Below are 48126 nucleotides of genomic sequence, written 5' to 3' on the forward strand. Positions count from 1 at the left end.
GTGGTGCAAGCCTTAGGGTGTAACGAGGTAAACGTAGACTCTGTGTACCGTGTAGTGCGCGAAATAGCCGAGAAGGGGCGTCTTAAGCGCATTGCACAGGAGAAACCCAGCTTGCAGGAGATGCGTCGCCGAGGGCTTGCCGCCGAGCGCGTGATACCGGCTATGCAGTTGGCTCTAAAATTAGCGCAGTGCCAAGGTGGCGGGCTAGTTATCAATCGCGAACTGCGCGAGGTGCGTTTTCAAGGGCGCCTTCTGCCGCTTTTTCCACAAGAGATGCGCATTCTTTGCTTACTGGCCGCGAATCCCGGGCGCGTGTTTACGCCTGGTCAGATTTATAGCGAAATTAGCGGCGGGCAGGGTGTGTATGGGGGAGAAAACAGTGTTAAGGCGCAAGTGTCGCGTCTGCGCCAAAAACTACCTCATTCCGTGCCCTGGATTACTACCAAGCGCGGCCTAGGCTACAGTTTCAACTCCCAAGTGACATATGTACTCATCTAATAATGTCATAAATGTGAACAACTACTACCTCCCTGCAACATTGGCATCATATACTGCCAAGCAGGGAGGTGTTTTTATGTCCGTTGATTTTCTCTCAGCTCTCGCATTCTATCCTGCCTATGCCACCCATGGCCTCTCCTGCCAAGTAGTTTATGCGTCAACTGCTGTGAGTGCCGATTTATGCATGGTCACCTTGGTGAAGCACGCTTGCCGACAGTTCGCACTCGACAAAAAAGCCCTAGCCAATGCTGCGCAGTTTGTTTCCGGCAGGCGCAACCTTGTCCCCCTGACGCTGTGTGTGGACCGCACTTTTGTGCCACTAAAGGTGCTTACGCCACGCGTGGCAGGGGACTCTGCCTACGGGTATTTTCTCTTGCAGGCCATTAGCAGGGTAGAGGCGCAGCGTGAGGGCAGCCTGCTGACCCTTGCAAATGGGGTCATGCTTCCCCTGGTCCAAAGTCGCCCTGTGGCTATGAATCATCTCGCTCGCGCAGCCCTCTTTGAGAAGGTGTTCTGGTCAAAGCGTCTGGGGTCGGCCTTTAGCGCGGCAGTAATTCATGGCTAGAAAGCCTACTACTTGAGACTTAGGCGGATAATCCCGTTGACACAACTGTTCTCGAGGCACTAGGACAATTACTCCTCAAAGAACTCGTAGCCACCTGCCACTGCCTAAGACATGAGGCGAACTGAGTGTTGCTTGAGCCATGCTGCCAAAGCAGATTCCGACACATTCCCTTTCGCTACCTCTAACATTAAGTCGACTACTTCGGGTTCTGGAGCATCTAAGCCATAACCATGAACGCCAAGAAACACATACATGGCCATAAAGCCCACTCGTTTGTTCCCGTCCACAAAACAATGGTTCCTTGTAAGTCCGTGCCCCAGTACTGCGGCCAGCATGAAGATACCGACCGTGGGCTCACGCAGCCAGTAATTCATGGGACGCGCTAGGGCGGACTCAAGCACTCGGGAATCACGTATTCCATAGTGGCCGCCGTGCTCTCTCACTTGCCGGATGTGGAGTTCCGGAATAACAGTTCTGCCCAACCATTTCGGCTGTTTCATGACGCTACTTTGCTAGCTCTCGCAGAGCGTTTCGATACTTCTTGGCACCCTTCTCATAAACGGCCATGGCCTCATCAAAGTCCGGGTCGTATGGAGTAATCAGTATGCCCAGAGCAGTTTCAGACACATATACCTCATCACCTTTTTCAAGACGAAATCGTTCGGCAATTTCTCTGGGGATGGTCGCGCCAATGGAGCCCCCCATTTGACGCAAAACTATCTTCTTGGCCACGCAAAACACCTCCTGTTCCATTTTAGCATAAGTAGCACATTTATGCTACTTGCTATCAGCAAGAGAATACCAGTCGACAAAGTAGATGCAACCCTACCTGCTGCAAACGGTGAAACAGGCAATGCAAATAGGCATCTCGCACATTGCCAAACTGTTCAGTTCCTACGGCTTACTTGCCAACCACAACCAAACAATGGTATTGTGTAAAAAATAAAAAGGAGGGAACAACGATGCCTATTCCGCTAATAATTGCATTTATAGTCCCATTTGCCTTCTGGGCCATGGTTGAAGATTACATACAGTACAAAAAGGGCATAGGTACTCTTGTCAAGGTCAAAATCTTGGGGGGACTTATATTAGGATTCCACTTCATATTAATTGTGAGTATTGCCATGTGGTTTTCGGGAGCGCGATAACCATGATTATGTGAGGTGGTCGCGTGAAGACATCGTTCCCAGTCGCAATTAGGGGCCTGTTCTGCCTGGCATTCTTTGTGATATTGATCGGTGCAAATGTCTTGGCTGGGAATAAGGAAGACGCTTAAGACTAGTCGAAAGACCGCGAGCATATTAGTGCTCGCGGCCTTTCGCTAAGCAAGATCCATGGTCAACTCGAACCTCTAAGAAGAGAATAGCCCATTGCAGGACATGTCAGGAGTTTTAATGCCTAGAAAGCCTATCATTTAGAAGCTTAGGATGATAATATATGTAATTGAGAAATGAGAGCGAGGGATGATTATGCTTGAAGTGAAGATCGCCGTGGCCAAGACCAACAAGTACGCCGTGTCTGAGAGTGGTGACTCCTTAGAGATTACCGAGCGCCCGCAGGGGGGTGTGTCGGTCATTATGGCGGATGCTCAAGGCAGTGGCAAATCGGCGCGCACGAACAGCAAATTAGTCGTCTCTAAGGCTGCTACCCTCATTTCCGAAGGGGCGCGCGACGGCGCTGTGGCTCGCGCTGTGCATGACATGCTGTATGCCCTGCGCGACGGAAGGATTTCTGCTACCTTGGTTATTGCCTCCGCCGATTTTGAAACGCAGAGCGTGGTCATATCGCAAAATGCCGGGCCGCCTATCTTTGTCGTGCAGGGTGGAACGGCGATGACTCTATCCCCTAGCGACCAACCAATTGGTGTACATCGCAGCATGAAGCCGGCCATCTGCGAATTTCCCTTAGAGCAAGGGCTGGCCATAGTCGGCATGACCGACGGAGTTTATCATGCCGGTAGGGCAAAGGGGCGGCCGTGGGCTGATGAAGAGTTTGTGGACTTTGTAAAGAGTAATGTGGATCACCCCGAATTTCTCGCCAATGCCCTTTTGGCTGAGGCGGTGCGCCGCGATATGCAGCGTCCCTGCGACGACATGGCTGTTTTCGTGCTGCGCGTGGGGGAATACGATGCTGAGACCAAGGTGCGCACGATGAGAGTAACCTTGCAGTGCTAGAGCGACGAGTGGGGGTCGTGGGCAACTGCGTCTCTGGCAAGACTACCCTCGTCAACAGTTTACAAGCGCACGGCTACCGTGCCATCAACATCCCGCAAGAACATTCCGTATCCCCGCGCTTTTGGCGGCGTTTGGCACCCGATTTCTTGATTTATTTAACTTGCACCTTATCTACCGCGCAAAAGCGGCGACAGATACCATGGGGGCAAGAAACACTTGATGCGCAGTGGAAAATACTGTCGGAGGCCAGAGAAAATGCCGACCTCATCATTCCGACTGACGAGCTCACTGCTACCGAAGTCTTGGCCAAGGCTCTAGATGCTCTCGGCTCGACATAGGTGCATTTTTCAGGTTTGGGCCCATGTTTTTCGCCATAAGAAAACTATAATTTGGTAACAAGTAATTAGTCGATACTTTCATTTTCGTTACATGCGTTGACCGCTCTCGCCATGCGGGCTATAATTATGCGGAGAGTTTAGAGCTAATCTAAGGAGGAACCAGAGTGAACATCAAGTATCTTCTCGTCCTATTGCTGGTCCTAGGTCTTATTGGGGGCGCAGCATATTATTCTTACCAGCCGCTAGGCGAAGCCATTACCTTTGGCCTCGACATTGACGGCGGTATTATGGTGCTGTTGGAAGCCGTCCCTAGCGAACAAGTGCCAACTATCAACGATGATGCTATGGTTAGGGCCGTGGCTATTCTCAGTCAGCGCGTCAATGGGCTTGGAGTTGCTGAGCCGGAGATCGTTCGCGAAGGCGCTCGTCGCATCCGCATTTCTCTCCCTGGCTTTGATGATCAGCAAGAAGTCCTTAATATGATTGGCAAAACCGCCTTACTTGAGTTTAGAAATACCGAAGGTACTGTGTTTTTGTCGGGGGACCGACTACGTGATGCGCAAGAGCAGCTAGACGAACAGAACAGGCCGCATGTTTCGCTTACCCTTGATGAAGAGGGTGGTCGCCTGATGCGTGAGTATACCCGCGCCAATATTGGCGGCAGGCTAATCATTACCCTAGACGGCGAAATCCTATCTGCACCAACTATTGAGGGCGAGGTAGGTAGCGAAGGCTCTATCACCGGGCTTGGCTCCCTTGCCGAAGCGCGCAATTTGGCGATTATGCTGCGCTCTGGCGCCCTACCCGTAGAGCTTGAAACGCGTGATTTCCGTGGCGTAGGCCCTACTCTGGGACAAGCTTCACTCGAGAGAAGTGTCTTCGCGGGGCTGATCGGACTTGCTTTGGTGCTGCTATTTATGGTTGCCGTCTATCGTGGGTTTGGCATGGCCGCTAACTTTGCCCTGGCCGTCTACACCCTGATGGTGCTGTGGTCCCTAGCCGCCATCAACGCGACGATCACCCTGCCTGGTGTGGCGGGTATAGTGCTCGGGATCGGTATGGCTGTGGATGCCAATGTCATTATCTTTGAACGTATTAAAGACGAAGTAAAAACAGGCCGCACTTTGCGTGCCTCGATTAAGGCTGGCTTCTCGCGCGCTATTTGGACGGTTATGGATGCCAATATCACCACCCTGATTGGTACAGGTGTTCTCTACTGGTTTGGCACCGGCCCCGTGCGTGGTTTCGCCGTAACACTTTCACTCAGTATCATTCTCAGTATGCTCACGGCGATCTTTGTCACCCGTCTCCTGCTAACACTCATGCTTAATGCCAAACTAGTAGCCAGTGCGAAAGCTCTCGGCGCGTAAGGGGTGATGACGATGAAGTTAAACCTTAATATTATTGGCCGCCGCAAAACCTTCTATCGCCTGTCGGCTGTGCTCATCATCCTAGGTCTTGGGCTCTTGTTCTTTCGTGGGCTGAATCTGGGCATCGACTTTCAGAGCGGCACCCTGATTGAGATGGACTTAAAAGCAGCTTTTACTACCGCGGAAGTACGCGAAGTTGTTCTGCCTTATTTTGATAAAGTTCAAGTGCGCGACGTGCGCGAGGGTGGCGAGACCACCACTATGGTGCAAATACGTACCACCGAAACAGACGAAGCGAAGATCACCCAAACCATCGCTGCGCTTACAGCGAAGTGGCCCGGTGCGGAGCTCGAATCTGCCGCCCGCGTTGACGCCGCCTTTAGCGGGGAACTAGTGCGTAATGCCATTATCGCCCTAATCCTAGCCTCAATCGGCATGATTATCTACATCACCATTCGCTTTGAGATAAAATTTGCTATCTCGGCCGTACTCGCCTTGCTGCACGACGTCTTTGTGGTCCTGGTTGTCTTCTCTTTGCTTCAGGTTGAGGTCAACAGTGAGTTTGTGGCGGCTATACTCGCCATAGTCGGTTACTCCATCAATGATACCATCGTTGTCTTTGACCGTATTCGCGAGAACCTGATCAAGGCTAAGCGTCATAGCGACGTGGAAGAGCTCGTCAATAGGAGTATTAACGAGACCTTGTGGCGTTCGCTCAACACCTCTATCACCACCCTCTTAGCCATTGGAGCCGTGTTCGTCCTTGGTGGGGTGACACTGCGCCCACTAGCTTTCGCCCTAGTCGTGGGTATTCTCGCCGGAACGTACTCCTCTATTTTTGTAGCTAGTTCGCTATGGGTGGACTGGCGCGACGGGCACGGTAGCAGAGCTACCGAGCTCAAGAAGGCCTAGCGAGTTCTCAAACAAAAAACCCGGTGGGCGTATGTGCCGACCGGGTTTGCTTTATAATGTAGGGCAAGGGAGTGAAATTTTATCATTATGCGATCACTAGTTTTGACATGCGACCCGCGCTTTGTACCACAGCTTTGTGCAGAACTGACGCAGCGTTTCAGTAGTTGCCCCCTGCGTCCCTTAGGGTCAGGAGTTCTCTTAGCAGAGCCTAGTGGCACTGACGCAGTAAAGCTCTGGCAAGTACTACAGCAAGATACCCCTATTTTTTTGCGGCATATGTTTCCCGTACAAGATGAGCTGGTGATGCAGCAAGATGAACTTGCTTTACCGCGCTTAAGAGAGGCCTGTGAGCCCCTTTTGGCGCAGGTAGAGCAAGGAAGCGCCGTGGCCGTGCAGTGCCGCCTACTAGATGCTATCCCTTCCTACCGCCCAGTGGATGTGAAGAGGGCTATTGATGGGGCGGTGCAAGGTAGGGGTTTACTTGCTACGGTAAAGGACCCGAGCCTAGTACTAAGTGTGCTTGTTGCCCACGAGAGAGCCTACCTCGGTCTGTCTACGCCCCGCGAGAACCTGAGTAGTTGGAATGGTGGCGCGGCGCATTATGGCAAGGCCAAGGGTGCCCTAAGTCGAGCCGCGCACAAGCTTGAGGAGGCCTGTGAAGTCCTAGACGTTGATTTGCGAGGTATGGAGCAAGCGCTCGACCTTGGTGCTGCACCAGGCGGCTTTACATCTTTTCTGCTCGAGAGAGGGTTCTATGTTACCGCGATAGACACTGGTTTGCTAGACAGTGAGCTCCTAACTCACCCTCGACTTACGTACATACAGGCGAACGCCAAGAATATTAAGCCGCAAGAAGCCTCCTTTGACCTCATAACTTGCGACATCAGCCGCGATGCGTTGCGCACAGCAGACATGCTCATGGACTTAGCCCCCTGTCTACGCCCCATGGGCAAACTCCTGCTTACCGTTAAATTTATGGGGCGCGAGCCCCTGCCTTTAATTAGGCAATGCCTAAAACGAATAAGCCAAGAGTTTGTGTTTGTGCGCGGTAGGCATCTCTGGCACAACCGGGAGGAAGTAACTCTGTACCTAGTGCGAGAGGCCCGAGAGGGGGAGCAGAATGGAAAAAGTATTGGTCGTAACAGCAGAGGCCGCCAATAATTTAATTAAGGGCGAAGGCCTAATTCGCTGCGGCGAAGAAAGTCTAGCGGCCCTGTCCGCCGTAAGCCTATTCCTGCCTCGTGATGAGGCCGAGGGTAATCCCCACTACCGACAGCTGATCCCCTATGTGGTAGTAGTAGATGCGCTTAGCCGCATCTTTGCCTGTACGCGGCTCGCAACGCAGTCCGAGGTCCGCCTGCACAGCAAAGTCTCCCTAGGGGTAGGCGGGCACATTAACCCGACTGACGGGCCGCTAGAGCCCGCTATCGTTAGGAGGGCTGCCTGGCGTGAGCTCCACGAAGAACTACATGTCTCCGCCGAAAACAGCGGGGAGCTCGTCTTTTGTGGGCTCATAAACGACTTAAGCACCCCCGTCTCGCGCGACCACTTGGGGTGCTTGTTGATATTAAAAACTCAGGGCCAAGTATCAGTAAGGGAGAAGGACAAGATGACGGGGGAATTTGTCAGAGAAGAGGTGCTGCTTAAGAATATGGCGCAACTAGAGAGTTGGTCTAGTCTCTGCCTGCTGGCTTTTCGCGAACTCGAACTCTAGTAGTTAAGAATTTACTACTCACTCGCCCTTGTGCAGCGTGACGGTTACAATGTCTACGCGCGAACCGTCCATAGTCTTAATCTTGAAAGCGGCGCCATTAACCTCGGCCGAGTCACCAACCATGGGTATGGTGCCCAAGATGAACATCAGCATGCCCCCAACGGTGTCGTACTCGCCCTCTGGCAACTCCACGCCCAAGAGTTCCGATGCACCTCGTATGCCGATAGTGCCAGACAGCTCAATCGTATACTCATCTACATACGTAAATTCTGGGATTTCGTCGTCGTCATACTCATCGGCAATCTCGCCCAGTATTTCTTCTACTAAGTCTTCGAAGGTGATGAGGCCAGCCGTGCCGCCGTACTCATCCACGACGATGGCCATATGAATCTTCTTGCGTTTAAACTCCGCCAAAAGCTCACTGACTTTCTTAAATTCGGGCACAAAGTAGGGCGGTCTAAGAAAACTGATGAGCTCAAAACTGTCACTTGATACGCCAATCAAGTCTTTAACGTAAAGGATGCCCACGATGTCGTCGATGCCTTTATCATATATAGGAATGCGCGAGTAGCCATTGTGGCGAACTATGGAGAGCAGGTCTTCATATTCGATGCGCAGGCTCACGCGCACAATTTCGGTGCGTGGGGTCATGATATTCTTAACTAGTGTGTCGCCGAACTCAATGATGCTAGTAATCATATCTTTTTCTTCAATCTGTAGGATGCCTTCTTCTTGCCCGACGGTAACGAGGGTGCGCAGTTCGTCCTCGCTAAAAGTAGGCGCATTGTGTGTGACCGGCGCGCCGATTAAGTACAAGAGGCCTCGCGACAGTGTTTCCATTAGGCTCGACAATGGACTTAGCAGAATGTAGATAATTCGCACGGTGGGGGCCCAGGTGAGGGCAATGCGCTGGCTGTGGTGCAGGCCGTAAGTTTTAGGGGTAATCTCACCGAAAATAAGCACCGTGATGGTCATGCCTACGGTGGCCACAGCAATACCGAGCGTCTCGCCAAAGTAGTCTGTGGCTATAACGGTGCCCAGAGCAGTGGCGGCAATATTAACGAGATTGTTGCCGATAAGAATTGTGCCGAGCAGTTTGCCGGGAGAGGCTAGCAGTTGTTCCACAAGGCGAGAACCCTTGACATTTTCCTCCACCAAGTGCCGCACGCGTAGTCTACCGAGAGACATCAGCGCGGTTTCCATGGAAGAAAAAAAGGCCGAACTCCAGATTAGGACAACCAAGATGCCAAACTGCAATAAAGGGATCGAATCCATCAACCACAATCTCCTGCCGCTTTTTATATTCTTTTATCCGCGAGGGGTGCACTACCAAGCAACTATATTGTAGGATAAGGCACTGTGCACGTCAAGGAAAGACAAGACCATGGCTATGCCGTAAGGGAGGAAGAACCATGTTGTGCGCGTTTTTTGCGGGGCGCCAAGCTGCCCTTTTGACCATGCATGGCAAGGAGAGGGCCATCTCTCCCCTGCTTGCCCCAGTCTTTAAGGCCGAAATCAAAGTGATCAGCGGTTTTAACACCGACCATTACGGTACTTTTAGCCGTGAGGTGCCCCGTCTCGGGACTCAAATTGAGGCAGCGCGCCAAAAGGCAGAAAAGGCCATCGAACTAAGCGGACTTGAGATCGGGCTAAGTAGCGAAGGCAGCTTCAGTGCGCATCCCATGTTGCCCTACTTGCCGTGGAATATCGAGATTGTCATGCTAGTAGATAAGAAAAATGAGCTTGAATTAGTCGGCGAGCATGGCAGCGCCACGACAAACTACGCGCAAAAAACAGTACATAGCCAAGCGCAGGCGGAGGAGTTCGCCCGCCAAATTGGTTTCCCTAGCCACTACGTGATGGTGCGTCCACAGCATGCTAGTCACCCAGAACTTCAGAAAGACATTGACACTTGGGACACGCTAGCGCGAGCAGTGAACACGGCGCTCTCAGTTTCGCCAGACCATACAGTATTTATCGAGACCGACATGAGGGCCCATGCCAACCCGACACGCATGGCGAATATTTCTAAAGCCGCAGCAGATCTCGCCGCCAGAATGACCACCTGCTGCCCTCGTTGCGGAGTACCAGGCTTTTTCGCGGTGCGCAAAGTACGCGGTCTGCCCTGCGAGTGGTGCGATAGCCCCACCGAAGAGACGAAGGCGGTCATTCATGGTTGCCTAAAATGCGCCTATGAAGAAGTGCACGGCGTAACTTTAGCTAAAGCCTCGGCGGGTCGGTGCCAGCACTGCAACCCGTAGCAAATCATTTTTTGGTAAGTTTATGGAACATCATGGCGTATTGTACGTCTTAGTAAGTGTACTACGACTGAGGAGTGATTAAAGATGAAGAAATTTCTTGCCGCCTTTGTGGTCGCCGTCATGCTGCTAACTGTAGCTGCGCCGGCCATAGCAGCACAAAGTGACCCGAAGCTAAGAGAGGCCATTCTCTTGGCTAAGCGGCACTTTCCTGCCACCGATACTTTTCGTGAGTTCTTCACCTCGCAACAAAGTTTTGACAACCGGACCATCTACTACTTGCAGTGGCAGGGTTCCACAAAAGACCCTGCTGGTCACAATCCCTCGTCGCTTTCAGTTAGCGTAGATTTAGAACGCATGCTAATCACCAATTTCAACCACCAAGAGGCAACCCCGCGTGGTCGCGCAGTTAATTTCGCTCCCTTGCCAAAACTAAGCCAGGCCGATGCTGCCCGCGCGGCCGAGGCCCTAGCAGTAAAACTGGCACCGCAGCAATTTGCCCTGATGCGCTTGTTTCGTGTCAATGCCCCGACTGTGCGTATTGGTGTGCGCACTTGGCCCCACCACTACACTTTTCACTACATCCAATTTGTCAACAACATTCCCTTTCCGGCTAATTCGCTGTCCGTCACTGTCAATGCCGACAGTGGCGAGGTTGTGAACTACCACCTCAACCATACGGAGTATGAGTTTCCTTCTCCGGCAGGGGCCATCTCGCTCGCACGCGCTGAGGAAGTGCTTAAGGGCGTGGGACTAAAGCTTGTTTACCAGCAGGGCTTCTCGTGGCGGCAGGGTGAGAGCAAACCCTTTCTCGCCTATGTGCTAGAAGACGGCAGGCAACTACACATAGATGCGTTTACGGGTGAGATTCTAAAAAACATCCCCGTTCTGCCCTGGCCTAGCGGTCTAGATTCTAAGCAAGACGGCAACTTAGCAGCGCAAAGAGAAGCCGGCTTAACCCCCTACGAGCAGAAAGAAATTGAGCTAGTGGCCGGGCTAATGCCACTTGCCGAAGCTGAAGCGCTAGCGCGCCTCATGCTTAACCTACCAGCAGAAGCAGTGCTACAGGGTTCGCGCCTCTACCTAGATACGCGCACAGAGCAGCGCTTGTGGACACTAAACTTCCGCACCCAGACAAACGACAAGGAGGGCTCCGCGAGTGTCACTCTTGACGCCGCAAATGGTCAGCTAGAGTCACTCTTTTACCACGATCAAGTCGCTGATGAAGATAAACCCACCATGACCCGGGCCGCAGCCCTTGAAATCGCGCGTCAATTTCTTAGCCGCTATGTGAGCGCAAGATACCAGTCGGTGGTCCTCATAAGCGCCCACCAACCTGAGCTCGGAGAGGTTCATCACGCTCATGGTTTCACCTGGAACCGCGAGGTGAACGGCATACCCGTCACCAATGACAATCTCTTTGTCTCGGTGCGCCATGATGGCAGAGTCACTAGTTTTAGTTCCAATTGGTATCGTGGCGAGTTCGTATCCCCGCAAGGCGCACTCACCGGGGCACAAATGAGCCAGCGTTTTCTGGCCGACGTAGGGCTTGAATTAATGTACGTGGTGTCACAGGTCGAGGTGAAGGGGCGTAGGCAGCCCGCGACGGAGATTAGGCTCATCTACTTGCCCAAAGAACTAGGGTCTTACTTCTTCGATGCCTTCACCGGCAAAAACGTCGACTGGCAGGGGCAGGCTGTAGTGCCGACCGTTAAGCCCAACTATACAGATATTGCGGCGCACTGGGCACAGGCGGACATTAAGCTTCTCGTCGATTGGGGCTTGCTCAGGCTCCCCGGCCATGAGTTTCGCCCTGACGCCACCATGAACCTAGGCGATTTGCTCTCACTCCTAGCTACCGCTGCAGGCTGGGAAGACTCTATCGGCATCAGGCCCCAATGGCTAAGCGGAGTCGCTAACGAGCGCAATGTTTCGGCATTAAGCTTCGCAGCGCACAACAACCTTATCCGCGAGGATGAGAAGATTGACCCAGAAGCCCTCGTCACCCGCGAGATGCTCGCCTTTTACTTAGCGAGGCTCACCGGGCACGGCGAAACGGCCGCTTTCGAAGGCATCTGGGCCGCACCTTTTGCCGATTTTGCGGAAGTGGCGGCCAAGTACCAAGGCAGTGTCGCCATAGTGCATGCCAAGAGACTTATGGCAGGTTCAAACGGAAACTTTATGCCGCAGGCTCACACCACGCGGGCGCAGGTCGCTGTTATACTGGCTAGGATGCTGCGCGTTAAGTAAGCTGAACCCTCTGCACGAAGACCGCGCCTAGATACTATGGCGCGGTCTTCGTGTTGTTAAGTCTTGCACTCGAGCAACAAACAAAAAAAGATCTCCTCCCGTCAAGGTGACAATATCTCAGTCCGACGACAGAGTGATTGCGGATGGTTGACACTCACCATTTTTTCTGTATAGTGCAATTAGAGTAGTGGGATAAATTTCAATGGAGGGATTGCCATGAAAATATTAGAATATGGCAGAGATCTATTGGCTTTAAAGCAAGTAACTATCACTGCTGGTTGTTGCAGCAGCTCTTTGTGCGACTTTTACGGGGTACACTCGCCAATAGCTGAAGAAGACGTTCAAGAAGAAAACAAGACGTAAATCATTAACACTCGACCCACTACTCTTGTATTGTCGAAGTCGGGGGGCGTTAGCCAATGATTGTTGGAACGTATAACGTAGTAATCACTTCCCGTAGAGAACCTGATAAACTCTATGTTTTCAACCTCTTGTCCGCTGCAACAGTCTCTCTCTCGACCTCAGCATTGGAAAACTGGCTCAAGGGAGACTTTTCTCAGCTTAATGAAAGAGAGTTTGAGTTCCTGAAGGACAAGCTCTTTATAGTTGAGAATAGAAAGCAAGAGAGAAACTTGGCCATGTTTCGGCTACAGGAACAGAAGAATACTAATGTGGTCAATCTTACAATATATACTACATACAACTGCAATTTTGCATGTTTTTACTGCTACGAGGCGGCTGGAAAGGTACTTAATCAAGGCAGCATGAGTCTTGATACTGTGAGCAGCGTTTGCGCTTGGCTAGAGCATTATATGGATGGCAGGGTGTTCAAACACTTGAATTTGACTTTTTATGGTGGTTAGCCTCTTCTCAACATGCCAGGCCTTCTAGCTGTCGCGAATCACCTTAGTGCTCTGTGTCAACAACACCTAGCGGAACTCAGAACATTGCTTATAACCAATGGTTCGCTTCTAACTCCAGATGTGTTGAATCATCTGCGAAAATATAATCTTAGCCAAGTCCAAATCACTTTAGATGGAGCGGCAAACATACATAACCAGACAAGGCCGTTCGTTGATGGTAGCCCAACTTATAATGTGATCAAAGCGAATCTAGATCAAGTGGTTGATATTTGCCCGGTATCTTTAAGAATGAACACAGACCTCTCAAAAATACATTCAGCATTTTGCATGCTAGACGACCTGTGCGCATCGGGCATTGTTCGAAATAATAATATTTTTCTGGAGGTAGCTCATATTATGGACTGTGGGCGCGGGCAGGTTCCTGAATCTTTGTCTCCAGAGTTTGTAGCTGCTAGGCATTCAGTTATAGAATATGCTGTAAAAAATGGCTTCAGGGTGCGTAACCCATTGAAGCTAGCACCATGTCATGCGCGCACTCCTGGCTGCTTTAGTATTTTGCCCGATGGGCGCATATTCAACTGTTTCTTACTTGTAGACAGGCCAGAGTGCCAGTTAAGTTCTGTTAAAAAGTTGTCCTTTGAAAACATTTACTATGAATTGGTAACTCATCAAAGTTATGATGAGGCTTGTCTTGAGTGCAGCTTTTTACCAACTTGCATGGGCGGGTGTCGCGCTGCGGCACTCAAGCACAACGGAACCCTGTCTTCGAAAATGTGCAACCTTAGTTACTACAGGCAAGTCGTAGTTCCTGATCTTGAATTGCATTTTGATTGTGGCAGTTGGGAATAAATTGATGTTTGGAACCTACAATGTAGTAATGCCTACTGAGATTGGAGACTTCTTAGTCTATAATACTCTTAGCAAAGCCGCAGTCTCTCTTAAGGCATCAGAATTTCAACGTGTGCATGATGGCATTGTGACGAACTCATTCTTGCGCCGCTCTCTAATCGTCTGTGATCGTGTAGACGAGGAGCAAGCTCTGCAGCGCTACATTCATGCAGTTTTACACCGAGACGAGCTTCATGTTGCTATAACGCTAACGCGCAAATGTAATTTCTCATGCGCCTACTGTTTTCAGGTTAGTGAAAAAAACGTCGATATGTGTGATGAGACAGCGAATAAACTCATAGACTGGATCTCGACCCAAGTTAATGGTAGTAGGTACAGCGTTGTACACATAGTTTTCTACGGTGGGGAGCCTCTTCTTAACATGCAGAGACTCACCGACATGGCCAAAAGCATAAGTTGCGCGGTGGGCGAGACACGACTACGTATGAGTATCATTACTAATGGCTGGTACCTTATTCCTCCGATTATCCAAGAACTCGTTGCAGTCGGCGTGGATTCCGTGCAAGTTACTCTTGATGGACATGCGTCCACGCATAATGCAAGGCGTCCTTTGATGGACGGTTCAGGTACACAAGCCCAACGAAGCTTGCAGAAGGCGCGAATATGATATGCTGCGTGATTGCATACTGCCGCATTGTTACTAAGCATGCTTTGCCCTCGTAGTTACGAGCGTGATTCTCATCGTTAACTGCGCTTTCAATCAATTGACCATAATGCAATCGACTAATATCGCATTGCAAGTTACAAGGCAGTGTCGCGGCAATGTGGAGCTTAAAATGGCACTAGCGGCAAAGACGAGACAAGTGGAGCTTGGTCATGTCCGCCTTGCTGTCGCCACATGACGACGTCAGGGGAAAGTGGTGGGAAAGCAGAAGCCATTGGGCCGACGGCTGCTTGGAGCCTAGGATGCAAGCTTCCGATTAAGTACCACAAGGTCAGAGGAGGTACTTTTCTTTGATCAAACTAGCGTATTCCAGTATGCGTCACCGACTAACTAGGACTATAATCACCATTTTTGCCATGGCTATCGCTGCGGCAGTCGTTACGAGTGGTATGGCGCTCTCGCAAGGCATTGCAAGGAGGGCATATATTGAGTATCGTACGTATTATCAAGGCGATATCTTGGTCTTTACCCCAACCTATGTAGGTGCTGCCATGCTTCATCAAGTGAACAGCCGTATAAAACAGGCCATACTGTATGATTCAGGCTTTAATTCGTTACTTAGGCTATATCCTCACTTCGGTGCCACAGGATATCTGGCATATGAAGCTTATCCGTACGTCCCCATTTCTCTCGAACAAATAGGACGCCTGCGCACCTTTTCGGGAATCCAATCAGCAGAACCAACTTTGCTGATGCCGGGCCGCGTTGGGCAGATAGATATCACCCTCAAGGTCACAAACAATGATCTGGAGAATCACTTAGTTACGGGAAGAGTTCCACATGCGAATGCTCACAATTACGGGTCTTTGGAGATTGTCGTGAACGCTCATGGTGGCATTCCAGCAAACCTGGGGAATATTGTGACAGTTACGGTGCCAGCGTTCGGGGTGGGCGCATCTGGGATACCATTCGTAGATTTCAGTTCTGCTCCACAGGAGTACGCTGCAAAGGTTGTTGGCATTGCCGAGTGGCCTACAAGGGAGCTGTCATACTTTCCGCCAGGTGTTGGTGGCGAGCCCATATATGAACAAGGCTATGTACATAGCGCAGAAATCTACTTGGCCCCTAGCGCGTGGGAACAAATTTGGCACAGACAGGCGGAAAATTTGGCGTATCCTGTTCTTTCGGCATCCCTGAGGGTAGACAATCTCTCGCGGCTTAATGTCATTGCAGCACAACTTCGGTCAGCGTTCCCTGAGTTGACCATTAAGACGGTTCCCGAGGTGGCGCGTCATGTTGAGCGGTACAACCTTCTTGATCATTTCTACACGTTGCCGTCACATGTATGGCAAGTGTCATCTGATGCCGTCACCCACGAACATGTGCCTGTTGAGTTCGGATTGGCTGTTTCCCTTCTTCTCTTTGCTAACGCAGGTATGCTTCTCGCTGGACAGATGCTTTCAGGCGTTGCAGAAAGAAAGAAGGAAATCGGTATTCTTAAAACGCTAGGAGCTCGACGCAGTGACATTGTCGGCATGGTCTTAATTGAAGGTTTTCTTTTGGCCTCGATAGGTTCACTTCTCGGCTTTAGCTTCATACGATTACTGGCTACAATTCGCGAATTTGGCAACCAAGCTGGTGCATTGTCTGTCATATACTCTACAGCAAAGGAATTCCTCACGGTCATGAGTCTCACGACACTAGTGTCCCTGATATTTAGCGCGATTCCTGCAGCGTGTATGGCTAACTTAACGGTGATGGAGGTGCTTCGCAATGAATGAAATTATCATGCGTACTGAGCGCCTTAATAAGGCCTTTAGTCTAGGTGAGACCATTTACGCCGTCTCAGATGTATCGCTCTATATCCCTGCAGGAAAGATAGTAGCAATTGTAGGCCCCTCAGGTTGTGGCAAGAGCACCTTGCTGAGCCTGCTTGGCGGCTTGGATCGCCCTATGAGCGGCGACATCTTCTTAGAGAGACAGTCTTTTCGTATGCTTTCTGAGGATGGCTTAGCCATGCTGCGACGGAGGAAGCTAGGATACGTGTTTCAGTTTTTCAATCTTATTCCGCACCTAACAGCCATAGAGAACGTCATGCTGCCAATGTCATTCATTGGCGTGAGCCGCCTAAATGCGAAGAAACGGGCCGCAGAATTGTTGGCTCAAGTGGGTCTAACAAAAAGATTGAACCATCTTCCGCTTCAGCTCTCTGGGGGAGAACAACAGCGTGTCGCAATTTCCAGAGCCTTAGCCAACAACCCTGCACTAGTACTGGCAGATGAGCCTACGGGAAATTTAGATAGTAGCTCCAAAAACGACGTCCTTGATCTGTTCAAGATGTTCAACGCGATGAATGGCCAAACTTTTGTGTTAATTACACACGATGCGTCGGTAGCGGGCATTGCCCAGAAGGTTGTTCGTATGGTTGACGGAAGAGTACTTGAGGAAAAATGATACAGCTAGCCCGGCGAATCTTTATAAAAAGTTGGCGCATACAGTTGGCGATTACCTGCTTATTTGCGGCTTCAGTTGCCTTGTTAGTAATTTATGGCACCTACCTGCAGCGGGAAATCAATCTGCTAGAGGTGAGGATGGATGGGGGACTCCAAGACAGTTTTATACGAGTGGAGCTAAATGACTCACAGAGAGGCCCGAGTAAGTTGCGCCCGTCTCGCGGTCTTGGGACTGTGCCGTTGCAGTATCTCGGTTCGTGGCAGACAGGTGTTGTTGATACAAGCCATGGCCGCTTGCCTGTAGCTATGGTGACGCAGGATACTGGCCTCAATTTAGGGATAGGCAGTGCAGAAGTGCTTGTACCGCAAGTTTTGGCCAGTGAGCATAATCTCGCAGTTGGCGACAAACTGGTTGTCGTTACTAAAGGAGCGCATGCACAGTTCACAGTGGCCCAAGTCCATGATGGCACCATCTATGGGCAACGAATAGTTGTTTGGGATAAAAATGCATTGGCCTCTAATGTTTTCTTGTATCGTCATGAGTCTGGAGCAGCATCTGCGGCAGTTACTTCCCTGCGGCGCACCTATCCAGCAGGAATTATTGCATATAGTGGTAGTACGCGCTCTGCTGCGGAAGAGGTCATTGATGCAGTGTACTCCCCAGGGATTAGGGCGCGTTTTGGAGTCATTCTCTTTATAACAATTGCGTTTCTCGCAGTAACAGTATTCAGTTTTTTAGGGAAACGTAAGGTGCTCGCCATAGTAAAATCCTTGGGCTTAAGATCTTGGGAGATGGTCACCCTATTGTTTTACGAGGCAGTTTTACCTCCCTTGTTTGGTTCCTTGCTTGGTTGTGGCCTTGCCTATGTTACCCTGCGCTGGATGATTAGTGCTGGGCAGCAGTTTGCTATCGACGGTTCAGTCTTTATAAGCTCTGCGTTAAGTATCTGGCCAGCGGTTGCAATCGGCATAGCCATCCCAGCGCGCTTCACTCAAGTAGCCACAGTAAATCAGCTACTGTATGAACGGCCGGTGCCCTTCCAAACAGTCATAATAAAGGAGTTGGGTAAACGTATCAGTGCGCTAGATGTTTATACTAGTCAAGGCATAGAATTTATCCATTTGCAGATGGAGTACGGGCACTTTAACGGTTCTGTATTTCGTCGTTTAGGTGATTATGTGAAGCAGGGAGAGGTGCTTGCTGTTGAGGAGCGATGGTGGGGGCTGCAGGTAGTGGAGTACCATGCTCCAATAACGGGCTATATAGTATACTTTCAGGATGAGTTAGGCCTTGTAGGTGTCTCTCCATTGCATTTTGGCGCTCGGTGTGGTAATACTTAGCTAAAGGGAGGCGAAGTACAATGATGTGCCCAGTCTGTGCTAATGTGGAACTAAAGATGACCGAGCGGCAGGGTGTGGAGGTAGATTACTGCTCCAAATGCCGGGGCGTATGGCTAGATCGCGGCGAACTCGACAAAATTATTGAGTTGTCCTTAGAACAGAGGACCCCAGAGCGCGACCGCCGCGTAGAGAACGTACGCGACAGCCGCGACACCCGCAGTGACCGTGACACCCGCAGTGACCGCGACGACCGTGACGACCGAGGCGACCGCGATGATGTGAATCGCAATCCACGTAGGCGCAAGTCACTCCTAGGTGACCTCTTCGATTTCTAGGCTTAGGATCATACTCTGATCGCTGAGCGAGGCTAAAACGCTGCAGGTGCTTTCTCTTAGCGAAAGAGAAAGCACCTGTTTTCTACGGTCTGTCCCCTAGGGGGCCTGCCGCGGCTAGCTCGATGGCGAGAGCACCAAATTGCTTGAAGTTGCCACGAAAACGCTCGGCCAAGTGGAGCGCTGTAGCCTCATACTTCGCTTTGTCGGCCCAGGCCTCGCGCGGAGTAAGGAAGGCAGGTGGTAGGCCGGGCACCCTCTCTGGCACCAAGAGCCTAAAGACCTCGTCCTCGCGGTAAGCACACTTATCTAGGTCGCCGTTTAGTATGGCCGTAATAATGGCGCGCGTATGAGCGATAGAGATGCGTTTACCTTCGCCGTAACCGCCGCCCACCCAGCCGGTGTTGACGAGAAAAACCCTCGCCCCATGTCTATCAAGTTTTTCACCTAGTAGATGCGCATAAACCGTGGGGTGAAGAGGCATGAAGGGGCTGCCGAAGCAGGCCGAGAAGGTGGCCTCGGGCGTGGTAACGCCGCGCTCGGTGCCGGCTAGTTTGCTGGTGTAGCCAGAGATAAAGTGGTACATGGCCTGTTCTTTAGTGAGACGAGCGACGGGCGGTAGAACACCAAAGGCATCGGCGGTGAGAAAGATAATCGTCTGTGGGTTGCCGCCCACACCACAGAGAGCGGCATTCGGGATAAACTCCACGGGGTAGCAGGCGCGGGTGTTTTCCGTCAGACTGTCATCGGCATAGTCGGGCATACGCGTGGAGCAGTCTAGTACTACGTTTTCTAAGAGGGAGCCAAAAGTAAGTGCATTCCAGATTTGCGGCTCATGTTCTTTAGACAAACCAATGCACTTGGCGTAGCAGCCCCCTTCAAAGTTGAAGACGCCTTGGTCGCTCCACCCGTGCTCATCATCCCCGATAAGTTTGCGGTCAGGGTCGGCCGAGAGGGTGGTCTTGCCCGTGCCAGACAAGCCAAAGAAGAGCGCTACATCATCGTACAGGCCAATATTGGCAGAACAATGCATGGGCAAAACATCGCGCTCTGGTAAGAGGTAGTTCATCACGGAGAAGAGAGATTTCTTTATCTCGCCCGCATACTCAGTGCCGCCAATGAGCACCACCTTTAGAGAAAAACTAATTATAACAAAAGCCTCGGAGTTCGTGCCGTCAAGCTTCGGGTCAGCCTTGAAGCTTGGGCAGGAAATAACGGTGAAGTCGGGAGCGAAACCCTCTAGTTCGTGTTCTTCTGGGCGCCTAAAAATCTGTGTGGCAAACAAGCTATGGTAGGCAAGAGTGGTCACAACGCGCACTTTAAGGCGATATTCGGCCTCTGCACCGACGAAGCCATCAAAAACAAAGTTATCCCTTTGCTTCATGAACTCTGTCAGTTTCTTGTACAAAGCTTGAAAGTTATGCTCGTTAAAGGGCTTGTTGGTTTTTCCCCAGTCGATTTTGTCGCGCACCGCGGGCTCATCCACAATAAAGCGGTCCTCCGGAGAGCGCCCGGTATACTTACCGGTGTTAACTGCTAGCGCGCCGGTCGACGACAATATGCCCTCGCGGCGCAGCAGGGAGTGCTCAATCAGTTTCGGTACTGTTAGGTTGTGGTAAGTGTGTCTTGTGCTCACAATGCAGCCCGCCCCTCGCCAGATATACACCAATTAACTATACAATACTATTCTAATCTGTCAATGGGCTAGCATATTTGCGCAATTATATATCACATTAGAGCGAACCGCTGCAGCCTGGCCAGCAGGTTGCAGCGGTTAAGGTTGGCCAATTTAGCGTCGCGTGGGTAGTATCTCTAGCCAGTATCCATCGGGGTCTTCAATAAAGTAGATGCCCATATCCACGTTTTCGTAGCAGATACAGCCCATTTCCTTGTGCCAAGCATGTGCGGCCTCAAAGTCATCGACTCTAAAGGCTAGGTGCATCTCATTTTCGCCAAGGTCGTAGGGTTTGTCCCTGTCTTTCATCCAGGTGAGCTCTAGGCGGTGCTCGCTAGTTCCGTCGCTCAAGAAAACCAGGGTAAAGCTGCCGTCCTTAGCTTCACGCCGCCGCACCTCTTCTAGTCCTAGTGCCTCCTGGTAAAACTTTAGGCTGCGAGTGAGGTCGAGCACATGAATCTCATTGTGGGCAAAAGTAAATTTCATGTCTAAACTCCTTTCTTTTTATAGACTAGCTGCTGGCCACGGTGGGTAATAGCGGTAATAGGGGGAACTAGTGACGGCAGACCTGTGGCAAAGCCCTGCACTGCGGCGTAGTTTTCACCAAAATGCATGGGTACAAAGAGCCTTGGCTTGACAAGATCAAGAAACCGCTGTGGCCCGAGGGCAAACTCACTCCCTAGTCTTGGGTCAACGGGGAAAAAGGCAATGTCAATATCTTGGCCAACTAAGGGGGCGAGGGCCTGCATAAACAAAATTTCGCTCTGCCGCACTTCCTCGGCGGTGGACTCTTCCTTCCAGTGCCACCAGTTTAAGTCGCCCGCATGGAAAATAGTGAGCCCATCTGTAGTAACCACAAATGAAACGCCTAGGTCCGTGGAGTCATAAGTGGCTACTTCCGCGTCCGCAAAACTAAGCCTTTGTAGCGGTGACATGCGCGAGATGTCGGGTCCGTTCTCTTGTACATCAGAGCTCAGTATGTAGCGTATCTTGGGGTTTGCTTCGCGCCAGCTCCAAATATGCGGGTTGTAGTGATCGGCGTGGCCGTGCGAGACAAACACTAGTGTATTCTTGTGGCGCACCTTCTCACCGAGCTTCACCTCTCCGCCATCCCTGATATAGTCAAACACCAAGAGATGCTCCGGAGTCTCTACCGCAAAACCGCTGTTTTCCAGATAGTAAATGTCGGCGCGGATTTCATTCATTTCATTCGCCTCCTTAGAATACACGGCATGCGAGTCGATCGTAGCTCCATTATACTCTAGAATTATCTGTCGCAGGCACTATGATGTGTTGATAGATTATGCAGCCCTTTCTTTTTAGGAGGTACCTAGAGACAAAACGTGGCGTATAGCGGCACAGTCTTCTTCCTGTCCTCATAGCCATAGTTCCTAGTGCAGAGTTTTACTGCGTAGTCAGGGTTGTATGTTGTCATGAAAACGCTGAGACTTTTGGATTTGGTGTTGTCAGCAGACTTTACTTCAACGGGAATAATCTTGCCTTCACGCTGAATAAGAAAATCGACTTCTGCTCCGCGCTCCGAAGTCCAGTAGTAACTAGTATAGCCATTGACACTCAACTGAGCACAGACATAGTTCTCAGCCAAGCCGCCTTTGAAATCGTTCAGTTCATGGGAGAGCAGCAAGACGTCTGCCGGGACAATATCTTTCTTGGCGCATAGTAGACCCACATCGGATACATAGGTCTTAAAGGCATCGATATCTCTGTAGTTCTCAAGGGGTTTCATAGGAGAGTCCACCCGGTAGATGCGCGACACCAGGCCAGACAAGGCTAGCCACTCTATGGCATTCTCAAACTCTGCAGCCCTCGCTCCTGTCTTAATTAGTTTGTACTGAAAGCGCGTGTTCCTCTTCGAAAGTTGGACTGTAATGTTGTCATAGACCAGTCGTGTCTTCGCAATCTCCTTGGGCGCGTTATACTTACTCATGTCGTTAAGATAGCTAGCAAGAATGTTTTTTTGTGTATGGCGCACGAGGTTTAAATCTCTTGTCTCTAAATATTGTTTGACGCAGTCGGGCATGCCGCCGACGACTAAGTACACACGATAATGTTCTAAGGCAGCTTCATGTAGGGCAGTGGGCATAGGGGCGTTGTTGTTAAAACACTCACGAATCATTTTCACCAGAGCCTCTTCACCGCAGGCTAGCAGGAATTCCTCCGTGTCCATGGGATGGAGGGTGTAGAGGTCGACTTTGCCGACCGGAAACGAGTAATGCTCTCTGCTTACTGCCACGCCGAGTAGGCTCCCTGCTGCGATGACATGGTATTCGGGAGCGCTCTCGCAGAAGTATTTGAGAGAAGTGAGCGCACGCTCGCAGAGCTGAATCTCATCTAGGACAAGTAAGGTCTTTTCGCGGATTATTGTCTGGCCTGCCAAGCGTGAAAGTAGGGGGATGAGGTACAAGGGGTCGATGCTTTCCGCAAAGGTTTTAGTGAGCTGCGGCGTTGTTTCAAAGTTAAAGTAGGCTACATTTTCGTAGTGTTCTCGTCCGAATTGCAGAAGGGAATATGTCTTTCCTACTTGCCGGGCCCCCTGCATGACAAGTGGCTTGCGATAAGGGCTCTCTTTCCACTGTTTCAGATACTCGCTTGCCTTTCTGTACATGAATGTATCGCCTCCTAGTAGGATTGTATCCAAGGTTGGTGCAAAATACAACGTAAAATAGCGATTTTTTCACGGTAATCAACATCAATTTTTCGGCTCTTTTAGCACTAAAACGCAGATACCAAACAGCGGAGTAGGGAGCAGGTACAACCGACAACTGTTGCAGCAGGATGTCAGGGGAGGTAGGGCGAACTCATATGGGTGTAGCACAAGGTTCCGCATAACAGGCGGGGAGGGAGCCAGTCAGTGTCTCTTAGATTAATTATAGGTGGGGCGGGCAGTGGAAAAACCCAGGCCATACTTGAGGAAATCGTAGCCGAGGTGCGCCGCGATCCTTTTGGCCAACCGCTCTGGCTGCTCGTGCCAGAGCAGGCTACTTTTCAGGCGGAGCAGGCACTGTGCCTGCGGCTTGGGGGTATTATGCGGGTGCGCGTCGTTAGCTTTCAGCGTCTGGCCTACTTAGTTATGCAGCATGTTGCCGGTGCAGCCTTAACGCCCATTAATGAACTCGGTCTCACCATGTTGCTGCGTAAAGTGATAGAGGAGTCTAAGAGCGAGCTCAAGCCCTTTGCCCGCGCCACGCGCCAGGTGGGTTTTGCCGCGCAACTAGTAGAGATTGTTTTGCAGCTTAAACGCCAGTGTATTGAGCCTAAGCACCTGCGAGAACTTCTCGACCACAAAGGGGCGCACCTGTCGCTACCGGTGGCCGACAAATTGCGGGATATACTCATAATTTACGCCAAGCTGCAGGACACACAGCATCATAAGCAGATTCTCGATAGTGAGGACAGTATTGCTTGGCTGGCTAGGCATGTAGGTGACTTTGGTGACATACAAGGAGCATCCATATGGTTGGATGGCTTTACGGGCTTTATGCCCCAAGAATATGCCGTACTCAGTACACTCATCGCTATGGCAGAGGTACAAGTTAGCCTGTCTTTGGCGGGCGAGCTTTATGACCGGCACCTTGCCGATGACCATCTTTTCTTTCCTACTTGGGATACCGCGCAGAAATTGCGGCATCTAGCGAGGACGCGTCAGGCAGAATTTCATGCTCCTCTACGCTTAGGGCCGAGAAATCGCTATGCAGAGGGCTCAGCCCTGACGCGAATCGAAAAATTCTTTAGCGAAGATGACCGTTCTCTAGCTAGAGTGCCCTCCACAGGGCTAAAGGTGATTGCTGCCACGACCCGCAGATTAGAAGTCGATGCCGCCGCGCGGGAGATTGTGCGACTATGTCGTGAGCAGGGGGTACGGTATCGGGAGATATGCCTCGTGGTGCGCGACCTGGCCATTTACGAGAGTTTACTGCCTACGACCTTTAGAGACTATGGTATTCCTATCTTTATCGACCAAAAACGCCCTATCAGGCATCATCCCCTGCTCGATTTGCTACGCTCCGCCCTCAGCCTAGTAGAAGACAACTTCCCCTACGAGGCGGTGATGCGCTGTCTTAAGGGGGGGCTCTTTCGCTTAGACATAGCCGCCATCGACAAGCTAGACAACTTTCTTCTGGCTACAGGTTTTAGGGGGACACGCTGGCTAGCGGGTGAAGACTGGGTGTTCCGCGTCCCTGATGATGCCTCGGAGCCGCACCCCTTAGCCGACGAACTAAACGCGCTGCGCAGAGAAATCGTGCCTCATTTCGCCGACCTCCACAGCAAAATTGTGGCGGGCAAGACGGTGCACGACTTTAACGCGGCTCTCTTTGACCTGCTCGAGCGTCTAGGCGTGGCCGAGACCATAGAGAAATGGGCAGAAGAAAGTGAGGCCGAGCATGATGTTTTAGCGGCGCGGCTTCATACCCAGGTGCTCGGGGCGGTGCTAGATTTGCTCGAACAACTAGAAGAAATCCTCGGTACTAGTGAGACTACCCTAGCAGAATACGCAGGCATCCTTGAAACGGGGCTAGAGGGGCTGAGACTTGGGCTCATTCCCCCTAGCCTAGATCAAGTTGTGGTGGTCGAGGCAGGCCGGTCGCGCGCACCAGAAGTAGAGTATTCCCTAGTACTAGGGTTAAACGACGGCATCTTCCCAGCGCGAGCACCTCTGCAGGGCCTGTTTTCAGACAGCGAAAAAGAGAGTTTGGCCGTGCTCGGCCTAGACTTAGGCAGCACAGCGCGCCGCAAGGTCTATGAAGAGCAGTTTCTCCTGTACACGGCGCTTACACGCGCCAAGCGGGGCCTCTATCTTAGCTACACCGTGGCGGATGAAAAGGGTGCTACCCTCCTGCCAGCAGTTGAACTAAAGACTCTGCTCTCTTTGTTCCCTGATTTGCGGGTACAGCCCGAGGCCATTGAAGTGCCTAGGGACAGCGAGGACATGCTAGCGCGCCTGTCCCATCCGCGCACTACCTTGCAAGCGCTAGGCATCAGTTTGCGCCAAGCAAAAACAGGCCATTTCATTTCTCCTCTCTGGTGGGACGTGTACAGTCATCTGCTCTGTTCTGCCGAGTGGAGAAGGGAGACAGAGCAAGTAGCACAGGCCTTGTTCTACACTAATGCCGAGCCTCCACTAGCGCCTGAATTTGCGCGAGGTGCTGCGCGACGTGTATGGCGGGGCAGTGTCTCGCGCCTCGAGAAGTTTAATGCCTGCCCCTTCGCCTACTTTTCTGCCTTTACCCTTAAATTGCGCGAGCGCAAAATATATAAATTAGCAGCTGTCGACATAGGCAACTTTTATCATCTCGCACTAGAGAAGTTTGGTGACAAACTAGCAGAACGCCATATAGCATGGGCAGACCTCGATGAACAGAGCTGCCGGGACATAAGTACGGAGCTCGCTACTAACCTGCAACCGATAATTCAGGATAATATTCTTACTAGCACCAAGCGCCACAGCTACTTAGCACGAAAGCTGCAAAGGGTGGTGGAGCGCTCCGCACTCGTCTTGGCTCGTCATGCCAGACAAGGCCGTTTTATACCTCTTAAGGCGGAGCTTGGCTTTGGCCATGGGGGAACTCTACCTGCCCTTACTCTTACCCTGGCCGATGGTACGCAGATGGAACTTACCGGTCGTATCGACCGCGTGGACACCGCGAGCGGCAAAGAGGGGGCCTTTATCCGCATTATAGATTTTAAGTCCGGATCTAACAAATTGACCCCTCTTGAGGTTTACCATGGTTTGCGCCTACAGCTTTTGACCTACCTTGAGGTAGCTTTGCGCTCGGGTCTACAACTGACGGGAAGCGAAGTAAAACCAGCAGGAGCGCTCTACTTTCAAGTGCATGACCCTCTAATTTCAGCCAATCGCCCTCTCAGCAAGGAAGAAGCAGAGGAACAGCTCTTGCTCGCTTTCCGCACTACGGGCATGGTGGTGGCCGACAAAGAGGCCATACCCCTTATGGATAGCAATATCGGCCAGAAGTCCGCCCTAGTACCAGTGGCGCTAAGTGCTAAGGACGGGTCGATCAAGAAAACGGCAGAGGTATGGTCTGCCGAGCAGTTAAGTGCCATGCGCGGGCATCTTGAGGCCGTTTTAAGACAGGCCGGGCAAGCCATTACGAGCGGCGACATCAGCATTGCACCCAGCATTCTGGCTAAAGAGACGGCCTGCAAGTACTGTGAATACAAGGCAGTATGTCAATTTGACCCGCTTCTGCTCGGCAATCGCTATCGGGAGCTGCCAAAAATGAAGGCTGACGAAGTGTGGGCTGCTTTAGGAGTTGCAGAGAGCGGTGATGATAAAGATGTGGACTAGCGAGCAGAGAGAAGCTATTGAGAAGCGCGGCAGTAATCTCTTAGTGGCGGCAGGAGCGGGCGCCGGTAAGACGGCGGTGCTAGTGGAGCGCATTCTAGCGCGTTTGACCGACGCGAAAGACCCTATCGACATCGATAATTTCCTGGTAGTGACCTTTACTAATGCTGCGGCTAACGAAATGAGGGCGCGCATTGGCGAGGCACTAGCCCGCCTGGCGGTACAAAATCCTACTCTGCCTAATTTGCGGCGGCAGCAGCTCCTCTTAAATAAAGCCTCCATCAGCACTCTACACTCTTTTTGCTTGGATATTTTGCGGCAGCACTTTTACCGCCTAGAGCTTAACCCGGCCTTCAAGATTGCCGACGAGATTGAAGGGGCTTTGATCAGGGCGGACGTAGTCGAGAAGGTGTTTGAGGGGCATTACGATACGCTGAGCGAGAGCTTTGCTCTGCTAGTCGAAGGCTTCGGCGGCAAACATGACGACGCTGGGCTTAGTAAGCTAGTGCTTGGTTTGGCAGAATATAGTCGTAGCCAGGCCGATCCTTCGCAATGGCTCGAGGGCTTGACCAAGAACTATGAGTGCGGTGATGATGGCGAGAGTTACACGCGGCATGCCTGGTACGCCGAGCTAAGGCACGCCATCGCTGACCGCCTGCAGGCTGCGATCAGTAGCCTCAGTATGGCACAGACCCTAGCCGCCCTGCCCGATGGGCCGTTCGCGTACAGTGATACTCTGGCTGCCGAAAAGAGCAGTCTGCAGAGCATTCAGAGTGAGCTGCCTAGCCTAACTTGGGACGAGTTGCGCAGTAGAGTAGCGCAAGTGGAGTTCTGTCGGCTCCCAGCGGCGCGGGGGGGCGCGAAAGAACACAAGGATCGTGCCGTACTCTTTCGCGACCGGTGTAAAAAGATTGTCAAGAAGGATCTTATCGAGGGACTACTGGCGCAAAGTGCGGACGAAGTGCGACACAGCCTAAAAGTAACTAGGGCCATGGTGGAAGAGATTTGTCAGCTCGTCGCCGAGTTTCAAGCCGAGTACCAAAAAGCCAAGCGAGCCAAGAACCTGGTTGATTTTAGCGACCTCGAACACATGGCACTGGCTATTTTGTCGGCAGAGGGTAGCCCTGTGCAAGCTGATTTGCAAGTGCGCTTTAAGGAAATTTTAGTAGATGAGTATCAAGACATAAATGGCGTGCAAGAAAAGATACTTTCACTCGTAAGTTCGGGGACCAACTTGGTGATGGTGGGGGATGTAAAGCAAAGCATTTACCGGTTCCGCCTCGCCGAACCGCGCCTTTTCCTCGAAAAATATGCGGCGTATACCGATGATTCGCCGCTCGGGCAGAGAATTCACCTAGCCAGCAATTTTCGCAGTCGCCCCCACATCATCTCGGCTGTCAACTATATTTTCGGCCAGCTGATGTCCCCGACCATCGGTGAAATTGCTTATGACCACTCTGCGGCCCTCATTCCCGCGGCGTCTTACCCCCCTCTCCTTGAAGACCCGGCCGTAGAATTACTGCTACTAGATACGAGTGCTAGCGACCCCACGGAAGATGAAGATGAGGATGATCTCGATACACCTACCAAGGAAGCGCGCGCCATAGGCAAGAAAATCGCCGCGATGGTGCAGGGCGGTAAGTGCCAGGTTTGGGACAAGGCCGCGGGCCAGATGCGCCCACTTATCTTTCGCGATGTAGTGGTGCTCCTTAGAGCGACCAAGGGTTATGGCGAGGTGTTCGCAGAAGTATTTCGTCAGATGTCGCTGCCCGCCTACGTAGAGGTGGGCACCGGGTATTTCGCCACGACCGAAATCGCCGTGATGTTAAGTCTGCTCAAGGTTGTCGACAACCCCGAGCAGGACATTCCGCTCGCGGCGGTACTACGTTCGCCCTGTGTAGGGCTTTCGGGCAGCGAGTTGGCCGCTATTCGCCTGGCGGAACCCCAAAGAACTTTTGCCACCGCGGTGCAAAAGGCCAGTCAAGGTGGCGATGCCCTGGGAGAAAAACTATCTCGCTTCCTGGCTCAATTGGCCGTCTGGCGTAAGTTGGCCGTGCGTGGTAGTCTGCCTGAGCTCATATGGCGGCTCTACCGCGACACTGGCTACTTTAACTACGTCGGAGCCCTGCAGAGCGGCACACAGCGTCAAGCGAATCTGCGGGCGCTCTATGATCGTGCCTGTCAGTATGAGGCTACGTCTTTTAAGGGGCTTTTTAGATTCTTGCATTTCATAGAGCGGCTGCAGGAAGAAGAGAAAGACATGGGGCAGGCGCCTGCCCTTAGCGAGAGCGAAGATGTGGTGCGCGTTATGAGCATACACAAAAGCAAGGGTCTCGAGTTCCCGGTGGTGATAGTGGCTGGTCTCGGGCGCAAATTTAACATGACGGACTTTGCTGGCCCCATGCTCATTCAGCGCGACCTAGGTCTCGGCCTACGTGCTGTCGATCTAGATACGCGCTGCAAGTACCCCACAGGGGTCTATCACGCCTTGAAGCACCGCCTACAGAACGAATTGCTGTCAGAAGAGATGCGTATTCTCTACGTGGCCCTTACGCGAGCGAAAGAAAGGCTCATTTTGGCGGGGTCAGTGGCCAAACTAGCAGACAAACTGGCCACCTGGCAGGGCCAGGTAGATGCCGCACAATTACCCGTGTGGCAAGTCGCCGAGGGGCGCACTTTTCTCGATTGGCTTGGTCCGGCTTGCATACGACAATCGAGCAGCAACATTCGCTTCAGTATTATCGGAAAAGAGGCAGTGTCTACTAGCGCTACGTCTTCCTACGACTACAGGGAGGAACTTTTGGCGGTGAAAGAGGGGCTACCGTTACCCGACCAAGGCCATGGCGAACAAGTTCTCCGCCGCTTAGCCTGGGTCTACGAGCATGCTGCTAGTACCACCACCCCGGTAAAAAGCTCTGTCTCGGAACTAAAACGCCGGCTCGCCCCGCCAGATGACTTAGCAATGACCCCCCTTAAAGCACCGAGGCCTCTAACTAGGCAGCGCGGTGCCCGACTAAGCCAGGCCGAGATTGGCTCGGCACTACATATGTTTATGCAGCATGTCGATTTGGGGCAAAGAGTAACGAGGGAGAACTTAGAGCAACAACTGGACTCCATGCTGGAAAAGAAGCTGTTGACAGTAGTCGAGGCAGAGAGCGTCGACTTAGAGCGAGTCCTAGGGTTTTTTGGCAGCAACTTAGGCGAGCGCTTGCTGGCCGCAGAACAGGTCTGGCGAGAAGTTCCGTTTGGGCTGCGTTGTGACGCCAGCAAAATACACCCCGGTGTAGAAGGTGAATACATCTACATTCAGGGTGTTATCGATTGTCTGTTTATGAGCGGGGGCCAACTAGTACTCGTTGATTTTAAGTCGGACCGGGTAAGTGAAGAGACCAAGAGCCTTATCGTCGATAAGTACCGGGGGCAAGTCGCCATCTACGCGCAGGCCATTGAAGCCATCCTCGGGCAGAAGGTCGCAGAACAGTATCTCTACTTCTTTGCGCTAGGTGCCGCCATTAGCCTTGGCACTTAGGGATGCAAGTAGAGTAGGAAAAGACTATACAGATGTGCGATCGTCACCTTTAGCACGGCGAACGTCGGGACGGCGAGAAAAATGCCCCAAAAACCAAACAAGCTCCCTGCGATTAGCATGACGAAAAGGATTACCACAGGATGACTGCCCAGTTTCTTGCTCATGATGCGCGGTGAGAGAACGAGACTTTCGAGCTGTTGCACGACTAGCATCACGATTAGCCCTAGCCACGCCATGCTCGGGGACTGGACTAGACCCACGATCAAGACCGGAATTGTACCCACGATTGGCCCCACATAAGGGACGACGTTGGTTATGGCTACTACAACAGCCAACAGGAGCGCATACTCCATGCCAATCACTAAGAAGCCGACAAAGGCGAGTATTCCTACTACGATGCAGATTACGGCCTGCCCTTGTATGTACTGACTGAGTGCTCGGTCCATCTCGCGCAGAATCTTTTTACCTTCCACATGTAGGCGGGCGGGTAGGAGGTAGTCGACAAGCGCCGGCGCTAATTTCTCACCATCGAGGAGCATGTAGAAGAGAATAAACGGCACGAGAAAAAGCAAGGTTAACACAGTGGTGGTCATGCCGATTAAGTGGGTAATGTTCTGGCCGAGGGTGGCCAGTAGCGAGCTAACTAAGGCCGTAACTTGGTCGGCCAGACCGTCTAAGGCTAGTGCCTCCGGACCAAAGAGGCGCACTATCCATTCGTTTTCTTCTAGCGCCAAGAGCCTTAACCGCAAGATCTCCATGAGTCGAGGTGCGTTGTTCACCATGCTCGTTAACTGCCGCTCTAAGGGTGTGCCTGTGGTGGCTATGAGAACGCCAAGGGCACCAAGAATTACTCCATAGACAATGACGATGGCGAGGCTCTGCGGCAGACGTAGCCTGCACAAGTACTTTACTACCGGACTCAGCCAGTAGTAAAGTAGCCCGGACAAGACCACGGGGACAAACACAGCACTCATCACCATACCAAGCGGACGGAAAAGAAAGGGCACCCTGCTACCCACGAGAGCAATAAGGAGCAGTAGCAATACCCAGACCGCGAGGCGAAAAGGCCGTGAATTAAGCATATCACTACCCCCTTTAGCTAAAAAAGGACTAGGTTGCCCTAGTCGCTAAATTAGTAGACCTTCTTCTCTTTTTTTGTCTTTTCTTGTTTTGGTTTCTTCGTTTCTTTCTTGACAACCTTCTCTTTACCCATGCTAAAGTCTCCTTTCTCTTATTACTGTATGATTAGTATGCACTTAGTATATCATGCCACTGTGGGGAGAGGAAAGAGGCTAATGGGCCCGCATAACCCAAAGGAGGTACGCAAAATGAGCGATAGCGAGCTAGTAAAGAAAATCATGAGCGACATTGACAACGACCGCTCCGATAAGGAAGTTTTGCGCCTGCTGCTAGAACAACGCGTTGCCAACGATACTACCGGCCAGGAGGAGGCTACTGTAGGCCAGCGCGCCTCCGATCGCATTACTAATTTTATAGGCAGTTGGTTCTTTGTCGGTCTCTTTGCTGGTTTCTTGCTTAGCTGGATAACATGGAATGTAATGAGGGGAGATGCAGCCTATGATCCCTACCCCTTTATTTTGCTCAATCTAGCGCTTTCTTGTCTAGCCGCTATTCAGGCGCCGCTTATTATGATGAGTCAAAACAGGCAAGAGAAGCAAGATAGACGTCGTGCTGAGAATGACTATATTGTGAACCTTAAGACTGAGATCATAACGGATGAAATCTACAAGAAATTAGAGACCCTGCTGCTACAACAAGGGCGGCTCAAGTCTGTTAACTACAGGACGATAACTAGAAGAAAGCGCCTTGTTAAGGAGTGAGCAGCGCCGCAAAATCCGCAGGTGGCGGGGCGAAGAGCGAGATTTGCTCGCCTCTCTCTGGGTGCCTAAAGGACAGCCAAGCGGCGTGTAGGGCCTGCCTCGCGATAAACGGAGAAGCTGTGCCGTAGACTTCGTCGCCCACTAGGGGATGCCCGAGGTGGGCAAAGTGCACTCTTATTTGATGCGTGCGACCTGTGACTAGCGTGGCCTTTACTAGGGTAGTATCGGTACCCACCGACAACCTCTCCCACAAAGTGAGGGCGTCTTGCCCCAGAGGGGAGATGACCCGCGCGCGGCTGCCATTGCCCACTCGCTTAATGGGGGCACTGATGCGGCCCTTTGCTTCTGGCAGCACTCCGCTCACCACGGCCAAGTAGCTCTTTTGCCACTCCCCGGTATGGTGTTGCTCGGTAAGTCGGGCTTGCACATGGGGATTTTTGGCGATGAGCAGTAGCCCTGAGGTGTCCCGGTCGAGGCGATGCACAGGGCGGATGATAAACTCCTGCCCGCGCCCCTGATAGTAAGCTAGCAGGGCATTGGCCAGAGTGCCATCCAGGTAGCCTTTAGTGGGATGAACAACCATAAAGGCCGGTTTGTTGACTACCACGAGGTGTTCGTCTTCGTAGGCAATGTCAAGCGGCATGCTTTGGGGCAGAAGCGACTGCTCTCTTTCCTCGCGAAGCACCAAAATCAGTTGGTCTCCTGCGCGAACTGTCTCGCGCATGTACACGAGCACGCCATTTTGCCGTACTTCGCCGCTGCGTCTCAGTCGTAGAAGCGTCTTTCGCGACATGCCGAGGCGCAAGGCAAGCACCTGACTAATCTTCTTATGGTCGTCTTCTGGATGCACGGTGTGGGTGAAGACATGCTCTGTCGTCACGAAACTAGCCTTTCACTTCAAGGCGTGAGTACAATGCTTCGGCGCGGCCTAGAAGTAAGACGGTGGCAAGAATGGCTAGAGCACTGTGCGTAAGGAGTAGCACGAGCAGGGTGGTCCAGGTTCCCTGGGCGATTAGTTGCCTGTACGCCAGAAAGCTCACAAAACCTAGTGCGGCTCCAAAGAGCATGGGACTAACGGCATTGAGATTATTTTTTACGGCGTGTTGGGGGTTAGTCCACGTTAAGAACGGCCGCCATATATCAAACCACAAACCTAGGACTTGTGGTGTGAAACCAGCAGTTATGCCGAGAATATAGGCTGTGGCCAAATGTGCTGCCCCTGGCTGAAAGAGAAAAGCGTAGACACCCACTAGGGGGATGCTACTTGGTATGGCTGCGCCAAGGGCGAAGATTAGTTTGGCCGTTAGCTGCTTCTTAGCAGAAACCGGAAGAGTCTTAGAGATCCACAGATACTTCCCCTCGCGGCTTATGGCTGTACTAGCGAGGGTGTTCAGGCTCGTCATAAAGGCGATGGCAGCCGCCACAACTAGGGTGGCCATGGCTAAACCATGGGGGTGATTGCGCGCCATTTCGGCTACTTGCGTCATGCCTGCCCCCTGCACTCCGAAAAAAGTGGGAAAAAAGGCCATAAGCGTGAAGAGAACTATGGTGATAAAACCATTCATGACCCAGATGGGCATGCGCATAAAGAGCTTGAGCTCTCGGCTAAGCAGCGCCGACAAGGCAGTGCTCTCTACCGCGTGGCGGGCAATGATCTGTTTGGTGTAGAGCGCGCCGCGGCGGGTTCTTTCGCTCCCACCTACCAGCCCGCCGTAAAATACCCTTTGTCCCACCGCCATAAAAGCGCCCACTGCCGCCGCCGAAGACAGGATGAGGTAGGCTAAATTGAGCATGCCCCTTGCTGTGCCGTGCTGTGCTACAGCCCTAGTCGCCCAGATGGCGGGAGGAAACGATGCCCCGACGAACTCCACAAAGTCAAGGCGATTCATAACCAGGTCTTCTGCCGATATCTGCCCGGTCATACTCGCGGTAAAGTGGTATTGCAGGTATAAAATTAAGCTGAGTAGCGCGATGCTTGCGATTACCATGAGGATATCGCGGTGACGCCTATTAACGCCACGCATAACAGTGACAGCTAAGATACCAGCAAGTGCGAGAGGTATGGTGGGTAGAAATAGCATCGTCGCGAAAGCAGTCAACCAACCTAGGACACCAAGCGGTATAACTTGATTGTAGGCCAGCAGTGTGGGTGCAAGTATGACTACAACGGGGGCATACTCGACGATGTTGACCAAGGAGAGCTTGGTGGCCAGAATATGCCAAGCCTTAAGTGGCAGAGGTACCAGTATGTCGAGGTCGTTAGAGAAGTATAAAATAGAGATCATGGCAAAGAGGCCAAAGGTAAAGGCCATGATTTGTGAGAGCAATATGAACTGCGTCAAGACAAAGTCAGCTTGCCCGAGCATGGCACTGCCCCGCACCATGGTGAGCGCTAAGTAGTAGAACATGCTCCCAAAACTCAGGCCACCAGCCACTACGCCGAGGGCCACTAGCGCGGGTTCCCAAAGTTTCTCGCGCTTGTGTAGATATTTGACGCGCATGGCACTTAGCCCAAAGTAATTGCGGAAAGACAGGCGAAAGAGGCTCATGAGGGTACTCATTGCTTGGTCAACTCCAAGAAGATACTTTCCAGCGAAGAATTTTGGTCAGAAGTTTGACGAAGCTCCGCCATCGTGCCACAAGAAATGAGCTGCCCTTTCTTAATGATACCCACGCGGTGACACAAACGCTCGGCTACATCTAGAATATGGGTCGAGAAAAAGACGGTCCTTCCCTGGCTACAGTGTTCGTTCATGAGTTCTTTAAAGAGATGGGCGGAGCGTGGGTCTAGCCCGACCATAGGCTCGTCGAGAATCAAGAGCGGGGGCTCATGAATGAGGGCCGCCGTCAAGGCCAATTTTTGCTTCATGCCATGTGAAAAGCTGCCGATTAGGTCGCCCATGGCACCCGCTATCTCGAAAATGTCAATTAAGCGCTCGAGGCGCCTTTGCCTCGTGGCGCTACTTACCTTGTAGATATCCGCGATAAAGTTGATGTATTCCATGCCAGTGAGTTTATCATAGAGATCTGGGTTGTCCGGAACAAAGCCGATGCTCGCCTTAGTCTTCTGTGGGTCGACTAAGGTATCATACCCGTTAACGGTAATATGGCCTTGGTCCTGGCGCAGTAGCCCCACTACCATCTTGATAGACGTCGTCTTGCCCGCGCCATTAGGACCGAGAAAGCCGAAAATCTCCCCTCTCTTCACTTCGAGGGTCAGTGCATCCACTGCCTTGACCTTTCCCTTTTGGTAGGACTTAGAAATTTGCTGAAAATGTAACACTAAAATTCCCCCTTTACTACTACTTACTACGTGCTGAGAGGCCAAAAGTTCTGCGTTTACCAGACAAAGTGCGAAGTGAAAAAGAAACATCCGCCCCGGCAGGAATTCTTCTTGCCACAATGAATACTGAAATACAAGGGCACTGTCGTAGGAGGGGTAATGTTTTGATTCGTAAAGGGACTAAGGCCGATATACCGGCCATTCAAGCCGTGGCGCGCGTAGCATGGGAGTACACCTACAAGGATATCATGCGACCAGAGACGCGCAGCCATTTTCTCGACCAGTTTTACAGTTATGAGGCTCTCGCGAAAGCCCTGGAGTTAAAGCCCGGCGGCCTATGGGTGGCCACTGTCGGTCTGCAAGTGGTGGGCTTTGTTCAGGTTGTGCCGATGATAGATAAGAGTGGGCTAGAAGTGACGCGCCTCTATGTTCTGCCGGAGTGTCAGCGGCAGGGTGTGGGTAAAATGCTCTTATCTACGGTCATGGTGGCTTACCCCGAGACAAAATGGTGGGCACTTGTCGAAAGAGACGACCACATGGCCGTCGCTTTCTATGCTAAGCATTTATTTTCTCGGCGGCGCGACTTGGTGCTAAACATTATGGGTGAAGATCTCGCCTTCGTAGAGTTTTTCCGGCAGGGCTAGACTCTCGCCTTGAGGGAGCACCGTGGTCTATACTGGCTTTACATGTACAAATTGTTTCTTGCCACGGCGAACCTCAATCCGTCCCTCACGCACAAAGGTCATATTAATCACGAGGTCATCTTTATCCACGCGCTTTTGATTTACTTGTAGGCCGCCACCTTGAATAAGGCGGCGTCCTTCGCTTTTGCTAGGCACAATACCGGTCTGCACTAGTAGCTCAACCACGCTGCCGCCCCTCTCGAGCCACTCTTTAGCGATGGTGGCCATAGGTATGGTCGACAAGTCCTGCCCGCCTTCGAACAGGGCCTCGGCGGCTTGTTCTGCCTCTTTGGCTAGTTGTGCGCCATGTACAATGCTGGTAGCTTCAAAGGCCAGTATTTTTTTTGCTAAGTTGATGTCGCGTCCCTGTAGAGCGCTTAGGCGACGCACTTCATCCATAGGTAAAAAAGTAAAGAAGGCCAAGAACTTAGCCACATCCGCATCGTGGGTGTTACGCCAGTACTGGTAGAAATCATAGGGGCTAGTGCGCGTAGCATTGAGCCATATAGCGCCTTCTTCAGTCTTACCCATCTTCTTGCCGCTCGCGGTCGTCACTAGGGGGTAGGTAATGCCGTAGACTTCGTCACGCTCTACACGTCTAACCAGGTCTGCTCCGCCGAGAATATTAGACCACTGGTCATCTCCGCCCATCTGGAGTTTGCAGCCTAAGTTTCGGTAGAGGTGGAGGTAGTCATAGGATTGCAGCAACATGTAGTTAAATTCAATAAAAGAGAGTCCGGTATCGAGGCGTCCTTTGTAGCACTCGGCCGTTAGCATGCGGTTGACCGAGAAGTGCACTCCTACTTCGCGCAAGAAAGCAATATAGTTAAGGTCTCGCAGCCAAGCCATATTGTTTAAGCAAAGAGCCTTATCATCCGTAAAGTCTAGGAAGCGGTCAAGCTGTGTGCGTATGCCACGTACATTAGCCTCAATTTGCGCCTCAGTCAACATCTGGCGCAGGTCAGTCTTGCCGCTTGGGTCGCCAATCATGGCCGTGCCCCCACCCAGTATAACTACTGGTCGGTGTCCGGCACGCTGCAAATGGGCGGCAGCCATAATGGGAACAGTGTGCCCTATGTGCAAGCTGTCTGCTGTCGGGTCTAGGCCAACATAGGCGGTCACGACCTCGCGGCCGAGTAAATTTCTTAGCGGCTCGTCGTGCGTGATTTGTTTGACAAAGCCGCGTTCGCGCAGCACGTCAAGTGCGTTAACCATCTTGCCACCTCCGGCTTAATGTATTTGCAAGATTGTAACACGACAGAACTGATTGGACAAATGAATCTCCAGGGACGGTTCTTTTCGATTCAGAGAACCGTCCCTGATAAGTCACAGTGATTTTGCGTTAGCCCTAGGAGGAGCGACCGCAATTTGATATAATGCCTTCAATCGACAGAGGGGGAGTAAGCATGTCACAGGCTATCTTATTTGTAGTAACAGGTCCTTCGGGGTCAGGCAAGGGTACCATCATGCGGGCCATCGTCGCGACGTATAAAGACTTGGTTAAAATGGCTACTTACACGACCCGCATGCCTCGCCCTAACGAGGAGTGCGGTTTTGACTACAATTTCGTCACCCCAGAAGTGTTTCGAGCCAAGATAGAGCAAGGCGAAATTGCTGAGTATGAGCAGGTCTACCACGACCACTACTATGGCTCGCCGCAGTTTGACACCAATACTGGTCCTGACAGGCTGATGGAGTTAGACTACAATGGTATGTTTAAGTATAAGAAAACGACAAACCGCCTCGTCAGCATATTTATCGCTCCCCCTTCTCTAGAAGTCATCGCCGAGCGCATTACGCGCCGGAGCAGGGAAGCTAACCTAGAAAGACGCCTAGGTAACGCCTATGAACAGCTAGGGCAGGCGGCAAATTACGATTACATCATCATCAACGATTCTGTGGAAGTGGCCTGTGCCGAAGCCATAGCCATAGTGCGCGCCGAGCGGGTCAAGCGCGACCACTCGCTACGTTCGAGTCTTATCAGGACCATGTGTCAAGAAAAATGTGCGCCAGAGCATTAAGCGCGAACTATAAAAGGATGTAAAAGGATCTAGCCGTTAGGGACCACTCGGACGATAAATAAGTCCGAGTCGCGGAGCATAAGCTCGGACCGAGAATCGAGCAAGCGCACGCGAGGCTGTTGGGGTGCGCCGGGAGGGGTGTCGAGCACAATGGCTTTGGCACCGTCGTTTAGTTCAACCATTACACCGCTCGGGTAGGCGGCGATATTCTTTAAGAATACTTGGAGCAATTTCATATCAAAGGCCTTGTTGCCACTGGCAGAGAGGTACTCATAGGCCTCATGCGCCGGAAATCCTGTGCGATACTGGCGATGCGCCGTCAGGGCATCAAATACATCGGCCATGGCTACGATCTGACTAGTTTCGAAGATGCTACCACCCTTGAGCGAGAGGGGGTAGCCCGTGCCGTCCACGCGCTCATGGTGCTGGTAGGCAATATCTTTAATGGCGGGCATGTCCTTCAGTATCGCAAAGCCATGGTCGGCATGGCGCTTGACTATTGCGTACTCCTCGGGGCTCAGGTGGCCAGGTTTGTTGAGGATTGGTTTCGGTACCATCACTTTACCCACATCATGAAAGAGTGCGCCTAGGCCTAATTCCTGTAGTTTAGGCTTGGGGTAACCCAAGGCAATGCCCGTGAGTAAGGCCAAGACACATACATTCACAGAGTGGGCGAAGAGGTAGTCGTCGTCAAGCCTGATGTCCGTTAGGTTGACTACGGCATGACTGTTTCGGAGCAGTTCTTGGACAATGTCTTGTACGCAGCGTAAAGCCCCATCGGCGCGCAGCGCGATGGTAGCGGTATTTGTGTCTAGCAGTATGTCGCGCACGCGCACCATGGCCGTGACGCGCGTTTCGTCTGAGATAACGTCCCTAATGTCGGGCAGCTTTAAGTGGGGCTCGTGTATGTAGACGCAGGGAATGCCTAGTAGCTCTAAGCGACGAATGTAGTTAGCACTGAGTATCGTGCCAGCCTTAAGGAGGGTCTGCCCCAAGCTATTGTACAGGCTTCGTCCGATGACCATGCCAGGAGTTAGGTGGGGCAAGTCTATGCGGCGCATACTACCACCTCCGCTTTAAATTATCACACCCCGCAAGGCCGCAAATTCCTGTTCAGTCAAGACTTTGCGAATCATGAGGGAAGGGTGATCAAGAGTATTGATCTCGATAGGTGACTTGTAGGGCTGCCTGTCTTGATCAAAAAGAAGCCTTACACGGGGGTACTTGCTGAAACCAGGTGGGGTGTCAACCACTATGCCTACGCGCTGGTCAGAGAGCTCCACTATCGAGCCAGAAGGGTAGGCTGCGATGTTGCGCAAGAACTTCTGTACTAGGTCTAGGCTAAAAGCGCGATTGCCTGAGGCCGAGACCAACTCTACCGCTTCGTGGGGCGGGTGCGCCTCGCGATAGATCCTCGCCGAAGTGACCGCATCATAAACGTCGCAGATGGAAGCGATTTGGGCATGCTGATGTATTTGCCGGCCCTGCTTGCCGTCGGGGTAGCCATTGCCGTCGTAGCGCTCGTGGTGTTCTAGGGCCACCTCGCGTCCATCTGGTATGTTCTGTAAAATCTCATACCCCTTGGTAGTGTGGGTCTTTACGGTTTCGAATTCATCAGCCGTGAGAGAGCCATTCTTGTATAGAATGTGGTGCGGAATTGCTCCTTTACCCACATCATGCAGTATGGCGCCCACCCCGAGGTTCACCAATTGGTCGCGTTTAAGGCCTGCCGTCAGGCCCGTAATAAGTGACAAAATGCATACATTTACAGAATGCGAAAACAGGTAGTCATCTTCGAGTCGGATGTCTACCAGGTTAACCATGAGGTTGCGTTGACTAAGTAAGTCGCTGACAATGTCATGCACCGCGCGCGAGGCTTGCTGGGTGCGGAGCAAGACATGGCTGGTCGGGTTAGGTGTCTCCACGGCGGCTACGAGGTTCCGCACTCTTTGCACAGCTTGGTGGCGAGTTTCATCGCGGATAACATCGGCTACGTCATGACCCTCAAGTAGGCCATCGTCAATATAGAGAAAGGGCATGCCCAGTTGTTTTAGCTGTGTTATGTAGCGGCGGGTGAGGATCAAGTTGCGCTGCAGCAACACAAGGCCTTCGCTTCCATATACTGGGCGCGCAACCTTCATGCCCGGCTGAAGTGCATAGACTGGAATTCTGCGCATGTCAAAACCTCTCTGTCGTCGATTGAGTTGCGTGCGAAAAGCTCACCATGTGCAATTCGACATATTTCTGCAATAACCTCTAGCTTGGTAATTATTTTTGCAAACGAATGATGCGTCCGCTCAGATCTCCGGTGATGGTGCGCTTAGCGTGGGGCGATGGACGTGAGGCGATTAACAAAACAGATAGGGGAGGACGTCTCCTCCCCATGTGTTTTGGCTGGACTACTTTTGCCCTAGCTGTTACAGGACTCCGTTGACGACAGTGCAGTACTCGCGCCAAAGCTGGCGCAGTGCGTCAAGCGATACTTGGGCTTCAGCAGCATAGGTGCGCATGAGTAGGGCTACGTCCTCTGTAGGTGACAGACTGGCTAGGGCCATAAAACCACGCACTGTAGACCTTTGGTGACATATTCCGCGGCGGATCAGACGGCAAAATCTGGCTCTCCGTGTGTGCATCATGACTAATCCCCCCTTTCCGTTACTACATTACGCAGCTAGGGTCTCGGAGGGTACAAAGGGGACAAGCAGAAAGGTATTTCCACTATATGCTGCTTATTAGCGACCGCCTTTCGGCTCTAAAATGCAGGAAAACCGCTTTCTAGAGCGAAGTAGAGTAAGAGACAAGAGGAAAGGAGGGTGTCAATGCGAAGACGCATCACCATAGTCGGGTTAATCATCATGCTGGTAACAGTTTTCGTTTCTTCCGTAGGGGCAGCCACGCCAGGGACAGTCAACACAGCACTGCTCAATTTGCGCAGTGGTCCAGGCCCTGCCTTTAAGGTCTTAACAACTCTGCCTGCAGAGACACCACTTGTCGTGCTGGCCCAAACGGGTGATTGGCGACAGGTTATGACTGCCGCGGGCAAAACAGGCTGGGTCTTTGGACAATTTGTGGCCGCTGATGCGAACTTTAGAGCCTTGTCGCGTTCTGTCACAGTCACTATCGGTGTCAGGTCCCTCAATGTCCGTCAGGGGCCTGCCACCTCGTTCCCAGTAATATCTACCGTGCGAGAGGGGCAGCTTCTAAGCGTGACAGGGCAGCTAGGGAGTTGGCTTCAGGTAGAGAACTCGGGCAGACTCGGGTTTGTGCATGCCGACTTTGTTACGCAGGTAGCGCAGGAAGAACAGGCTGTGACCGTCCCCTTGGCACGTGTGACGGCTAGCTCGCTCAATTTGCGCGGTGGAGGGGGCACTCAGTTTCCCATTGTGGCGCGGCTAAATCGCGGCACTACGGTGGCTGTCTTAAGCGAAGGCGCCTGGGCAAGAGTAATGCTCGAGAACGGTGCTACCGGCTTTGTCTCTAGTGAATTTATCGAGCAAGTCAGAGGCCAAGCGCAGGCTCGTATCACGGCCAGCGTGGTCAATCAGCGCAGTGGCCCTGGCACGACCTTTCCTGTGGTAACGACTCATCCACGCGGGCAGACCATCGCCGTGTCAGGGCTAAGTGGCGAATGGGTCAAAGTATCGAGTGCGGGCGGGGCCGGGTACATCCTTAGTAATCTCCTGTCGTTTTCTTTTGCCCCTGGCGATGGTACTGCCCTTGTGCCCACGTCACCAACGGCCGCGGATCTATCTGGGTTTACCGTAGTCATTGATCCAGGGCATGGGGGTAGAGACCCCGGTGCCATAGCGGCCAGTGGCCTGCGAGAGAGCGACGTTAACTTGACCATGTCGGAGCAGCTTAGGGCCATGTTAGAGGCCGCTGGCGCACAGGTAGTTATGACGCGCACCACAGACATCGGGCTCACCCTTGCCGAGCGGATAGCGTTTGGCAATGCACCTGGGGTCGACCTCTTTGTAAGCGTGCACAACAATGCGCATACTAACCCGCAAATTTCGGGCACCCAAACTTTTTACGGAGTCACCGAGGGGAGTTTCGCGCTGGCGCTAGGCGTGCATCGTCGCTTAGTAGCGCTAGGTCTTAATGACAGGGCCGTGTTAACAGCAAATTTCGCTGTCTTGCAACGGACTACTGTGCCGGCCATTCTCATTGAGACAGCGTTCTTGTCTAATCCCCATAACGCAGCTCTCTTGGGGCAGGCGTCTTTTGTTAGTAGAGCGGTAGAGGCTCACTTCGCGGGAATCAGCGAGTGGCTGCTCAGTAGAAGAAACCAGCGGGCAGATTAGTCGCTACACCGAAGTAGCAACAGCGAAGACCTATCGATATGCAGTATAGAAAAAGACCGACTATTTTGTCGGTCTTTTTCCTCTTTGTCCAGTTGTCGCTTGAGGCTGGACTTTATCCATCTTCAATTGCTTGCCTATTCCTAGTAGCTTCTTGCATTTTGTGCCCATCTCGTCACCCCCCCGAAGATTATATCATGCTGACCCCGCGGCGCATAGCGGCAATGTATTGACGGCAAGGGTAGGTGGTATCCTACAGAGTAGTTAGGCTGTGAGGTGAGCGAATGAGTATTGTGGGCGCGGCCATGGCTTTTGTCTCCGGTGTTTTAATGGCAGTTCAGGGCAGTATCAATGCGGGCTTAGGTAAAGATGTCGGCGTCCTGCGAGCTACTCTCGTCGTACACTTGGTAGGGTCAGTTGTCGCGCTGATGCTAGTGCTGCTTCCGTTTTTGCGCGCGCCCATGTCACAGAAATGGACTGAGGTACCTTGGGTTTACTACCTAGGGGGTGTGCTGGGAGTGGCCATTGTCTACTTAGTAGCGATAAGTATACCGCCACTTGGCGTAGCGGTTGCCACTACCATGATTATTGTGGGTCAAGTTGGAACGGCCCTCCTTATTGATCACCTAGGAGCGCTAGGCCTGAATCGTCTGGCGTTCACTTGGCAGAAGGGTATGGGGCTTATCTTGCTGGCCGCAGGGGCAGGGCTATTGCTAAAGAAATAGGCGAACTCACCAATCGCGAAAGCAAAAGAAGAAAAAAAAAGGGGGGGGGGTGAAGACTTTGACCATAAAATGTAGCACGAGCGAATGCAAATGGGCCGGAGAAAACGAACAGTGTAGTAATCAGCGCCTAATCAATAATGTCAAAACTGGCGCCGTGAGTTCGGCCCACTGTTCAGGAAAAAACTGTCATGGATATCAGTTGAGGGGTTAAGGAAGCGCGGCCGCCTAGAATCATCTAGGCGGCCGTAATCTTTTCGCACTGCGAAAATAATGGTAAAATAAATAAATTGGAGCATGACGCACGCGACAGGAGCTGAGCCTTACTTGGAGATAAAAATATGTCTCGCCGATTTCACCAGAGCGCTATCGCTCGCTCTTGATTTGGCCGAGTACCAGACATTTATGCAGCACGGACACAGGGTGACCTACATGGCCTTGCGGCTAGGCAAAATGGTAGGTATGGACAGCGAATCATTAACACGGCTGTACTTCGCAGGGCTACTGCATGACATCGGGTTGACTTCTATGGGCGGCATGAGATTACTGCATGATGAGCAGTTTTTGCGGGGACACACTGCGGTCGGCAAGGAGCTGGTGCTACAATTACCTATTCCAGGAATCGCCGAGCTAGTTTTGTGCCACCATGAGAATTTTGACGGCTCCGGGGTCTACGGCCACAGTGGAGAGAGCATCGCCCTGGGGGCAAGAATTCTCTCCATGGCCGATAGCATCGATGCCGTGGGGAGAAATGCCACCACCATGCGTCAGGCTCGCGAAGATATTGCCATTCATGTTAGTACATGCAAGAACAGCAGGTTCGACCCCTACCTGAGCGACACTTTTGCAGTTTTAAGTAAACAAGATAAATTTTGGTTAGATCTAGAGGGGCGTAATCTACCTTTCGCTCTAGCTGCTCTGCAGCCAAGTAATGCTTGCTTTGTCGACCAAGAGAGTATAGTAGATATAGGGCGCGTCTTCGCCAAGATTATTGACAGCAAGAGTCGCTTTACGGCCAATCACTCGCGGGGGCTGGCGGAGCTTTTGCGGCGTGTCGCCGAGAGTTCACCCTTACTCTCAGGGAAAGAGCGCTGTTTGTACACCGCTGGCCTGTTGCATGACCTAGGGAAAATGGTTGTCCCTACAGAACTGCTAGAGAAGCCCGGCACTCTTACTCCGGAGGAGTACACAGTTATGAAATCTCATGTTTACTACAGCAAGCTTATCCTGAATCAAGTCCCTGGTTTAGAAACTATAGCGAGTTGGGCAGGTAATCACCACGAACGGCTAGACGGGCGAGGCTATGCTGAACGCGTTCCGGGGCAGGAGCTCACGCTAGAAGAGCGGCTAGTGGCCGTTTGTGATGTATACCAAGCGTTGACCGAGGAAAGACCCTATCGGTCGGGTGAGTCCCCCGCAAAAGTTTTTGGCATAATAGAATCAATGGTGAAAAGCGGCGGTTTATGCTCCGACGCCGCCCGCATGGTCGCCAATGTAGTGCTTTAGGAGGAGAAAAAATGTTATCACCAGAGAAACTTAGCCGTCTTAACGCTCTCGCACAGAAGCAGCGTGCCGACAACTTAACTACTGAGGAACGGGAAGAACAGCGTCAGTTGCGTGAAGAATACCTAGTAAATTTTCGCGGTAGATTTACCGCCGAGCTCGAAAACCTCGGCCTAACCAAAATAGAGCAGCCTACTTGCCCTTGTTGTGCGGGCAAACACCAACACTAAGTAGGTATTTTCGGTAGCCTGGCCGGTCACCCGCGGCGTGCTAGTTTTTTGCGGCTAGGGTAATCATGGCCCGTAGCCCTTGAAAGGCCGTTACATAGTCAGATGCGGTGTATGTCAATGTGCGCCCGTCTAGGCGCTGTGCCTGCGGCAAGAAGCCCGCCGCATCTGCCATGCCGGAGTTAAGCAGCTCGAGGCGCATGGTTACCGGAGTGGCAAAGACAAGTGGCTGCAACGTGGGTAGCGCGCGAAGTGCCTTTTCGGCTTGTTGTTTGATGTGCAGCGTAGCCCGGCTAGGGTGCATATTCTTGGCGCTGTAGCGGGTTATGGCTTCTTTTACAATGGCGACCTCCACACCCTTTAGCAGGGCTTGCGCTTCAAGGGCGGTGTCTTTGTCCCCACTCACTAAGGCAATGGGCACGCCAAAGTGACCTGCGAGCCCGGCATTGATGCCGATTTCGCCACAGAGCACGTCATTTACCCAGACATTGCTCACCACGCCGCCACTAATGGTGTGGGATAGCACCCCGGCAGAATGCATACGGGCGTGGTAGCCAATCAAGAACGCGGCCTGGCATTCGCTATCTAGGCCTTCCATCATCATTAGGGGTTTGGGTGTTCCCAGGATGATGGTAGCAGCAGGATTGAGCTCCGCCGGAATAATATTGTTCATGCCTCCGTGGCTGTCATTGACGATGATCTCTGTGGCTCCCGCGGCTATAGCGCCCTCTATGGCCGCGTTTACTTCGGCCGTCATCTGCCGTCGCGCTTCATCATAAGTCTTGCCGGTGGGCCCGGTGCTGTCGCTGTTGACCACGCAAGCTACGCCTTCAATGTCGACGCTGATAAATACCTTCATTAGTTATTCGCCCTCCCTACTTGGTTTCGGTAGATTCATTGTTCCTAGAATCTTTCTTCATAAGTCTTGGTATTCCTGCCGCGAAGGGCAGGGCAGAAGTAGGGGAGGCCAGGTAGATATATGCGAGTGAGAGACCCCGTGCACGGTGATATCCTAATCGACCCCGCAGCCAAAGATGTCCTGGCTACCAAGGCTATGCAGCGTTTACGTGGCCTTAAGCAGCTCGGGCTTACGCATCTCGTCTACCCGGGTTGTGTGCACACCCGCTTTGACCATAGCTTGGGGACGTATCATATGGCTAAACGGCTATATCATAGTAGCGTAGACGAATCTTGTCGCGAGGAGCTCGCTGCGGTAAGTTGTGCCGCACTCTTGCATGATGCTGCGCACATGCCTTTTGGGCACACCCTAGAAGAGGAATTTGGGCTGTTCGGGCGTCACGACCGAGCCGAACGCATGACCATGGTGCTAAATGATACGGAAGTCAAGTCAGCGCTCCTTGGCCACGGGCTTTATGACTTTGTCGTGAACATATTGCTTGATACCCTGCCTGAGTCTCGTCGCTACCTCACCGATATAGTGAAGAGCACCATAGATGCCGATGTCTTAGACTACTTGCGCCGCGACGCCTACTTTGCGGGGTTAGTGCATAATTACGATGACCGCGTTCTAGAGAGCTTCACCGTGGTGGATGGCCGCCTGGTGTATCGGCTAGTGCACAAAGGCCTTCCGCGACCTGATGCGCGCTCAGAGTTAGTCCATCTGCTTCGTCTGCGTTACTACTTGACAGAGCGCCTCTACTACCATCACGCCAAAATTGCTGCCAGCGTGATGCTGGCCAAGGTGGTGCAGAAGGTGGGCTTTAGCGAGGCTCATCTCGCACAGCTGACCGATGAGTTGCTGCTTGAGGATTGCCGCAGGCATGCTGTAGAGAGCTCTGATCACGACTTGCTTTCTCTGTTTGAAGCTCTGAAGTGGCGGCGGCTCTACAAGCGGGCTTTTGTACACGCCGCTGATCAATCGCTTTTGGCGCGCTTTAACAACGTACGGCAGTTTGAGAGCCTCATTGCCCAGAAAACAGGGCTTAACCCCATAGAAGTTGGTGTGTATTGCGGGCCCCGAGGCGTGCTTAAAGAGGCTAATATCACCATCTTGACGCGCCGCGGTTGTGAACCCTTGTCGCAGGGCGAAAATGGCGACATAGGAGAATTAGCCGAGCAATATCGTCGTTTGCCGCGCTTCTATGTGTTTGCTCCGGCAGACAAAGTCGCGCCTGTTCGTTTGGCTGTCGAAGAGATGCTTAATTGCCGAAGCGAGTACCGTAAAGATTTAACGAGTTTGTAACCCGAGTCGCCCTGCCACGGAGGTATACTAGGTATACCAAGGCGGGGAGGTGGTGAGTTGCGCGTGTGGACCACAATGTTTATTATAATTGCACTCGTACTCTTTACTGCCGTTGGTTGCGTGAATGTCCCTAGGCAGGGCCAGGAAGTGACTGAGCCAAGTGCCCCGATTGCCTACCTTACGCAAGGGCATGCCCCCTTTGTTAGTATCTTCGTGCAGCAAATTGCCAGTGGCTTCCTGGTCCCGGTAAGCGTCTATCGTAAAGTTGGCGACCCACCGCCCATACAGCAAGCAGTAGCACTGCTAAACGGTGAACTAGGTAGTACCGAGTATCGTCTCCTTGGTGGTGCACCAGCAAAAATACAGAGCGTAGCTCTCCACAATGGTGTCTTAGATATAGAGATGCCGCCGGAATTTCCTTCCTGGGTCTTGCGCAATCAGACTGAAGAGCGCGCCTTTATCGGCGCAGTCATACTCACCTTCACCGCTTTTGACGACGTAGAAGCCGTTCGTTTTATGGTTCTGGGCCGCCCCATACAAGGCATGGTGGGCGGTTTGAACCTTTCGGGTCGTTTAGTGCGTCCAACGCTCGTTAATTATCCCAAAGTAGCTCCCTCGCACAAAATAGCTCTCCCACACGCCGTTGTTTACGCCAGAGTAAAGGGCAGTAATGTCCTAGTGCCAGTGACGCGTAGTTTGCCGCGACGCGACCCCGCAGCAGCACTGCAGGCCTTGCTGGAGTTTGCTCCTGCAGATAATCTCATCTCGCCCTTGCCCCAGGGTATACGCCTGCGTGCTGTTACCGTTGAGGGTGGCGTGGCCATAGTCGATCTTGACCGCAGGGTGGTTAACCTCTTTTTGCAAGGGGCCTTTAATGAGCAAATCGTGGTCGACGCCCTAGTTCACACCCTGCTAGAATTTCCAGAAATCAGGCAAGTGCAGTTTCTCATCGATGGTCGCGTGCTTGGCCCCGTGAGTGCTAACGTTGACTTGAGTCGGCCCTTGAGCAGAACTCCTATAAATGTCATTGCGCCCTAGCGCAGGCAAGCGACAGAGGTGACGTTGCGACAGAGGGGACGGTTCTTTTTGTCGGTATTTTGCGACGGAAAGAAGAACGAAATCGCTGTCGCGATAGCTTAACTTAAAAGAATAAAACGAAAAGGCAACCCCTTTTGTGGTATTGTTTAATCGCCAAACAAAACAATACAAAGGGGAGCCTTTTCGCATGATGATCA

The 48126-nt window shown here is 52.1% G+C and carries 46 protein-coding genes; 30 read left to right on the forward strand and 16 right to left on the reverse strand.

Features of this window, described 5'->3' with window-relative positions; genetic code table 11:
- A partial coding sequence (locus tag KGZ92_07250) for a response regulator transcription factor (protein MBS3889070.1) occupies window positions 1-498 on the forward strand: 498 nt, incomplete at its 5' end.
- A gap of 76 nt (window positions 499-574) precedes the next feature.
- The gene (locus tag KGZ92_07255; GenBank protein ID MBS3889071.1) at window positions 575-1063 is read left to right on the forward strand and encodes a hypothetical protein; all 489 of its coding nucleotides are present in this window, start codon (window positions 575-577) and stop codon (window positions 1061-1063) included.
- 104 nt (window positions 1064-1167) lie between these two features.
- On the opposite strand, the gene KGZ92_07260 is transcribed toward KGZ92_07255, so the two are convergent.
- The gene (locus KGZ92_07260) at window positions 1168-1563 is read right to left on the reverse strand and encodes a type II toxin-antitoxin system death-on-curing family toxin (GenBank protein ID MBS3889072.1); all 396 of its coding nucleotides are present in this window, start codon (window positions 1561-1563) and stop codon (window positions 1168-1170) included.
- Window positions 1564-1567: 4 nt separating this feature from the next.
- Window positions 1568-1816 (reverse strand): AbrB/MazE/SpoVT family DNA-binding domain-containing protein, encoded by a 249-nt coding sequence (locus KGZ92_07265; protein ID MBS3889073.1) that lies wholly within the window; start codon window positions 1814-1816, stop codon window positions 1568-1570.
- Between the two features lie 209 nt (window positions 1817-2025).
- On the opposite strand from KGZ92_07265, the gene KGZ92_07270 reads away from it, so the two are divergent.
- The 7 genes from KGZ92_07270 (at window position 2026) to KGZ92_07300 (ending at window position 7571) form a co-directional block, all read left to right on the forward strand.
- A complete protein-coding gene (locus tag KGZ92_07270; protein ID MBS3889074.1) occupies window positions 2026-2211 on the forward strand; it encodes a hypothetical protein in 186 nt (61 codons plus the stop codon).
- A 321-nt stretch (window positions 2212-2532) separates the two neighbouring features.
- Window positions 2533-3237 (forward strand): serine/threonine-protein phosphatase, encoded by a 705-nt coding sequence (locus KGZ92_07275; GenBank protein MBS3889075.1) that lies wholly within the window; start codon window positions 2533-2535, stop codon window positions 3235-3237.
- Window positions 3231-3575 (forward strand): hypothetical protein, encoded by a 345-nt coding sequence (locus tag KGZ92_07280; protein MBS3889076.1) that lies wholly within the window; start codon window positions 3231-3233, stop codon window positions 3573-3575. The genes KGZ92_07275 and KGZ92_07280 overlap by 7 nt, the downstream gene beginning before the upstream one ends.
- A 164-nt stretch (window positions 3576-3739) precedes the next feature.
- On the forward strand, window positions 3740-4945 hold the full coding sequence (gene secD, locus KGZ92_07285) for a protein translocase subunit SecD (protein ID MBS3889077.1): 1206 nt from the start codon (window positions 3740-3742) through the stop codon (window positions 4943-4945).
- A 12-nt stretch (window positions 4946-4957) separates the two neighbouring features.
- Window positions 4958-5857, forward strand: a complete 900-nt coding sequence (secF, locus tag KGZ92_07290; protein ID MBS3889078.1) for a protein translocase subunit SecF — start codon at window positions 4958-4960, stop codon at window positions 5855-5857.
- An 87-nt stretch (window positions 5858-5944) separates the two neighbouring features.
- Entirely contained in the window at window positions 5945-7018 is a 1074-nt protein-coding gene (locus KGZ92_07295; protein MBS3889079.1) for a hypothetical protein, read from the forward strand.
- A complete protein-coding gene (locus tag KGZ92_07300; protein ID MBS3889080.1) occupies window positions 6978-7571 on the forward strand; it encodes a hypothetical protein in 594 nt (197 codons plus the stop codon). The genes KGZ92_07295 and KGZ92_07300 overlap by 41 nt, the downstream gene beginning before the upstream one ends.
- 18 nt (window positions 7572-7589) lie before the next feature.
- On the opposite strand, the gene KGZ92_07305 is transcribed toward KGZ92_07300, so the two are convergent.
- The gene (locus KGZ92_07305; protein ID MBS3889081.1) at window positions 7590-8849 is read right to left on the reverse strand and encodes an HlyC/CorC family transporter; all 1260 of its coding nucleotides are present in this window, start codon (window positions 8847-8849) and stop codon (window positions 7590-7592) included.
- Between the two features lie 134 nt (window positions 8850-8983).
- Here KGZ92_07305 and KGZ92_07310 point away from each other — a divergent pair, with 134 nt between their 5' ends.
- From KGZ92_07310 to KGZ92_07355, 10 genes are all read left to right on the forward strand, one after another.
- Entirely contained in the window at window positions 8984-9832 is an 849-nt protein-coding gene (locus tag KGZ92_07310) for a hypothetical protein (GenBank protein MBS3889082.1), read from the forward strand.
- A gap of 84 nt (window positions 9833-9916) precedes the next feature.
- Entirely contained in the window at window positions 9917-12079 is a 2163-nt protein-coding gene (locus tag KGZ92_07315) for an S-layer homology domain-containing protein (protein MBS3889083.1), read from the forward strand.
- 216 nt (window positions 12080-12295) lie between these two features.
- On the forward strand, window positions 12296-12442 hold the full coding sequence (locus KGZ92_07320; protein ID MBS3889084.1) for a hypothetical protein: 147 nt from the start codon (window positions 12296-12298) through the stop codon (window positions 12440-12442).
- Window positions 12443-12498: 56 nt separating this feature from the next.
- Window positions 12499-12942 carry a hypothetical protein gene (locus tag KGZ92_07325; GenBank protein ID MBS3889085.1) on the forward strand — a complete coding sequence of 148 codons (444 nt, stop codon included), beginning with the start codon at window positions 12499-12501 and terminating at the stop codon, window positions 12940-12942.
- Between the two features lie 84 nt (window positions 12943-13026).
- A complete protein-coding gene (locus tag KGZ92_07330; GenBank protein MBS3889086.1) occupies window positions 13027-13791 on the forward strand; it encodes an SPASM domain-containing protein in 765 nt (254 codons plus the stop codon).
- Window position 13792: 1 nt separating this feature from the next.
- Window positions 13793-14458: a 4Fe-4S cluster-binding domain-containing protein gene (locus KGZ92_07335; GenBank protein ID MBS3889087.1), complete on the forward strand. Its 666-nt coding sequence runs from the start codon at window positions 13793-13795 to the stop codon at window positions 14456-14458.
- 347 nt (window positions 14459-14805) lie between these two features.
- Window positions 14806-16236, forward strand: a complete 1431-nt coding sequence (locus KGZ92_07340; protein ID MBS3889088.1) for an ABC transporter permease — start codon at window positions 14806-14808, stop codon at window positions 16234-16236.
- Window positions 16229-16909: an ABC transporter ATP-binding protein gene (locus tag KGZ92_07345; protein ID MBS3889089.1), complete on the forward strand. Its 681-nt coding sequence runs from the start codon at window positions 16229-16231 to the stop codon at window positions 16907-16909. The genes KGZ92_07340 and KGZ92_07345 overlap by 8 nt, the downstream gene beginning before the upstream one ends.
- The gene (locus KGZ92_07350) at window positions 16906-18249 is read left to right on the forward strand and encodes an ABC transporter permease (GenBank protein ID MBS3889090.1); all 1344 of its coding nucleotides are present in this window, start codon (window positions 16906-16908) and stop codon (window positions 18247-18249) included. Before KGZ92_07345 ends, KGZ92_07350 begins: the two co-directional genes overlap by 4 nt.
- A gap of 20 nt (window positions 18250-18269) precedes the next feature.
- A complete protein-coding gene (locus KGZ92_07355; GenBank protein MBS3889091.1) occupies window positions 18270-18584 on the forward strand; it encodes a zf-TFIIB domain-containing protein in 315 nt (104 codons plus the stop codon).
- Between the two features lie 82 nt (window positions 18585-18666).
- Here the strand turns inward: KGZ92_07355 and pckA are convergent, their stop codons facing one another.
- The 4 genes from pckA to KGZ92_07375 all read right to left on the reverse strand — a co-directional run bounded on the left by pckA (window position 18667) and on the right by KGZ92_07375 (window position 22882).
- Window positions 18667-20250 carry a phosphoenolpyruvate carboxykinase (ATP) gene (pckA, locus tag KGZ92_07360; protein ID MBS3889092.1) on the reverse strand — a complete coding sequence of 528 codons (1584 nt, stop codon included), beginning with the start codon at window positions 20248-20250 and terminating at the stop codon, window positions 18667-18669.
- Window positions 20251-20370: 120 nt separating this feature from the next.
- Window positions 20371-20742, reverse strand: a complete 372-nt coding sequence (locus KGZ92_07365) for a VOC family protein (protein ID MBS3889093.1) — start codon at window positions 20740-20742, stop codon at window positions 20371-20373.
- A 2-nt stretch (window positions 20743-20744) separates the two neighbouring features.
- A complete protein-coding gene (locus KGZ92_07370) occupies window positions 20745-21461 on the reverse strand; it encodes an MBL fold metallo-hydrolase (protein MBS3889094.1) in 717 nt (238 codons plus the stop codon).
- A 125-nt stretch (window positions 21462-21586) separates the two neighbouring features.
- The gene (locus tag KGZ92_07375) at window positions 21587-22882 is read right to left on the reverse strand and encodes an ATP-binding protein (GenBank protein ID MBS3889095.1); all 1296 of its coding nucleotides are present in this window, start codon (window positions 22880-22882) and stop codon (window positions 21587-21589) included.
- A gap of 246 nt (window positions 22883-23128) precedes the next feature.
- On the opposite strand from KGZ92_07375, the gene addB reads away from it, so the two are divergent.
- Window positions 23129-26581, forward strand: a complete 3453-nt coding sequence (gene addB, locus KGZ92_07380; GenBank protein MBS3889096.1) for a helicase-exonuclease AddAB subunit AddB — start codon at window positions 23129-23131, stop codon at window positions 26579-26581.
- The gene (gene addA, locus KGZ92_07385; protein ID MBS3889097.1) at window positions 26559-30107 is read left to right on the forward strand and encodes a helicase-exonuclease AddAB subunit AddA; all 3549 of its coding nucleotides are present in this window, start codon (window positions 26559-26561) and stop codon (window positions 30105-30107) included. The genes addB and addA overlap by 23 nt, the downstream gene beginning before the upstream one ends.
- Here addA and KGZ92_07390 read toward each other — a convergent pair.
- Window positions 30104-31189, reverse strand: coding sequence for an AI-2E family transporter (locus KGZ92_07390; protein ID MBS3889098.1), 1086 nt, complete (start codon window positions 31187-31189; stop codon window positions 30104-30106). The two genes, addA and KGZ92_07390, sit on opposite strands and share 4 nt — an antisense overlap.
- Window positions 31190-31402: 213 nt before the next feature.
- Between KGZ92_07390 and KGZ92_07395 the strand changes: the two genes are divergently transcribed.
- A complete protein-coding gene (locus tag KGZ92_07395) occupies window positions 31403-31948 on the forward strand; it encodes a DUF1003 domain-containing protein (GenBank protein MBS3889099.1) in 546 nt (181 codons plus the stop codon).
- Here the strand turns inward: KGZ92_07395 and KGZ92_07400 are convergent.
- The 3 genes from KGZ92_07400 to KGZ92_07410 are packed head-to-tail and all read right to left on the reverse strand — an operon-like array spanning window position 31938 to window position 35231.
- Window positions 31938-32828, reverse strand: coding sequence for an RluA family pseudouridine synthase (locus KGZ92_07400; GenBank protein ID MBS3889100.1), 891 nt, complete (start codon window positions 32826-32828; stop codon window positions 31938-31940). The two genes, KGZ92_07395 and KGZ92_07400, sit on opposite strands and share 11 nt — an antisense overlap.
- Window positions 32829-32832: 4 nt before the next feature.
- The gene (locus KGZ92_07405; protein MBS3889101.1) at window positions 32833-34509 is read right to left on the reverse strand and encodes a hypothetical protein; all 1677 of its coding nucleotides are present in this window, start codon (window positions 34507-34509) and stop codon (window positions 32833-32835) included.
- Window positions 34506-35231, reverse strand: a complete 726-nt coding sequence (locus tag KGZ92_07410; GenBank protein ID MBS3889102.1) for an ABC transporter ATP-binding protein — start codon at window positions 35229-35231, stop codon at window positions 34506-34508. The genes KGZ92_07405 and KGZ92_07410 overlap by 4 nt, the downstream gene beginning before the upstream one ends.
- Window positions 35232-35395: 164 nt before the next feature.
- Between KGZ92_07410 and KGZ92_07415 the strand changes: the two genes are divergently transcribed.
- A complete protein-coding gene (locus tag KGZ92_07415) occupies window positions 35396-35875 on the forward strand; it encodes a GNAT family N-acetyltransferase (GenBank protein ID MBS3889103.1) in 480 nt (159 codons plus the stop codon).
- A gap of 27 nt (window positions 35876-35902) precedes the next feature.
- On the opposite strand, the gene KGZ92_07420 is transcribed toward KGZ92_07415, so the two are convergent.
- Window positions 35903-37129: a tyrosine--tRNA ligase gene (locus tag KGZ92_07420; protein ID MBS3889104.1), complete on the reverse strand. Its 1227-nt coding sequence runs from the start codon at window positions 37127-37129 to the stop codon at window positions 35903-35905.
- A gap of 191 nt (window positions 37130-37320) precedes the next feature.
- On the opposite strand from KGZ92_07420, the gene KGZ92_07425 reads away from it, so the two are divergent.
- Window positions 37321-37935 carry a guanylate kinase gene (locus KGZ92_07425; protein ID MBS3889105.1) on the forward strand — a complete coding sequence of 205 codons (615 nt, stop codon included), beginning with the start codon at window positions 37321-37323 and terminating at the stop codon, window positions 37933-37935.
- 29 nt (window positions 37936-37964) lie between these two features.
- Here the strand turns inward: KGZ92_07425 and KGZ92_07430 are convergent, their stop codons facing one another.
- The 3 genes from KGZ92_07430 to KGZ92_07440 all read right to left on the reverse strand — a co-directional run bounded on the left by KGZ92_07430 (window position 37965) and on the right by KGZ92_07440 (window position 40571).
- Window positions 37965-38996 (reverse strand): HD-GYP domain-containing protein, encoded by a 1032-nt coding sequence (locus tag KGZ92_07430; GenBank protein MBS3889106.1) that lies wholly within the window; start codon window positions 38994-38996, stop codon window positions 37965-37967.
- 15 nt (window positions 38997-39011) lie between these two features.
- Complete coding sequence (locus KGZ92_07435) at window positions 39012-40112, reverse strand: HD-GYP domain-containing protein (protein ID MBS3889107.1); 1101 nt, start codon at window positions 40110-40112, stop codon at window positions 39012-39014.
- 240 nt (window positions 40113-40352) lie between these two features.
- Window positions 40353-40571, reverse strand: a complete 219-nt coding sequence (locus KGZ92_07440; GenBank protein MBS3889108.1) for a hypothetical protein — start codon at window positions 40569-40571, stop codon at window positions 40353-40355.
- A gap of 183 nt (window positions 40572-40754) precedes the next feature.
- Between KGZ92_07440 and KGZ92_07445 the strand changes: the two genes are divergently transcribed.
- From KGZ92_07445 to KGZ92_07460, 4 genes are all read left to right on the forward strand, one after another.
- Window positions 40755-42239 carry an N-acetylmuramoyl-L-alanine amidase gene (locus KGZ92_07445; protein MBS3889109.1) on the forward strand — a complete coding sequence of 495 codons (1485 nt, stop codon included), beginning with the start codon at window positions 40755-40757 and terminating at the stop codon, window positions 42237-42239.
- A gap of 281 nt (window positions 42240-42520) precedes the next feature.
- Window positions 42521-42961, forward strand: a complete 441-nt coding sequence (locus tag KGZ92_07450; GenBank protein ID MBS3889110.1) for a DMT family transporter — start codon at window positions 42521-42523, stop codon at window positions 42959-42961.
- A gap of 324 nt (window positions 42962-43285) precedes the next feature.
- Window positions 43286-44464: an HD domain-containing protein gene (locus KGZ92_07455; GenBank protein ID MBS3889111.1), complete on the forward strand. Its 1179-nt coding sequence runs from the start codon at window positions 43286-43288 to the stop codon at window positions 44462-44464.
- An 11-nt stretch (window positions 44465-44475) separates the two neighbouring features.
- On the forward strand, window positions 44476-44691 hold the full coding sequence (locus KGZ92_07460; protein MBS3889112.1) for a DUF896 domain-containing protein: 216 nt from the start codon (window positions 44476-44478) through the stop codon (window positions 44689-44691).
- 40 nt (window positions 44692-44731) lie between these two features.
- Here KGZ92_07460 and KGZ92_07465 read toward each other — a convergent pair whose 3' ends face one another.
- Entirely contained in the window at window positions 44732-45547 is an 816-nt protein-coding gene (locus KGZ92_07465; protein ID MBS3889113.1) for a M55 family metallopeptidase, read from the reverse strand.
- A 120-nt stretch (window positions 45548-45667) separates the two neighbouring features.
- On the opposite strand from KGZ92_07465, the gene KGZ92_07470 reads away from it, so the two are divergent.
- Together KGZ92_07470 and KGZ92_07475 are read left to right on the forward strand one after the other, a co-directional pair.
- Window positions 45668-46891: an HD domain-containing protein gene (locus tag KGZ92_07470; protein MBS3889114.1), complete on the forward strand. Its 1224-nt coding sequence runs from the start codon at window positions 45668-45670 to the stop codon at window positions 46889-46891.
- Between the two features lie 75 nt (window positions 46892-46966).
- Window positions 46967-47929, forward strand: coding sequence for a GerMN domain-containing protein (locus KGZ92_07475; protein MBS3889115.1), 963 nt, complete (start codon window positions 46967-46969; stop codon window positions 47927-47929).
- Window positions 47930-48126 lie beyond the last annotated feature (197 nt).

The sequence above is a fragment of the Bacillota bacterium genome (assembly GCA_018333655.1).
In the GTDB taxonomy this organism is placed as follows: Bacteria; Bacillota; UBA994; order UBA994; family UBA994; genus BS524.

What these genes read in the sequence shown, in the direction of transcription:
- KGZ92_07440 (MBS3889108.1), bottom strand. Translation starts at nt 40,571, where the DNA reads ATGATGCACACACGGAGAGCCAGATTTTGCCGTCTGATCCGCCGCGGA.
- secF (MBS3889078.1), top strand. Translation starts at nt 4,958, where the DNA reads ATGAAGTTAAACCTTAATATTATTGGCCGCCGCAAAACCTTCTATCGC.
- KGZ92_07430 (MBS3889106.1), bottom strand. Translation starts at nt 38,996, where the DNA reads ATGCGCCGCATAGACTTGCCCCACCTAACTCCTGGCATGGTCATCGGA.
- KGZ92_07260 (MBS3889072.1), bottom strand. Translation starts at nt 1,563, where the DNA reads ATGAAACAGCCGAAATGGTTGGGCAGAACTGTTATTCCGGAACTCCAC.
- KGZ92_07350 (MBS3889090.1), top strand. Translation starts at nt 16,906, where the DNA reads ATGATACAGCTAGCCCGGCGAATCTTTATAAAAAGTTGGCGCATACAG.
- KGZ92_07325 (MBS3889085.1), top strand. Translation starts at nt 12,499, where the DNA reads ATGATTGTTGGAACGTATAACGTAGTAATCACTTCCCGTAGAGAACCT.
- KGZ92_07370 (MBS3889094.1), bottom strand. Translation starts at nt 21,461, where the DNA reads ATGAATGAAATCCGCGCCGACATTTACTATCTGGAAAACAGCGGTTTT.
- KGZ92_07420 (MBS3889104.1), bottom strand. Translation starts at nt 37,129, where the DNA reads ATGGTTAACGCACTTGACGTGCTGCGCGAACGCGGCTTTGTCAAACAA.
- KGZ92_07270 (MBS3889074.1), top strand. Translation starts at nt 2,026, where the DNA reads ATGCCTATTCCGCTAATAATTGCATTTATAGTCCCATTTGCCTTCTGG.
- KGZ92_07470 (MBS3889114.1), top strand. Translation starts at nt 45,668, where the DNA reads ATGCGAGTGAGAGACCCCGTGCACGGTGATATCCTAATCGACCCCGCA.
- KGZ92_07355 (MBS3889091.1), top strand. Translation starts at nt 18,270, where the DNA reads ATGATGTGCCCAGTCTGTGCTAATGTGGAACTAAAGATGACCGAGCGG.
- KGZ92_07445 (MBS3889109.1), top strand. Translation starts at nt 40,755, where the DNA reads ATGCGAAGACGCATCACCATAGTCGGGTTAATCATCATGCTGGTAACA.
- KGZ92_07435 (MBS3889107.1), bottom strand. Translation starts at nt 40,112, where the DNA reads ATGCGCAGAATTCCAGTCTATGCACTTCAGCCGGGCATGAAGGTTGCG.
- KGZ92_07315 (MBS3889083.1), top strand. Translation starts at nt 9,917, where the DNA reads ATGAAGAAATTTCTTGCCGCCTTTGTGGTCGCCGTCATGCTGCTAACT.
- KGZ92_07265 (MBS3889073.1), bottom strand. Translation starts at nt 1,816, where the DNA reads ATGGAACAGGAGGTGTTTTGCGTGGCCAAGAAGATAGTTTTGCGTCAA.
- KGZ92_07300 (MBS3889080.1), top strand. Translation starts at nt 6,978, where the DNA reads ATGGAAAAAGTATTGGTCGTAACAGCAGAGGCCGCCAATAATTTAATT.
- KGZ92_07275 (MBS3889075.1), top strand. Translation starts at nt 2,533, where the DNA reads ATGCTTGAAGTGAAGATCGCCGTGGCCAAGACCAACAAGTACGCCGTG.
- KGZ92_07345 (MBS3889089.1), top strand. Translation starts at nt 16,229, where the DNA reads ATGAATGAAATTATCATGCGTACTGAGCGCCTTAATAAGGCCTTTAGT.
- KGZ92_07395 (MBS3889099.1), top strand. Translation starts at nt 31,403, where the DNA reads ATGGGCCCGCATAACCCAAAGGAGGTACGCAAAATGAGCGATAGCGAG.
- KGZ92_07365 (MBS3889093.1), bottom strand. Translation starts at nt 20,742, where the DNA reads ATGAAATTTACTTTTGCCCACAATGAGATTCATGTGCTCGACCTCACT.
- KGZ92_07405 (MBS3889101.1), bottom strand. Translation starts at nt 34,509, where the DNA reads ATGAGTACCCTCATGAGCCTCTTTCGCCTGTCTTTCCGCAATTACTTT.
- KGZ92_07375 (MBS3889095.1), bottom strand. Translation starts at nt 22,882, where the DNA reads ATGTACAGAAAGGCAAGCGAGTATCTGAAACAGTGGAAAGAGAGCCCT.
- KGZ92_07460 (MBS3889112.1), top strand. Translation starts at nt 44,476, where the DNA reads ATGTTATCACCAGAGAAACTTAGCCGTCTTAACGCTCTCGCACAGAAG.
- KGZ92_07295 (MBS3889079.1), top strand. Translation starts at nt 5,945, where the DNA reads ATGCGATCACTAGTTTTGACATGCGACCCGCGCTTTGTACCACAGCTT.
- KGZ92_07450 (MBS3889110.1), top strand. Translation starts at nt 42,521, where the DNA reads ATGAGTATTGTGGGCGCGGCCATGGCTTTTGTCTCCGGTGTTTTAATG.
- KGZ92_07310 (MBS3889082.1), top strand. Translation starts at nt 8,984, where the DNA reads ATGTTGTGCGCGTTTTTTGCGGGGCGCCAAGCTGCCCTTTTGACCATG.
- KGZ92_07390 (MBS3889098.1), bottom strand. Translation starts at nt 31,189, where the DNA reads ATGCTTAATTCACGGCCTTTTCGCCTCGCGGTCTGGGTATTGCTACTG.
- KGZ92_07465 (MBS3889113.1), bottom strand. Translation starts at nt 45,547, where the DNA reads ATGAAGGTATTTATCAGCGTCGACATTGAAGGCGTAGCTTGCGTGGTC.
- KGZ92_07255 (MBS3889071.1), top strand. Translation starts at nt 575, where the DNA reads ATGTCCGTTGATTTTCTCTCAGCTCTCGCATTCTATCCTGCCTATGCC.
- KGZ92_07320 (MBS3889084.1), top strand. Translation starts at nt 12,296, where the DNA reads ATGAAAATATTAGAATATGGCAGAGATCTATTGGCTTTAAAGCAAGTA.
- KGZ92_07425 (MBS3889105.1), top strand. Translation starts at nt 37,321, where the DNA reads ATGTCACAGGCTATCTTATTTGTAGTAACAGGTCCTTCGGGGTCAGGC.
- KGZ92_07475 (MBS3889115.1), top strand. Translation starts at nt 46,967, where the DNA reads ATGTTTATTATAATTGCACTCGTACTCTTTACTGCCGTTGGTTGCGTG.